The following is a 56,974-nucleotide window of genomic DNA, read 5'->3' on the forward strand; positions in this document are numbered from 1 at the left end:
AGCTGCAGAAGCGCGGGGTCGGCACCGACGCTACGCTGGACACGGCGCAGGCGGCAGCATCGGTCTCCTCCGCGCAGGTAAACAAGCTGCAAGCGGTGCTCGACCAAAAGCAGTTGACGGCCCCTTTCAAGGGCACCGTCGGTATTCCGAAAATCGACATTGGCCAGTATCTCACACCCGGCACCGCCGTGGTGACCTTGCAGGACATGGACACGATGCGTGTCGATTTCACCGTGCCGGAGCAGCAGCTTCCGCTGCTGAAGATCGGACAGACGGTGCGGCTGGGCATTGGCGGCGGCGACATGCCGTTCGCCGGCATCATCCGCGGTATCGATCCGAAGATCGACCCGACGAGCCGGCTGGTGACGGTGAGGGCGGAGGTCGCCAATCCTGAAGGCAAGCTGACGCCCGGCCAGTTCGTCCAGGTGCGTGTCGAACTGCCGGAGGAGAACAACGTGCTGGCGCTGCCGCAGACTGCGCTGACCTCCAGCCTGTACGGTGACTTCGTCTTCGTGGTGCGCCCGGCCAAATCCGCAGAAGTCAACGGCGCGGCTCCCGAGGCAAAGCCGGAAGAAAAACCAGCCGCGGATGCTGCCAAGCCCGCTGCCGAAGCACCCGCGGCAAAACCCGAAGAAAAGCCGGGCGCTACCCCAGCCAAACCGGCAGCGGAAGCCAAACCGGCAGCGGAAGAACAGAAGCCGCAGCTCGTGCTCGCCCAGGTGTTCGTCAAGCCAGGCCGCCACAACGCCGGCCTGGTCGAGATCCTGGAAGGCATCCAGCCCGGCGACGAAGTCGTTACCGCCGGCCAGAACCGGCTCTCCAACGGCATGTCCGTTGCCGTCGACAACACAATCGATCCGAGCAAGCCGGGGAACCAGCAGGCAGCCCAGCAATGAGCTTTTCCGACCTCTTCATCCGCCGCCCGGTCCTTTCGACCGTGCTTGCCTGCATGATCCTGCTTCTGGGTTTTCAGGGCATCTTCAACCTTTCGATCCGGCAGTATCCAGAGGTTGAAGAAACGGCCATCACGATCACCACGGCCTATCCCGGCGCCAGCGCCGACCTGATCCAGGGGTTCATTTCCGCGCCGATCGCGCGTGCTGTCGCTTCGACCGAAAACATCGATTATGTCACGTCGGCGAGCCGGCCGTCATCCAGCACCGTGACAGTGCAGATGAAACTCGGCTCCGACCCCGACGTTGCGCTGAACGAAGTCCTGTCGAAGGTTCAGAGCGTTCGCGGCGATCTGCCGGACGAAACCAAAGACCCGGTGATCGTCAAGGGCACCGGCCAGCAGTTCGCGATGATGTACATCTCGATGCAGAACCCGAACATGACGCCGGAACAGCTCACCGAATATATCGAGCGCGTCGTGCGGCCGCGTATGTCGACGGTCGAAGGTGTTGCCGACGTGCAGATTTTCGGCGCCGCCGAATATTCGATGCGCGTCTGGATCGACCCGATCAAACTGGCGGCGCGCGGTGTGACGGCGGCGGAAGTGCTGACCGCCATTAACGAATCGAATTTCCTCTCCGCGCCCGGCGATACCGAAAACGAATATGTGGCTTCCTCGATCACGGTTCGCTCGACCCTGCAGACGCCGGAGGCTTTCGCTGCCCTTCCGCTCCGCTCGAAAGACGGCAATGTGGTGAGACTGCGCGACGTGGCCCGCGTCGAACTCGCCGCGGTGAACACCGACACCAGGGTCACCTTCAACGGCAAGCCCGGCATCTTTCTCGCCATCTTTCCGACGCCGGCCGCCAATCCACTGACCACCGCGGCGGCGATCCACAAGATTGTGCCGACGATCCAGGAGACGCTGCCGCTCGGCATGACGATCGAGATCGTCTATGACTCGACCGAGCAGATCAGCGCGTCGATCGAGGAGGTGTTCAAGACCATCGGCGAGGCGGTCGCCATCGTCATCGTCGTCATCCTGCTCTTCCTCGGCTCGTTCCGCTCGGTGCTGATGCCGATCGTGACCATTCCGCTGTCGCTGATCGGCGTCTGTTTCCTGCTGTTTTCTTTGGGTTATTCGATCAACCTTTTGTCGTTGCTGGCCATGGTGCTGGCGATCGGACTGGTTGTTGACGATGCCATCGTGGTGGTGGAAAACATCCACCGCCACATGGAGGAAGACGGCTTGTCGCCGATGCAGGCGGCTTTCAACGGCATGCGGGAGATCTCCTCCGCCGTCGTCGCCATGACGATAACGTTGGCCGCCGTGTTCGCGCCGCTGGCCTTCACCGGCGGCCTGACAGGCGCACTGTTTCGCGAATTCGCAGTGACGCTTGCCGGCTCGGTGGTCCTTTCGGGTGTCGTTGCCCTAACCGTCACGCCGATGATGTCGGCACGCATCCTGAGGGCCGGCTCGCACAGCCGCTTCCAGCGCATTGTCGACAACACGTTCGGGCGCGTCGAAAACGTCTATGAGCGGCTGGTCAGCGGCTCGCTGAAATATCGCCCGGTGACGCTGATGATCGTCATCGCACTGGTCGCCACGACCGGCTTCATGTTCACCAAGACCGCGAGCGAACTGGCGCCGGAAGAAGACCAGGGCTTCTTGCTGTCTATTGTGAACGCACCGCGCTATGCGACGTCGGACTACACCGAGACCTATGTGAACCAGATTCTCGGGCTAGTGAATGATATCCCCGAAACCAGGGCGCGGTTCTCCGCCGTCGCGTTCCAAGGCCCGACGAACAGCGCTTTCGTCGGCTTTGCGTTCAAGGACTGGGCCGAGCGCGCGCGCAGCTCGAAGGAACTTCAGGAAGACATCACTGCCCGCCTTGCCAAGGTGGCGGGCGTCGAGGCTTTCGTCTTCGCACCGCCGACACTGCCCGGCTCCGGCGGCGGCCTGCCAATCACGATGGTGGTGCGCTCGACCGGCGAGGCCTCCCAAGTGTACGAGGCGGCCGAGAACATCAAGAACAAGGCGCAGGCCTCCGGTCGCTTCCTCGCGGTGCAGAATTCGATGTCCTACGATGCGCCGCAAGTGACGGTGACGATCGACCGCGACCGCGCCGCGGCACTCAACCTGCCGATCGCCGATATCGGCCGGACGCTGACCCTCTTGGTCGGTGGCGCCGAGGTGGCGCAATTCGACCGCGAATCCAACAGCTACGACATCATCCCGCAGGTGCCGCAGAGCTTTCGCGACAATCCCGAAAAACTGGGGGAGTATTTCGTGCGCAGCGTCTCGGGTGAGATGGTGCCGCTCTCTGCGGTGGTGAAGATCTCGACCAACGCGTCGCCGGCGGCGATCGAGCAGTTCAACCAGTTGAATTCCGCAACGATTTCCGCCCTGCCGCTGCCTGGCGTCACCACCGGCGACGGTTTGAAAGCGATCGAGGATATCGCCAAGGAGAGCCTGCCCGACACTTTCTTCATCGACTATACCGGCCAGTCGCGGCAGGAGAAGCAACAGGGCTACACGATCATCATCGCCTTCGCGGCAGCCGTTCTCGTCATCTATCTGGTGCTGGCGGCGCAGTTCGAAAGTTTCCGCGATCCGTTGATCATCATGATGGCGGTGCCACTCTCGATCTTCGGCGCGATCGTGCCGCTTAATGTCGGGCTCGGCACCCTCAACATCTACACCCAGGTCGGCTTGATTACGCTGATCGGCCTGATCACCAAGCACGGCATCCTTCTGGTCGAGTTCGCCAACCAGCAGCGTGAAATGCACGGCATGCGGCGGCGCGATGCGATCATCGCGTCGGCCAAGGTGCGGCTGCGGCCGATCCTGATGACGACGGCGGCGATGGCGCTCGGAGTGGTGCCGCTGATCATCTCCAGCGGCGCTGGTGCCGCGGCACGCTATTCGATGGGCCTGGTGATCTTCACCGGCATCCTGGTCGGAACGATGTTCACGCTCTTCGTGGTGCCGATGTTCTACACGTTTATCGCCAGCAAGGACCTGCCGCATCACGCCGAAAAGCCGGACCCCAAGCTGATGCCGGTGATGCCGGATTAGATTGTACTAACATTGCACAATAAAGAAGGCCGGATTTCCGGCCTTTCTTGGGAGCTACGAAAAGCATCGCTCATTTGACGATGACGATGCTGGTGTTGGCCGGGCCGAAGACCTCGACGAGCTGATAGAAATCGGCGGCGTTGTCCGGATGCAGACGCACGCAGCCATGCGAGGCCGGCTGGCCGAGGCGCTTGATGGCGCTTGTCGCATGTACGGCGTAGCCGCCGCTGAAGAACACCGAATGCGGCATCGGGGCGTTGTCGTATTTCTTCGAATACCACATTTCATGCATGCGGGTCGGCTTGAACGAACCGGTCGGCGTGACGTGCGTCCTGTCGCCGGTCGAGACTTTCCAGGCGAATGTCGGCCGGCCGTCGACCAGGATTTCCATGGTCTGCTGCGATAGCGACACACGCGCGACGATCTTGTTGGCGGCGGCGTGGGCTGCGCTGTTGCCGGCACTGACAAGCAAGGCAGCACCGGTGATGACGGCGGCGGCGATGTTGATGAGCTTGGCGGAAATGGCGGTGTACATGATGTCTCCCCTATTCTGCCGGTCGGGGCCGGCTCAATTCGATGACCGGCTTATCGGGGCGTCATGTTTCGAGCCGATTTCGCTAGATGCTCGTTTGTGTTTCGATTCTGTTTCCCCTGGTTAACAGAAAACGCCGTGCAAAGCGGCTTATAGCTGTTGGACGTCGTCATGACAGCGGCGGCGTGTTTGCCTAAGCGGATCAGCCAAACCGCGGCACGAATACGCGATTGTTTTCGTTTGAGAGGAATTCCACCTGACTCCGAAACCGAGCTGCAACAAAGCGCGGCCTCGGCGGCATGATCCGGATACAGCGAACGGGCAAAGTTGACGTAACGAAAACAGCGGGCAACGAACGATCGGAAGCCAACACTGTTTTCGCTACGGTCTGGATTGTCTGGACAGTTTCCAGCCTGCGCGTCGACCGGCTCAAGCCCCTCTGGCGGGGGCGGCTTAGAGCCGTTGAGGATGCGCGGCGCCTCCGGCAACTTGCAGCCGAGAGGACCGAAGGCCCGCGCCGCAACGGGGGGCTCCGCTGGCGGCGCGGGCGCTTCGGGGGGTCCCCTGAAGCGCCCGTAAATCCCAATTTTGAGGAAAGAACAGGATGAAAACGAAATTCGCCGCTTCCGTGCTGTCTGCCCTGCTCTACGTGCAGGGCCTGCTCGGCATTGCCGGCCTCGCAACCGTGCTGCTGAAGGAACGTGCGCATGCCGGCGAGGTCAGCACGAACAGTGACATGCCGTCAGGCCCGTCGCTTCTCGTGGTGCGCTGAGGAAAGAGCATCGGACCCAAAAGCGGGAACCGGTTTTAGGAAAATCCGATACTCAAAAAAGGGGTGGCTGTCCTGCATTCAATCGGCGAATTGCGTTGGCGGATCGAACCGGTAACCCGCACCCCGTATGGTGGTGATGGTTTCGGTGTCGAGCTTGCGGCGCAGCCGCACGATGCGCGAATCGATCGACCGGTCGAAGGCTTCGGCATTTTCGGCGGGCGCGGCGGCGATGATGTCGTCACGCGTCAGCACCTTGCGCGGGCTGGCCAGGAACAGCCTGAGCAGCGCCACCTGCCCGGCGGACAGCCGTTCTTCCGTGCCCGAGCGGTGCATGACGATGGCCGACCGGAGATCGACGGTCGCGTTCTCCAGCACGATCAATTCCCCGGCGCTCCTGCCGCGCCGAGCCAGCAGGCCGCCAACGCGGGCGGCAAGCTCCCTGACATTGAGCGGGCTTTCGACGACGTCGGCGGCGCCGAGCTCGAGCGCCAGCACCTTGTCGACCAGATCGGCCGGGCGGCAGATCAGGATGAAATCCGGTCCACCTTCGCCGCCATGTCGCCTGAGCAGGTCGCGCCCCTCCGCCTGGCTGACGCTGTCGCCGACAACCACGACATCGATACCTTTTTCAGAAAGCAGCGATTCGGCTTCCCACGGCTGTCGCGCGGCGCGGACGTCATGACCGCGTCGCTTGAGATGATCGGCGAGATCGGTCGCAATTACTTCAGCGACGGAAACAAGCGCGATGACGGATCGTGCAGCCATGTTTTTCTACCCCGCATACGGCAACCCAAGAAGAGTGCTGGACATCATGTTTATACCCAATCTACTTTGCGCTGAAAGCGGGAGCGAACGCATCGTGCGGGCACGAATTGTCATTGTCGAGGACGAGCCCGACCTGAGGGACGCGGTCGCCGAGTATCTCGGCGCCAGCGGCTATGATGTGGCCACGGCCGAAAGTGCGGCGGCGGCGCGCGACCTGTTGGAAGCCCAGTCCTTCCATCTGGCCATTCTCGACATCGCCATGCCGGGCGAGGACGGCCTGTCGCTCGGCCGCTGGATGCGGTCGAAAATGCCGATCGGCATCATCTATGCGACGGCCGCCGGTACCGCGCTCGACCGCATCGTCGGACTGGAGCTCGGCGCTGACGACTACATCGTCAAGCCTTACGAGTTGCGCGAAGTGCTGGCCAGGGTGCGCAGCGTGCTGCGCCGCGTTCCGGAGCCGACCGAACCGCAAAAAGCCAAGGCTGAAACATCCGGTGGCCGCCGGTCCGTGAGCTTCGGCGCCTTTCACGCCGACCTCGACGGCAGGCTCGTCACCGGCGCCAACGGTGCGGTCATCGACATGGCCAAGAGCGAGTTCGACGTGCTGGAGGTGTTCCTTACCCGCGCCAACCGGCTGTTGACGCGGGCGGCGATCTCCGAGGCGATCGGTTTCGTCGAGGACGCGGAATCGTCCCGCGCCGTCGACATCCGCATCATGCGGCTGAGAAAGAAGATCGAGGCGGATCCGGCCAATCCGAAATTCCTGCGCACGGTGCGCGGCGAAGGCTATATCTTCTCGCTGCCAGCCGGCGAAAATAACTGAGGCCTGGCGGCTTGAGCAAGCCACGGCCAGGAAATGACCATGACGGCTGAAACAGCACGCGCGGACTCGCAGGGCGCCAGGCAGGGCGCGGCGATGGCGGCCGTGCATGTGGTTCGCCGGCTGCGCGAAGCCGGCGACTGGCAGCGCGAGATGGAGGGTATCCTCCAAACGCTTTGCGAAGCCATGGATTGTCACCGCGGCATCCTGTTTCGCCTGCGCGAACTGCCCGGCCAGGGCTTCGCCCAGTCGGTCGCCGCTTATTGGATCGCCCCCCGGTTTGGCGGCGAGCTGGCGTCACCGACCGTCATCATGCAGTCGGTCGTCGATTCGGACCCATTGCTGGAACAGCTGGCGGAGGACGAGCGCCAAGGCAAGATATTCGCCGGGCACACACGCGATCTCGAAGGCTTTCTGCGGACCGATTTCGAAAAGCAGAACATCAAGTCGTTCCTGTCGGTGTCGGTCTTTTCGCACGGCAATTTGTGGGGCACGCTGGCGGTCAACGACTGCGTCAACGAACGCGAATGGACCGACCAGGAAGAGGCGGCGCTGCACATGGTGGCACTCGCCATTGGCGACGCCATCGAACGGTCGCCCTCCGACGCGCATGCCAGTGACGTCATTCGCCGCACCATGCTGCAGGCCTCGCTCGACGCCATCATCGTCATCGACGAGACCGGCTCGATCATCGAATTCAATCCGGCCGCCGAGAAGATGTTCGGCTATCGACGCAGCGATATCCTCGGCAAGGACCTGCTCGACACGGTCGTGCCGGAATATTACCGCAAAGGCTATGCGTCGGGCGCCGAATACATGTCGGGCCGCGGCGCGCCGATGGTCGGCCAGCGGCTCGAAACGGTCACCCAGAATGCCGCCGGCGAGGTTTTTCCGATCGAGCTGACGGCGACCGAGATGCGGGTCGCCGATCGCCATCTGATCTTCGGCTCCATCCGCGACCTGCGCGACAGATTGCGCGCTGAGGAGGAAATCAACCGTCAGCGCGAAAAACTGCACCAGAACGAGAAGATGGCGGCGATGGGCTCGCTGCTTGCGGGCGTTTCGCACGAGCTCAACAACCCGCTGGCCGTGGTCGTCGCCCAGTCGACGCTGCTGCATGAATTCGCCGCCGATCCGCAGACCAAAGTACGCGCCGAAAAGGTGCGCGCCGCTGCCGAGCGCTGCGGCCGTATCGTCAAAAGCTTCCTGTCGATGGTCCGCCTGCACCCGACGGCGCAGGCCGAGACCGACCTCAACCAGGTGATCCGCGCGGCACTCGAAGTGACCGCCTATGGCGCGCGATCAAGCGGCATCATCATCGACACCGATTTCGCCGGCGGCCCGCTGCTGGCCATGGCCGATGCCGACCACGTGACGCAGGTAGCCGCCAACTTCCTCATCAACAGCCAGCATGCCTTGGCCGGCATTGCCGGCGACCGGCGGATCAAGGTCCGGACGTTTCGCAGCGACCGCGGCAATCCCGGGTTCTCGGTCGAGGACAACGGGCCAGGCGTGCCGGAAGCGATACGCTCACGCATATTCGAATCCTATTTCACCACCAAGCCAGTCGGCGTCGGTACCGGTATCGGCCTGTCGATTTCCAAATCGATCATCGAGCGGCACAATGGCAATATCTGGTTCGAGGAGGTTTCGCCGAGAGGCGTGCGTTTTGTCGTGCAGTTGCCGGCGATCGCTGCCGGCGCGGTCGCCGCCGGCGACAGTCCGTCGCGGTCGAGCGGCTTGCGTCACGCGCTGATCATAGACGATGAGCCGGATGTCGCGGCGTCGCTGTCCGACATTCTGGAGTTGATGGGCATCAAGTCGCGGATCGTGCCGGCCTGGGTCTCGGCCGCCGCGACCCTGAGCGGCCACATGCCGCCGGACATCGTGTTTTCCGATTTGCGCATGCCCGGCACCAGCGGCATAGCCGCCTATCGCGAGCTGCTTGCCGAAATGCCGGATCTGGCGCGGCGTTTCGTGCTTGTCACCGGCGATCTGATCGGCGCAAAAGGCGAAATCGAGGCGCTGCCGGCGCCGCAGCGGCCGCCAATCCTCGAAAAGCCGTTCAGCACGCTGGATGTGCGCGGCGTGCTCTCGGCCATTGCCGAGCAGGTCGCTTTGGGCGGCTAGACTCCCAGAGAGACAAAAAGGAAAGAAAAAAGGCTCCCAGCCGACATTGCGGCGGGAGCCTGACTGGAGTGCTGGAGGGCGCTCGCGAAAAGATCAAAAAACGTTCGGCGTATCGGCCAGCGGGGCGGCGTTGGCGATCATGCGGACGGGCCGTGCCTTGCCCGACTGGGCAGCGATGGCGCGCAGGCAGTCCAGGCTCTCGGCGCCCCAGGCCTGACCCTTGCAGGCAAAATCGATGTCCGGGATCGGCAGGCGCGCCGTCTTGGTCGTGGTCGTCGCGCCGTCGATGAGGTTGACCGGCGGGTTCAGCGAGGCGAAGGCCGGACCGACGGTCGGCGTGAACGCCATGCCGGCAAACGCGGCAGCGGCAAGCAGCAGGAACATCGCCATCGGGTGATCGCTGGCGCGCTGGCGCAGCGCCAGCTTCGGGCGCCGGTCGTTGCGCTGCGGACCCTGCAGGCGATGGTCGTTGTCGGTGATCTGGGTTTTCGTAGGCATCGTCGTTTCCTTCGGTGTTCTTCTTTTCCCTGTTGAAACGAACTTAACCGCACCTTGTAACGGGCCAACGATGATGGATTAACGATTGTGTAACCGGCATGAAACCAGGCCCGCGGCCATTCCGGGGGCAAACCGACGATGCGTAGCTGGCCGCACCGGTGACATTCAGCGCTCGTTTTCCGCTATCCACGGCACCGGATCCACGTCGACTTTTCCGGTCCACGGAGGGCTGGGCGCTCAACAAGCGTAAGGGGATTAACGCCCGGAATTCCCGGGATTTTCCCGGCTTCGATCGTTCGAGCTCGGCTCTCAATTACCGATCGATTTCGCGTCGGGAATTCGCCCTATTCTCGCAAGCTATTGCATTTCAACAGAAAATATGCTTGTATTGAACGGCCATTCAATAAATAAGAGCCTTTTATGAACCCGCATTTGCGTGACGTGGCAATCCCCAACGATTGGGATCGGCGGGGCCTGCCGGGCTGGAGCTATCATTCCGACGCCTTGCTCGAACTCGAGAAAGAGCACGTCTTCCGCAATCACTGGCAGATCGCCGGCCATGTCTGCGACCTGCCGAACGCCGGCGACTATCTGACGATGGATGTGGTCGGCGAGCGGGCGCTGATCGTGCGCGGCAAGGATGGCGTGGTGCGCGCCTTCAACAATATGTGCCGCCACCGCGGCAGTCGCGTCGTTGCCGATAGCCAAGGCACTTGCAAGAATGCGCTGGTCTGCCCCTTTCATGGCTGGGTCTACAATCTCGACGGCACGTTGCGCGGCGCTGCCCGCCCGCGGTCCTTCCCCGACCTCGACAAGACCGAATTCGGCCTGATGCCGCTCGAGCTCGAAATCTGGATGGGCTTCATCTTCATCCGCTTCCGCAAGGGTGGCCCGCAGCCATCCGTGGCCGAGCTGTTGAAGCCGATCGAAGCCGAGATTGCCCATTACGGCGTCGCCGAGATGGTGCCGTCCTGGGGCATCTGGACCCAAAAGACGCCGGTCAACTGGAAGTCGGTGCGCGACGTCGACAATGAAGGCTACCACGTCGCCATGGCGCATCCGGCGCTGCAGGATCTTTATGGCGCGACCTACTTCGACGAGCCGTTCGTCAACGGCGTGTCGCGCTCGTTCGCCACTTACAACCCGCATGCCGGACGGCGCTGGAGCGTCGCGCAATACATCAAGCTCGCACCCGAGGCGAAGCAACTGCCGGAGCACCTGCGCAAGGCCTGGATCTATTACGGCATCTTCCCGAACAACGCGCTGTCGATCATGCCGGAGTCGGTGCAGTTCTATCAGGAGTTCCCGCTGTCGACGGGTGAGACGCTGCTGCGCGGCGCCATCTACCGCTATCGCGACGAGAGCAGGGAGCAGGCGGCTGCCCGCTACCTATCCTACCGCATCGACCGCGACACGCTGGCCGAAGATGTACAGCTTTCGATATGGTCCAACGAATCCATGCTGTCAGAAGCCTTCGGAGGTTTTTACCTCTCCGATCTCGAATATGGCGTGCGCACCCACCACGACCATTTGCGCAAGCAAATTCCCGTGCTCGGATTGGAGACCGCGCCCGAGGAGAAGGATATGTGGGCGCTCAACGAGGCGCTCAGATCACGCTCCTGACGCATGCCACCTAAAACGTTAGCCCTGGTCCTCAAGACCAGATGGCGACGGGAATGCCGAAACGATCGGCGAGCGGCGGATCCGGAAACGGCATTGCCTCGCCTCTGGCGATGCGGCCGGCAATCAGCATCATCGCCGCGGCATCGAGGAAATCGTCGGTGGCCGCGCCGCGCGGCGGCCTCTGGTCGAGAAAATGCTGGCCATAACCATGCCGGGCAAGCAGCGCCTTGCGTTCGGCCATGCCGGCCGGATTGATGTTGCCCTTGATCTTCTTCGGCAGACGCATCGCCCGGTCGCCGTTCAGTCTGCAGAAGGCAACTTCCGGATGCGATTCGAAGACGCGGCTGCGCAGTTCGGGCCGCGCGATCAGCAGCGAATCGATCTCACGGATCTTGGCAAAGATGCCGAAGGCCTGGATCGAGACACCGCGCGGCGGATCTGAGGTCGTCTTGGCCACGTCACTTGCCCTGCGATGTGCCGCGTACCAGGCTTCGACCGTGGTGAAGGCTTCGATCTCCGCATAGAGCGCGGCGCGGGAGGGGATGGCAAAGACACTGGATTGCCGGGCGCCAAGAAATGGCCGCACCAGCGCCTCCGGACCGCGACCGCCTCTTTGCGAGAAATCGGGCAGGCCGATCGGCATATCGACCGCTACGATTGCATTGACGGGTAGCTGGTCGAGCAACGCCGCGAAGCTTGGGAAAACGGCTGTCGACGGTGCGGCACCGGAATCGCGGCGGACGGCTATCCAGCCGGTCTTGCAACCGTCGACGCCGACAAGCACAACATCCCTAGGCGCAACATCCTCGGGCACAACATCCCCAGGCACAACATGGTCGGGCGCAGCACCCTTGGGCGCATCATCCTGGGGCACGGCGTCTTCGGCCTGCGTCACGCCCGGCGATCCCGTCCCGGATGCAGGAGATGGCGAAGCTGCACCATCGCCATCGGGTGCGACAGGCTCTGGGCATCGGTCTCGAGCTGCAATTCGTCGCCGCCGCGCTTGGCGGTGCGCGCCAGGATCTCGTAGACCGCTGCCGTGGTCGATTGCAGCGCCTTGGCGGCCGTTTGGCCGGACAGGATGCGCGCCAGGTAGACGGCCGCCGTCAGGTCGCCGAGCCCATTCGGAGGCTTGTCGATTAGCCGGTGTTCGGCAAGCAGCGCCTCTCTGCCGTTGAGCAGCAAATTGCCGATGCCGCCGGCCATCATCGCCGGTGCCGAAGTGACCAGCATGGCCGGTGGGCCGGCTTGCAGGGCAGCAGCCATTGCCGATTTCAGGTCGGGCAGCGGCGCTCCGGCCATCCATTCCAGCTCGTAGCGGTTGGGCGTGGCGATATCGGCGATCGGCATCAGCCGGTCGCGCATGGCGATTGCGGTCGGCTCAGGTACGTAGAGGCCGCCCGAATCGCCCATCACCGGGTCGCAGATATAGAGGGCGTCCGGCGTCTTCGCCTTGACGGCGCCGACCAGCGAAGCGACGGCTTCGGCCTGGCCAGCCTCGCCGAGATAGCCGGACAGCACGGCGCCGACCTCGCCCAGCCACGGCGCGCGCTCGAGGTCGGTCATCAGCGCCTTGAACTGGTCCAGCGGCGGCACGATGCGGGTGGCCCGGCCGTGCCCCGGATGCCAGGGCAGAATGACGGTCGGCACCGCCCAAACCGGAAACCCCAGCGTCTCCAGCGCAAACACGGCGGCACGGTTGCCGACCGAGCCACGTGCGACATGGCTGGAGACGACGATGACCGCGCGCGGCGCGTCGGCTTTTTCGGCGCTCATTGATCTTTGTCCTAACCGCCCCTGGTGATGAAAAGCACGAGCCAGATCAACAGGCCGATGGCAATAAGCAAGCCTGCCGCCCGACCAATACGGGTGCCCCAATATTCGATCGGGTCCGATCGGTCGGCATCGGCCGCTGTGACGTGGTCGCGCGCGCCTCTGGCGGTTCGTGCGAGGAACGAGGTGCCGCCCGGGTCGGTCTCGCGCGCCACCCGTTCGATGATGCGGCGCGATTCCGCGTCGCTGTCGTGGCGTTTCGCCATGGTGATATCCCGTTTCATCCCGAGCTTAACCCGTTCGCCTCGTCTGTCACAGGGCCTGACGGCGAATGGTAGAAACCAGTAACGCTTCTCGGCCGAAGTCATTTTCTTGCGCAAGGATTGTGCTAATGCTTCGCGTGCCAATGCTATCGAGGGGACCTTATCATGCTTGTCCAGCGCCTTGCTTTACCGCCAATCTTCCGTAATTTAGCTGCGTTCCTGGTGATGGCCGTCATGCTGCCGCTGCTTGCCGGCTGCGGCTACAACACCATCCCGACGGCTGAGGAAAACGCCAAGGCCGCATGGAGCGAGGTGTTGAATCAATACCAGCGCCGCACCGATCTCATCCCCAATCTGGTCAACACGGTCAAGGGCTATGCCGCGCACGAGAAGGACACGCTCGATGCCGTGGTCGAAGCGCGCGCCAAGGCGACGCAGGTGACCGTGACGCCGGAAACGCTGAACAATCCGGAAGCCTTCAAGAAATTCCAGGACAGCCAGGCCGGCCTGACCAGCGCGCTGTCGCGCCTGCTGGCGGTGGTGGAGAACTATCCCGATCTCAAGGCCAACCAGAACTTTCTGGCGCTGCAAGCACAACTCGAAGGCACCGAGAACCGCATCACGGTCGCCCGCCGCGACTATATCCAGGCGGTGAGAGAGTACAATCTGACGCTGAGGACCTTCCCGTCGGTGATCTGGGCGACCTTGTGGTTCCGCGGCAACCAGCCGTTTGCGAATTTCACCATCGAGGAGGACAAGATGCAGCCGCCGAAGGTCGATTTCGGCACGCAGCAGGGCGGGTGAACGGCGCTTAGCGGGTCTGTTCCCGTTGGCCTTGTACTCCGTCCCACCCCCCTCTGTCCTGCCGGCCATCTCCCCACAGAGGGGGGTGGGAAGAAATGCCGGCCGGATTTTTTTTGGCTTCGTTCTAAGCTTTCTCCTCCTCCCTCTCACCGTTCTCGCGGCCGAATTGCCGGCGCTGACCGGACGGGTCGTCGACAATGCCGGCATCATCGATGCCGCGACCAAGGCGGCGCTGACGCAGAAGCTTGCCGATTTCGAGACCAAGGGTTCGGACCAGATCGTCGTTGCGACCATTCCCAGCCTCGACGGCGAGGAGATCGAGCCTTACGCCAACCGGTTGTTTCGCGCCTGGAAACTCGGCCAGGCGAAGGAGAACAACGGCGTGCTTTTGCTGGTGGCGCCGAACGACCGCAAGATGCGCATCGAGGTCGGCTATGGGCTTGAAGGCACGCTGACTGACCTGCACACCAAGTTGATCATCGAAAATGACATGGTGCCGGCCTTCCGTGCCGGCGATTTCTCCGGCGGCATCAGCAAGGCCCTCGACGACATGATCATGGTGCTGGAAGGCAATCCCGAAGAGCTGGAAGCGCGCGGCGAACGCAACCAGCAGCCGCCGTTCAACAGCGACGATCTGTTCTTCACCATCTTCATAGCCATCTGGGCAATCATCTTTTTCGGCGGCCTCGCAGCCTCCATCCTGCCGCCGATCTTCGGCCAGAAGATCGGTCCCGGCCGCTATCGCTGGCTGGGCATGACCTTCGAGCCGAGCCGGCGGTCGTCCGGCGGCTGGTCGGGAGGTTCCGGCGGGGGATGGTCGTCGGGTTCAAGCGGTGGCGGGTTTTCCGGCGGCGGCGGTTCGTCCGGCGGCGGCGGCTCCTCGGGAAGCTGGTGACGAGATGACAAGACACGCCGTCAGCCCGGTGGAATCCGGCCGTTTCATCAAAATGACCGGCACCGCGCTGTTGGCCATAGCGGTGCTGCTGTTCGGCTTCGCGGCCTTCGCCGCCGAATTGCCGGCGCTGACCGGACGGGTCGTCGACAATGCCGGCATCATCGATGCCGCGACCGAGGTGGCGCTGACGCAGAAGCTTGCCGATTTCGAGACCAAGGGGTCCGACCAGATCGTCGTCGCGACCATTCCCAGCCTCGACGGCGAGGAGATCGAGCCTTACGCCAACCGGTTGTTTCGCGCCTGGAAACTCGGCCAGGCGAAGGAGAACAACGGCGTCCTGCTTCTGGTGGCGCCGAACGACCGCAAGATGCGCATCGAGGTCGGCTATGGGCTTGAAGGCACGCTGACCGACCTGCACACCAAGTTGATTATCGAAAACGACATGGTGCCGGCCTTCCGTGCCGGCGATTTCTCAGGCGGCATCAGCAAGGCCGTCGACGACATGATCATGGTGCTGGAAGGCAATCCCGAAGAGCTGGAGGCGCGCGGCAAGCGCAATCCGGCGAATGACAATCCTGTCGATCCCATCTTCATGCTGTTCATCATCCTGTGGGCGACGATGTTCTTCGGCGGCTTGGCAATGGCGTTCCTGCCGCCGATCTTCGGCACGAAACTGTCGCCGGGCGTGTACAAGTGGCTGGGCATGACGTTCCGCTACGGCCGCGGGCCAGGTTCGTCACCCTCCGGTGGCGGTGCCTGGACGTCGGGGACCTCGTCCGGCAGTGGCTGGTCGTCGGGAAGTTCAGGCAGTGGTTGGTCGTCAGGAAGTTCCGGCGGCGGGTTTTCCGGCGGCGGCGGTTCGTCCGGCGGCGGCGGTTCTTCAGGAAGCTGGTGAGACATCAATCATGGCAACACGACCGATCAGCCCCGAGGATCATGAGCGCATCGCCGATGCGATTCGCGCTGCCGAATCAAAGACCGACGGCGAGATCTACTGCGTCGTGGCGCATGCAAGCGACGGCTATTTCTTCCCGGCCGCCTTCATGGCGATGCTCGGCATGCTCGTCGTCAGCCTCGCCGTCGGTTACGGGCTGGAAGCCTGGTGGCTGTCGATCCGCTTGCCGCATTTCGTCATAGCCGAGCTTCTGGCGCTTGCCAGTGTGCTCATCCTGTTGTGGGCATTGCCCGCATTGCGCATCCATTTGGTGCCGAGGCGGCTGCGCTACCAGGCCGCCCACGCCAATGCGATGAAGCAGTTCCTCGCCCGCAACGTCCACCGCACCGCGGCGCGCACCGGCGTGCTGGTGTTCGTCTCGATCGCCGAGCGCTATGCTGAAGCGGTCGCCGACAGCGGCATCGATTCTCGTGTCGGCCAGCATGTCTGGGACGGTGTCGTCCGCGACCTTACGGCGCATGCCGGCGACGATCGGCTTGCCGACGGCTTCGTCAGGGCGGTCGAAGCGGTCGGTGCGGTACTGGCCGAGCATTTTCCGGTGTCGACCGGCGACAGCAACGAACTGGACGACCATCTGGTCGAGATTTGATCTCGCTAAAGGCGGTTTTGCAGCGTCTCAAGGACGCACCGTTCGGCTGTGCGAAAGCATCGCAGTGGCTGACCGGACTCTTGCAATCGGGCGCCGCGGGTTTATGGTTAACCAATCATGAATACGCTGAGCATCGACATCAGGAAAGCCGAGCCGCGCGATGCAGCCGCCATTGCCGACGTGCATCTCGAGGCCTGGCGCGGCGCCTATTCGGGCATCATCCCACACCGCACTCTGACATCGATGATCAACCGCCGCGGTGCCGACTGGTGGGCGAATGCCATTCGCCGCGCCGCCACCGTCCTGGTCGTCGAAATCGGCGGCGAAATTGCCGGCTACGCGACGATCGGCAAGAACCGTGCCCGCGAACTCAGGCAGCAGGGCGAGATCTACGAGCTTTACCTGCGGCCGGAATATCAAGGCATCGGGCTCGGCAGCCGGCTGTTCTCGGCGGCACGGGCACGGCTGGCCGACCATGGCTTGAAGGGCATGGTGGTGTGGGCGCTGGAAGACAATCAGAACGCACTTGCCTTCTATGCCGGCGCCGGCGGTCGCGATGTGGCCGAGGGCGTCGAGATATTCGAGCAGAAGGCGCTGAAGAAGGTCGCTTTCGTCTGGGAATGACGGCCAGCGCATGATCCGACCGGTTTCGGTTCGGACGATCCCCCAGTACCATTCGCCGCATTGCACCATTCGCCGTCGCCCGCTATCGATCTTCAATCGAGAGAGGGATAAAGCGATGCGTATCGAAGCGATTGCCAGCGGAAAGAACCCGCCCGAGGACGTCAACGTCATTATCGAGGTGCCGATCGGCGGTGAGCCGATCAAGTACGAGATGGACAAGGAGGCCGGCACGCTGTTCGTCGACCGCTTCCTGCACACGTCGATGCGCTATCCCGGCAATTACGGTTTCGTACCGCACACGCTGTCGGGCGACGGCGACCCGATCGACGTGCTGGTCTGCAACACACGCGCGCTGGTGCCGGGCTGCGTCATCAATGTGCGGCCGATCGGCGTGCTGGTGATGGAGGACAATGCCGGCCAAGACGAGAAGGTCATCGCGGTTCCTTCGCCCAAGCTGACCTTGCGCTATGAGGACGTTCACGAATACACGCAGCTGCCTGATATCACCCGCCAGCAGGTGCAGCATTTTTTCGAGCACTACAAGGATCTCGAACCCGGCAAATGGGTCAAGATCGAGGGCTGGTACGATGCCGCCTATGCCAAGAAGATGATCGTCGAGGCAATCGAGCGGGCCAAGCGCAAGTAATTGACGGGCGCAAATAGTCAGTTATCGACGCGGCCGAAATCGGGCGTGTTGCCCAGCATCACACGCTTGTCCTTGCCGCAGGCGAAGGTGCGTGCCTTCTCGTCGGCAAGCTTACGCGCCTGATCGTTGGCGGCGGGATTGCCGGTGGCGAGCACAAGAGCGATCGTGCAGCCTTCGTGGGCGCCAGGCTGGGCAACCTTGGCGACGATCAGCACTTCCGTCGACTTGTTCTCGCCCTCGCTATCGCTGATCGAGCGACGATGGATGACTGCAAAAGGAACGGCCATATCGCCCTTGGTTTCGATACGCCACTCGACTTTGGGTCCAGCCGAGTTGAGGCCGGAAAAGCTTTCCCAGACCGTGGTCATGTCGCCAGGTGGAAACCCGTAGAACAGAGATTCCCGCGCGTCGTCGTAGGAAACCATCACCGGGTAGCCGCCATAGCCCGAACAGGCGAGGTCGGCCCAGTCGCCGTCGCCTTCCTCCGCCTGGGCATAAGTCACGCAGTCCTTCTCCCAGACGAGATCGGTATAGACGCTGGATATGTCGCCAGCCCGGGCCGCCTGGCAGAAACCGGCGAGGACAAGCAGGATCAAAAGAGCGCGCATGGCGGACAACTCCGTTCGGGCTGCCGCAGCGTACCGTCAAATTCAGCAGCAGCCTAGACGAAGTCAGGCTGCTCACAGTGACCTGGTAAACGGAACGCTATTTCCTCAAGCTTGCCTCGATCAGAAGATCGGCGTTGCGGGCCACCGACTGCGCCGGTCCGCCGGCACCGAACAACTGGCCGCTGATATAGGCTCCCTCGATCAGGAGCAGCAGCCCGTCACCCAGCGTGTCGGCGTCGCCGGCGCCCATCGCCGCCGCCATAGCACGCAGGCGCCGGCGCAATTCCTGCTTGTTGGCCTCGCTCACGACGCGGGCCGGATGGCCGTGTTCGGGATATTCGACCGCGGCATTGGTCATGCCGCAGCCGCGATAGTCGGGCCTTTGCGTGCGCTTGCCGACACGCGTCAGGAAGGCGACGATCTGCGCGCGCGGATCGCCGGGATGGGCATTCACCGCCTCGTCGAAGCGCTCCCAGAATTCGAGGTCATAGTGCCGAAGATAGGATGCGGCCAACTCATCCTTGGACGGAAAGCTGCGGTAGAGGCTTGGCTTGGTGACGCCGGCACGCCGTACGATCTCGTCGACGCCGATCGCCCTAATGCCTTGCCGGTAGAACAGGTCGCGCGCCACCTGGAGAATCCGTTCGGCGGCGCGAGGCAGCGGTGCGCCATTCTCCTTGATCGTTGGTTCAATGCTTTTCATGTCTGGTTTGCCGATTGCCTGGTTGACAATGTTACCGGTCGGTACGTATGTTCCGCACATCTGAAACGTACCGGTCAGTAACATGATAGCTCAATCCCGCCCGTTTGGCCAGCGCTACGCTTTCGTCGTGGTCGCCGTCATCTTCCTCTGCCTGCTGATCGCCGCGGGCCTGCGTTCGGCGCCGGCAGTCATGATGCTGCCGCTGGAGAATAGTTTCGGCTGGCGGCGCGACGTCGTCTCGCTGGCCGCGGCCACCGGCATCTTCCTCTATGGCCTGACTGGGCCGTTTGCCGCGGCGCTGATGGAGCGGATCGGGCTGCGCCGCACCTTGCTTGCCGCGCTGCTTTTGATGTCGGGATCGACCGCGCTCAGCCTGCTAATGACCAAGCCGTGGCATCTGCTCCTCACCTGGGGCGTGTTTTCCGGCATCAGTTCGGGCGCTGTCGCCACCGTGCTCGGCGCGACCATCGTCAACCGCTGGTTCAAGACCAATCGCGGCCTTGTGATGGGACTGATGTCGGCGTCCAGCGCCACCGGGCTGCTGGTCTTCCTGCCGCTGCTCGCCTCGCTCGCCCAGTCCGGCGGCTGGAAGCCGGTCGCCATTGCCATTGCCGTGGCCACCGCCGCCTTGGTGCCGCTGGTTTATATGCTGGTACCGGAGCGTCCGGCCGCGATCGGCATGGTCCGCTATGGCGCCGAGCTCGACGATGTGCCGCCCGCGCCGCCGGCCGCGCAAGGCAATTTCCTCGCGCATACGCTGAGCACGTTGCGCCGCGCCGCCGGTACGCGTGTGTTCTGGTACCTGTTCGCCACCTTCTTCGTTTGCGGCTTCACCACCAACGGGTTGGTCGGCACGCACCTGATCGCCTTTTGCGGCGATATGGGCATCGGCGAAGTGCAGGCCGCGGGCCTGCTCTCGATGATGGGTATCTTCGATCTTATTGGCACGACGCTGTCGGGCTGGCTCACCGACCGTTTCGACCCGCGCAAGCTGCTCGGCATCTATTACGGCATTCGCGGCCTGTCGCTGATCTATCTGCCCTATTCCGGCTTCTCGGCGACCAGCCTGATCATCTTCGCCGTATTTTACGGACTGGACTGGATCGCCACGGTGCCGCCGACGCTGCGGCTTTCCAACGAGGCGTTCGGCGACCGCAGCGGGCCGATCGTCTTCGGCTGGATCGTCGCCGGCCATCAAGTCGGCGCAGCGACAGCGGCCTTTTTCGGCGGCACCATGCGCGAGCTGCAGGGCAATTACGAGCTTGCCTTCCTGATTGCCGGCATGACGGCAATAGCCGCCGCCTGCATCTCGCTGCTGATCAACACCAGCCGCCCGGCGTTCGATCCTGAACCGCAGGCGGCATAGCTTCTCGTTGCAGGAGAGATGCCGTCGGCCAAATTGCCGATCTCCCCCCTCGTGGGGGAGATGCCCGGCAGGGCAGAGGGGGCGCGAAGGTTCGCCAGCCTCCGACTTTACGCAATGTTCTGCCCAAACTCCGCTGCTCCGTCTGATTTCTTTCTGATTTGTACGTCGGCGGGACAGCGCCCCCCTCTGGCCTGCCGGCCATCTCCCCGCAAGGGACCCGCAAGGGGGGAGATCAGCAGCTTCGCCGCCGAGCGGTCCAGCCTTCCCGCTTGTTGATGTCAGAAAACCTTCATCGTTTCGAAATGTGCCTGAAACATTGAAGCTGGAGCTTGGCGGCGACGTTCAACGCCATCCAGGAGACAGCCATGGACAAGATTTCAATGACGCGGCGCGCTTTCGTCACGTCGGCCAGCGCCGTTGGCCTGGTCGGCGCCTCGGGTCTCGCCCTTCCCTATTACTCGCGCGCCAATCAGCGCCCGGCCTTCACCCATGGCATTCAGTCCGGCGATGTCGACGCGACCAGCGGCATGGTCTGGACGCGCACGGACCGGCCGTCGCGCGTCATGTTCGAAGTGTCGTCGACGGAAAATTTCGCCAATGCCGTCCGCCTGGCGCCGCTCGATACGTCGCCGGCCAGCGACTATACGGTGAAGCGGCTGCTTACCGATCTCGCCTCCGACCAGGACATTTTCTACCGCATGGTCGCGGCCGATCTTGCCGACATCAACGCCGTTTCGGAGCCGATCGTCGGCCGCTTCCGCACGGCACCTGCCTCGAAGCGCGACATTCGTTTCGCCTGGTCGGGCGACACCGCCGGCCAAGGCTGGGGCATCGACGAGACCGGCATGAAGACCTACGCCACGATCGCCAAGCACACGCCCGACTTCTTCCTGCATTCGGGCGATACGGTCTATGCCGATGGTGCGATGAAGGACGAGGTCGACCTGCCCAATGGCGACAAGTGGAAAAACACAGTGCTGATCGACGAAAAGCGCAAGGTTGCCGAGACGCTGGACGAATACCGGGCGCAGTGGAAATACAACATGATGGACAAGAACGTTCTTGCGCTCAGTGCCATCTGCCCGACTTTCTATCAGTGGGACGACCATGAGGTGCTTAACAACTGGTCGGACTCGAAGGACCTGACCGCCGACGACCGCTACACCGAAAAATCGATCCATGTGCTGGCGGCACGTGCTGCGCGCGCCTTCCACGAGATGACGACGATCCGCTACGAACTGTCGGAGCCGGGCCGCGTCTACCGCAAGATCGCTTATGGGCCGCTGCTCGATGTGTTCTTCCTCGACATGCGTTCCTACCGCGGCCCCAACGGCCCGGATATGCAGGAGACGATGACGCCGCAATCGCGCATCCTCGGCGAACAGCAGATTAAGTGGTTGAAGCGTGAGCTGGCAAATTCCAACGCGACGTGGAAAATCATCGCCGCCGACATGCCGCTCGGCCTCGTGGTCTGGAATGACGGTACCAAGAAGGTCGGGGCCGAGGCAGTCAGCAATGGCGACAATGGCCCGGCCAAGGGGCGCGAGCTGGAAATTGCCGACCTTCTTCGCTATATAAAGAACGCGGGCATCAGCAATACCGTTTGGCTCACCGCAGACGTGCATTACACGGCCGCGCATTACTACAATCCGGACAAGGCGCAGTTCGAGGACTTCAATGCGTTCTGGGAATTCGTTTCGGGTCCGATCCATTCAGGCACGTTCGGACCGAATGGTTTCGACATGACGTTCGGCCCGGAGCTGAAGTTCATCAAGGCACCGACTGCCGAGCAGGGTCAGAACCTGCCGCCGTTGGCCGGCCTGCAGTTCTTCGGACTTGTCGATATCGATGGCGCTACAGAGCAGCTGACGGTGCGGCTGATGGATCGCGACGACAGCGAACTCTACAAGGTCACGCTCGATCCGGTGCGGTCGGCGTGAGCGACTGCACCATTATCCTCGGGCCAGCCCGAGGGTAGGACGTGTATCAATCGGGATAGCAGACGACGGGAATGTTGGGCCAGACGGCGCCGTCGCATCCGGCATTTTGCTGCCTTTGCTTGAAGGCGGCGCTGACTGGCCCGGTCACCACCGGGTCGACGCCATCGGGAGCATCGGCAAAAAGCTGCTCCGCCGACCGCTTGTCGGACGGCAGCGCAGTCCGCGTCTCCTTGAACGACGCGGCCGACTGCGCCGCGCCTGCCGCGAGGAGGACGGCGAGTGCGCTACATGCCAAAATCGGCCGGAGTCTGCTGCCTGCGTCGATCATGAAATTCGAACTGCCCGGACCATGAAAGGTTCCGCCTTGGTTAATAATTCCACTTCACACCAAGACATTTAAGATTTGGTGACTTTATTTGGTGACTCGCCTCCTCTTTCGCAATTGCGAAAAACCCTGTATGAGCCGCCCAACCGAATGAGGCAGCGCCTTTTGGCCTGCTGCCTGCAACGCTCCCGAGACCAAAACATGAAAATCCGCAATATCGCGATCATCGCGCACGTCGACCATGGAAAAACCACCCTCGTCGATCAGCTCCTGAAACAGTCCGGCTCGTTCCGCGACAACCAGCGCGTCGCCGAGCGCGCCATGGATTCGAACGATCTCGAAAAGGAACGCGGCATCACCATCCTGGCCAAGGCGACCTCGGTCGACTGGAAGGGCACCCGCATCAACATCGTCGACACGCCCGGCCACGCCGACTTCGGCGGTGAGGTCGAGCGCATCCTGTCGATGGTGGATTCGGCCATCGTGCTGGTCGACGCCGCCGAGGGGCCGATGCCGCAGACCAAATTCGTCGTCGGCAAGGCGCTCAAGGTCGGACTGAAGCCGATCGTCGTCATCAACAAGATCGACCGGCCGGATGCTCGCCACGTCGAGGTGGTCAACGAGGTGTTCGACCTGTTTGCCGCGCTTGACGCGACCGACGAGCAGCTCGACTTCCCGATCCTTTACGGTTCGGGCCGTGACGGCTGGGTCTCCGAAAACCCCGAAGGTCCGAAGGACCAGGCTCTGGCGCCGCTGTTCGACCTCGTCATCAAGCACGTGCCGGCGCCGACCGTTCATCCTGGCCCGTTCCGCATGATCGGCACCATTCTGGAAGCCAATCCGTTCCTCGGCCGCATCATCACCGGCCGTATCGAATCCGGCACGCTGAAATCCAACCAGGCGGTCAAGGTGCTGCACCATGATGGCACCCAGGTCGAAACCGGCCGCATCTCGAAGATCCTTGCTTTTCGCGGGCTCGAGCGCCAGCCCATCGACGAAGCGCAGGCAGGCGACATCGTCGCCATCGCCGGCTTGTCGAAAGGCACCGTCGCCGACACGTTCTGCGACCTGTCGGTGACCGAGCCGCTGCACGCGCAGCCTATCGATCCGCCGACGGTGACGATGTCGTTCCTGGTCAACGATTCACCGCTGGCGGGCACCGAAGGCGACAAGGTGACCAGCCGCGTCATCCGGGACCGCCTGCTGCGCGAGGCCGAAGGCAATGTCGCGCTGAAGATCGAGGAATCGCCGGACAAGGATTCGTTCTTCGTCTCCGGACGCGGCGAATTGCAGCTGGCCGTGCTGATCGAGACGATGCGCCGCGAAGGTTTTGAGATCGCCGTGTCGCGGCCGCGCGTCGTCATGCAGAAGGGCGAGAACGGCGAATTGCTGGAGCCGGTCGAGGAAGTCGTCATCGACGTTGACGAGGAGCATGCCGGCGTCGTCGTGCAAAAAATGTCGGAGCGCAAGGCCGAGATGGTCGAGCTGCGCCCTTCGGGCGGCAATCGCCAGCGCATCGTCTTCCACGCGCCGACGCGCGGCCTGATCGGCTACCAGTCGGAACTGCTGACCGACACGCGCGGCACCGCCGTGATGAACCGGCTGTTCCATGCCTATGAGCCTTACAAGGGTGAGCTGCCGGGCCGCACCAACGGCGTGCTGATCTCCAACGAACAGGGGGAATCGGTGGCCTATGCCATGTGGAACCTGGAAGACCGCGGCCCGATGGTCATCGACCCAGGCGTCAAGGTCTATCAGGGCATGATCATCGGTATCCATTCCAGGGACAACGACCTCGAAGTCAATGTGCTCAAGGGCAAGAAGCTGACCAATATCCGCGCCGCCGGCAAGGACGAGGCGGTAAAACTGACGCCGCCGATCCGCATGACGCTGGAACGCGCGCTGGCCTGGATCCAGGACGACGAGCTGGTCGAGGTGACGCCGAAGACCATCCGCCTGCGCAAGCTCTATCTCGACCCGAACGAGCGCAAGCGTTTCGAGAAGTCGGCGAAAGTGGTCGGCGCGGCGTAAGCCACTTTTCTCAGCCACTATGAGGGAGGGAGCACGTGCGTGCTTCCTCCCTTTATCCTACCCGCCGGCCGCCGCGATAATGCCGTCCCGGTCTGGATCGCTAGACAGGTCGACGCGGATCGCCGTTCCCGCCCGGGCCGGCCTGCGCAAGGCTTTGGCCCCATCCGGACCAACCACCAGCAATCGCTTCTCTTCCCAAACCTGAAGCCGCGATCGCGAGACACCGAGTTCGTTGGCGAGCAACCGGTCGAGCCGCAGCGCTGTCGGCATTTCGAGCTCGAGCTGGAGTTCGAGGGCGGCGGTGTTTTCCGGCCTGTCCCCGAGCACCTGCTTATGAACGGCGGCTTCAGGAAACTCCTCGACGCGCCCGATCCTGCTTCGCAGTGCGGCAATATCGAAAGCATGGCGCCGCGCCAGGACCGGGTCGTTGCGTTCGAGCGCCTGCAATATTGCCGGTTCGATATCGCGGCGACTGCATCGCTCCAGAATGCCGAAATTCCAGGAATTGTCGCAATCGATGCAGCGGTAGATCAACCAGGCATCAATGCGTTTGCCATTGGCATTGACCCGGAATTTGCCGCTGCAGCGATAGGCTTTCAGACCGCCGCAGCGATTGCAGTTGAGGTGAGGTCGCGGTGCGGTCTTGGGCGCGATCGTCCAGCGGATACGCAGTATCGAAGGCATGCCGAAAAGCCCTTCCCGTCGGGAAGTTCGTCAGATCGGCGATGTCGAGATGCCCCTGCGGGCACGGCGTGGCGAGAGACTGCGGCAGTTGGAAATCAGGTGTCGCGGGTTATGCGCGACAGCGGTTCAGCAGTGCCAAACCGGTCTCGAACCGCCACCCTGAAGAACAGATGATGTGAAAACAGGCACCGCGACTGCGACGCCCTGCTCTGTGTCGGGGAGTTGGCGAGACCGGCGGTTACGCAGGCAAAGTGAAGCTCGGAAAGGATTTCGAGACGACACTTCTAGCCGCGAGGTGCCTGGCCGACAAGCCTTCTTTCGGTGGACGCTACCGTCGCCGGAACAGTTGGGTTATGTTGAAGCGTCCAAAAATTTCTAACGAGATCCGCGTCATGCATTTCACGTCGCTTCTGATTTTTGCCGGCGCCCTGCTTGTTGCCGCCGGCTCGCCGGGCCCGTCGATTGCCGCACTTGTGGCGCGGGTCATCGCAAAAGGGTTTCGCGACGTGTTTCCGTTCCTGCTTGCCATGTGGATCGGCGAAGCGATCTGGCTATCACTGGCGGTGTTTGGCCTCGCCGTGGTGGCGCAGACGTTCCACTTCGCCTTTGTCGTCGTGAAATGGGTTGGCGTCGTCTATCTCGCCTGGCTTGCCTGGAAGATGTGGACCGCACCGGTCGAGGCAAAAGAAGGTTCGCTGCCGCGCGAAGATTCGCCCGTCAGACTGTTCTTTGCCGGCATGGCGGTAACGCTCGGCAACCCCAAGATCATGATGTTCTATCTGGCGCTGCTGCCGACCATCATCGATCTCGGTTCAGTCAGCGTGATCGGCTGGGTCGAGCTGACGGCGACCATGGCCGTGGTGCTGGTCGCCATCGATTTGACCTGGGTGCTCGCCGCATCGCAGGCGCGCAAGCTCTTGAGGAGCAAACGGGCGATGAAGATCGCCAACCGCGTCAGCGCCGGCACCATGGCCGGCGCTGCGGCGGCGATCGCGGCGCGGTCTTGAGCCGCCGCGTCAACCCATTTCGATTATCGGTGCGATCTCGACGCTGAAACCCGGGTCCGTCAGGATAGGACAATCCTTGGCTTTGCGGACGGCATCGTCGATGTCTTTCGCTTCGATGATGGTGTAACCGGCGGTCGGATTGCTGCCGCCATTGTTCTCGACCTTGCCGCCGGGCAGCAGGGTCTTCGACATGCCGACTGGATTGCCACCGTCGACCACGGCTGAGCCAAGCTTGCCGTACCAGCCGTTCCAGGCATCCATCGCTGCCTTCCGTTCGGCCTCCTCGGTCGGCATCTTGCCCGAGCCGTGATAGACGTAGAGAAATTTCGCCATGTTCTCCTCCTTTGATCGGCGGCATCGAACCGGCATGCGGTCATGCCGCATGCCGATCATCGGACCAAACCGGCAAACAAGCAACGAGAATGCGATGCAGCTAATATATACGACCGCGGTGCCCTATCGCGCCATCGCGTGATATTCATCGTTCGGCCGCATATCGATCGCCGATGCCAGCCGGTTCGACATGTTGAAGAACGCGGCAGTCGAGGCGATATCCCAGATGTCGCGGTCGGAAAAGCCCACTTGCCGCAGCGCCGCCCGGTCGGCTGCGACGATCTTTGCCGGCTGCTCGGTCAGCTTCACCGCGAATTCGAGCATGGCGCGCTGCCTGTCTGACAGCTCGGCGGCGCGAAAATTCATCACCATCATCTCGCCGAAGGCCGGGTCGCCGGAAAGCTGGCGCACGGCCGCGCCATGTGCAACCAGGCAATAATAGCAATGGTTGACCGATGAGACGACCACCGCGATCATCTCTCGCTCCAGCTTCGACAGGCCGGATTCACCCAGCATCAAATCATTGTACATGTCGGTGAAAGCGCGCAGCTTCTTCTCGTCGAAGGCGTAGGCGAGCAGCACATTGGGAACGAGGCCGAGCTTCTCCCGGCATTTGGCGAAATAGGCGTTGGTCGCTTCGCTCAGCTCCGCCGGTGCGAGGTCAAGCGCGGTGATTTTGTCTGTCATAGGGGATTTCTCCTCGTTTTCCGCCAGGCTGCCGGTGAATTCCGACATTTCGTCGCAAGCCGTCAAACCTTTGTCGCCAAATACCCGTCATCTGCTACGATAGTTGTAAAAACATGACGGGAGGGAATTAGCTCATGGCCGGCCTGAAATCCGCAAGCCAGTTGAAAAAGATGAGTCCGGCCAAGGGCAGCGAAAAGCCCGGCAGGCTTGCCGACTACTTGCTGGCCCGAGCTCCGGCCGAAGATGTCGCCGCCTACGACGTCATCGATCTCGAACGCGCTGCCGAACTCGCCGGCCGCGCTGTCGCCCGGCACAAGAAGGACGACTGCGTCGTTGCCATAGACGTCGATTCCGGTGTCGTCCGCCAAGGCCGGCCGATGACGGTGATCACCGTCGTCAACGACAACATGCCGTTCCTGTTCGATTCCGTCCTCGGTGAGATTACAGAGAGCGCCGGCGAGCCGCTGCTGGTTACCCACCCGGTCATCGTGGTCAGGCACGGCAAGAACGGCGTCGAGGAAATCCTCGGCGATGGCGGTTATGCCAAGGGCGAGCACAGCCATGACCGGCTGAGCGTCATCCATGTCCATATCGGCCGCCTTTCGGCCGAGCAGGCCGAAGGCCTTTCCGCACGCCTGACGAAGCTGCTCGGTCAGGTGCGCGCCGCCGTCATCGACTGGAAGCCGATGCTTGCCCGCCTCGACCAGGCGATCTCGGAATTCCGCTACTCGCCGGTGCCGCTCGACAAGGCCCATGTCACCGAGGCGATCGCCTTCCTCGAATGGCTGCGCGACGACAATTTCACCTTTCTAGGCATGCGTGAATTCAAATACACCGGCGGCGAGAAGAGCGGCATGCTCGAGCGTGCCGAAAAGCCCGGCCTCGGCATCCTTTCCGATCCCGACGTGCTGGTGCTCAGGCGTGGCACCGAAGCGGTGAGCACGACGCCGGAAATCCGCGCCTTCCTGCATGGGCCGGAACCGCTGATCGTCACCAAGGCCAACGCCAAGTCATCGGTGCACCGCCGCATCTACCTCGACTACATCGGCGTCAAGACCTACACCGGCAAAGGCGTGCTTTCGGGCGAGCTGCGCATCGTCGGACTGTTCACCTCGACTGCTTATACGCGCTCGGTGATGAAAATCCCCTATCTGCGCTCGAAGGCCGAAACCGTCATTGCCAAATCCGGCTTCAATCCCGGCGACCACTCCGGCAAGGCATTGATCAACGTGCTGGAGAGCTATCCGCGCGACGAGTTGTTCCAGGTTCCGGTGCCGATCCTGCGCAAGCATGCCGAAGCCATACTGGGATTGATCGAGCGGCCGCGCGTCAGGGCATTGGTGCGTGTCGACCAGTTCGACCGCTTCGTCTCCGTGCTCGTCTTCGTGCCGCGCGACCGCTACGACAGCGTCGTGCGCGAGAAGATCGGCACCTATCTGAAGACCGTCTTCGAAGGCCGGCTGTCGGCCTATTATCCGGCCTTCCCGGAAGGCGGGCTGGCGCGCGTCCACTTCATCATCGGCCGCTCCGGCGGCAAGACGCCGAAGGTCGAGCAGGCGACGATCGAGGCGGCGATTCGCGACATCGTACGGACCTGGGACGATGCACTGCGCGAGACCGCGACCGAGACCGGGGCCGACGCGAAGCTAACGGCCATCGCCTCGCGCTTTTCGGAAAGTTATCGCGACAGTTTCCCGCCGGCCGTGGCGCTGGCCGATGCCGGGCGCATCGCCAGGCTCGATGCGTCAAATCCGATCGCCATCGACTATTACCGTCACGCCGACCAGAAGCCGCATCAGGCGGCGCTGAAAATCTATCACCATGGCAGCCCGGTGGCGCTGTCGCGGCGCGTGCCCGTGCTGGAAAACATCGGTTTCCGCGTCATCAGCGAGCGTACTTTCGAGGTCGGCGACAATCAATCCGGCATGGTCTTCATCCACGACATGGAACTTGAGAACAGCTACGGCAGGCCGATCGACCTCGGCAATGGCGGCGCGCTGTTCGAGGACGCGTTCCTTTCCGTCTGGCGCGGCAATGTCGACAATGACGGCTATAACGGCCTCGCCCAGACCGCAGGCCTGTGGTCGGGCGAGATCACCGTCCTGCGCGCCTATGGCCGCTATCTGCAGCAGGCCGGTATCCCGCAGAGCCAGGATTTCATCGCCGCCGCACTCAACCGCTATCCCGAGATCGCCCGCGGACTGCATGCGCTGTTCGTCGCCCGCCTCGGCCCGACGGATGAGACGGAAGGCGTCGTTCAGGCCAAACATCTGAAGGCCAAGATCACGGATGCGCTGGAAGACGTTCCCAACATCGACGACGACACCATCATCCGACGTTATCTGAACCTGATCGAAGCCTCGCTGCGCACCAATCATTTCGTTGCCGATACGAAAGAGAAGGGCCAATCACTGGCGATCAAGCTCGATTCGCAATCGGTCGACGGGCTGCCGGCGCCGCGGCCATGGCGCGAGATCTTCGTCTATGGCTCCGAGGTCGAGGGCGTGCATCTGCGCTTCGGCCCGGTCGCGCGCGGCGGCCTGCGCTGGTCGGACCGTGCGCAGGACTATCGCACCGAGGTGCTTGGCCTGGTCAAGGCACAGCAGGTCAAGAATGCGGTGATCGTGCCGGTTGGCGCCAAGGGCGGCTTCTACCCGAAAAAGCTGCCGATGAGCGCCGGGCGCGACGCCATTTTCGAGGCCGGCACGGCCGCCTACAAGAATTACGTTTCCAGCCTGTTGTCGATCACCGACAATATCGGCCTGGACGGCGTCATCCCGCCAGCCGGCGTGGTGCGGCGCGATCAGGATGATCCGTATTTCGTCGTCGCCGCGGACAAGGGAACGGCGACCTTCTCGGACACCGCCAACGCCATAAGCGAAAGGCACGGCTTCTGGCTCGACGACGCTTTCGCCAGCGGCGGTTCGGCCGGATACGACCACAAGAAGATGGGCATCACCGCGAAGGGCGCCTGGGAAGCAGTCAAGCGGCATTTCCGCGAGATGAACCGCGACATCCAAACCACGCCGTTCACTGTCGTCGGCGTCGGCGACATGTCGGGCGACGTGTTCGGCAACGGCATGCTGCTGTCGGAGCAGACCCGGCTGATAGCCGCCTTTGATCATCGCGACATCTTCATCGATCCCGATCCCGACATGGCGGCTTCGATGGCCGAGCGCCGGCGTATGTTCGCTCTCGCCCGTTCAAGCTGGCAGGATTACGACAAGACGAAGCTGTCGGAGGGCGGCATCATCGTCTCGCGCAGCCAGAAGTCGATCACCTTGCCGGCGCCCGCGGCTGCGGCGATCGGCCTCGGCAAGACAACGGCCACGCCAGTCGAGATCATGAGTGCCATTCTCAAGGCGCCGGCAGACCTTTTGTGGTTTGGCGGCATCGGCACCTATGTCAGGGCATCGGGCGAGACCAACCAGGACGTCGGCGACCGTGCCAATGACGCGATCCGCATCACCGCGCTCGACCTGCGTGCCAAGGTCATCGGTGAGGGGGCCAATCTCGGCGTCACGCAGCGGGCGCGCATCGAATTCGGATTGAATGGCGGCCGCTGCAACTCAGATGCGATCGACAATTCGGGCGGCGTGAATTGCTCCGACGTCGAGGTCAACATCAAGATCGCGCTGGCTTCCGCCATGCGCAAGGGATCGCTGACCCGGCCGGCGCGCAACAAATTGCTGGCCGAGATGACCGATGAGGTCAGCGCCCTGGTGCTGTCCAACAATTACCAGCAGACGCTGGCGCTGTCCCTTGCCCGTAAGCGCGGGCTCGCCGACATCGCCCATCAGAGCCGCTTCATGGCGGCGCTGGAGGCGCGCGGACTGCTCGACCGTGCCGTCGAGGCGCTGCCGTCGCCGGCGGCCTTTGCCGAGCGCGAGACGCGCGGTGAGCCGCTGACCCGGGCCGAGCTCGGCGTGCTGCTCGCCTATGCCAAGATCGTGCTGTTTTCCGATATCGTCGCCAGCGACGTGCCGGACGATCCGCATTTCGACCGTGATCTGATGGGCTATTTCCCCGATCGCATGGCGAAGAAATATGCGGGAGAAATCCACGGCCATCGGCTGCGCCGCGAGATCATCGCCCGTGTCGTCGCCAATGATCTGGTCAATCGCGGCGGCCCGTCCTTCGTCAACAGGCTGCAGGAAGCGACTGGCCGCAGTGCCGCCGATGTCGTGCGCACCTTCGCCGTGGTGCGGGATGGCTTTGCGCTGCCGGCGCTCTACCGGCAGATCGACGCGCTCGACAACCAGATCGACGGACAGATCCAGCTCGACCTCTATCAGGCGGTCAGCCGGCTGATCTATGTGACCAGCGGCTGGTACCTGAAGAACGATGCCGGCACCGCGCCGCTCGGGCAGCGGATCACCGAATTGCAGGATGCGCGCAAGGCGTTGGAGCCGAAGCTCGTGTCGCTGCTGCCGGCCTTCTCTCGCGAGCGGATCGAGGAGCGGCGGCACGGCCTGTCGAAGGGCGGCGCGCCGGAGAGTCTTGCCGAACAGCTGGCGCTGACCGACGTGGCGGAACTCATCCCCGACATCGCGCTGACGGCGCGGACGGCGAGTGCCGGCATCGTCGCTGCCGCCAAGGCGTTCTTTGCAGTCAGCGATGTCTTCCGCATCCCGCGCGTCGAGGACGCGGCGCGCTCGATCACGCCCTCGGATTATTACGATCAGCTGGCCCTTTCCCGCGCCACCGACACGATTGGGGCGGCCAGGCGCGGCATCGCCGTGGCGGCACTCACCGGCCATGCCGAGGCGGCGGATCCGGTGACTGGATGGTTGGAGTCCGGCGGCGAACGGGTCGGACGCATCCGCGAGCGGCTGCAGGCGCTGACCGAGGGCGGCGACATCACCGTGTCCCGGCTGTCGGTGGCGTCCGGCCTGATGAGTGATCTGACGGCGCTGTGAGAAGTCTTCCACATCGCGCGGGATTGCCGGGAAGAACTGCGCTATAGAGCGAACGGCGCGCGGCGTTGGGGCGCCCGGAGCATGATCGCGAACGTAACGATCGGCTTTTGGACAAGATCGTGCTCAACAAGAAGACGGAGCATCATGCCGATTCGATCGGCATGGAGAGCTCCAGCGGAGGGGACATGGCTGAGGTGGCAGTGCAGCGTGCGTCGGGACGCGGCATCTGGGGATGGATGCTGTTCGACTGGGCGGCCCAGCCGTTCTTCACGGTCGTCACCACCTTCATCTTCGGTCCTTATTTCGTCTCGCGAATGGCCAGCAATCCCGAGACGGGGCAAGCGGCCTGGGGCTACGGCATCGCCGCCGCCGGCCTCGTCATCGCCGTTTTGTCGCCGATCCTCGGCTCGATCGCCGATCAGACCGGACCACGCAAACCGTGGATAGCCTTCTTCGCCGCGGTCAAGATCACCAGCCTCACCTTGCTGTGGTTCGCCGCGCCCGGCTCCAACCTTTTTCTGGTCGTGGCGTTGTTCTCGCTGGCATCGGTCGCGGCTGAATTCTCGACCGTGTTCAATGACTCGATGATGCCGCGCCTGGTGCCGAAGAGCGACATCGGCAGGATCTCGAACATGGCTTGGGGGCTCGGCTATCTCGGTGGCATGATCGCGCTAATCTTCGTCGTTACCGTCATGGCCGGCTCGCCTGAAACCGGCAAGACCGTCGTCGGGCTCGACCCGATCTTCGGCCTTGACCCCAGGCTCGGCGAGGACGCGCGCGCCACCGGACCGTTGTCGGCGGCCTGGTATTTCCTGTTCATCCTGCCGATGTTCTTTTTCACGCCTGATGCGATCAAAGGCATTCCAATCGGGCCGGCGGTGCGCGAGGGCCTGTCGGAACTGAAGTCGACGCTAGCCGAAGTAAGCAAGCGCAGCGGTATTTTTCGCTTTCTCGTCGCCCGCATGATCTATCAGGACGGCGTCAACGCGCTGCTGGCGCTGGGCGGAACGTTTGCGGCGGCGATGTTCCATTGGTCGATCACCGAGATCGGCCTGTTCGGCATCATCCTCAACGTCGTTGCCATCGTCGGCTGCCTGGTTGCCGCACGCCTCGACACTGCACTGGGTTCCAAGACCATCGTGATGATTTCGCTGGTCATGCTGAGCATTGCCACGATCGGCATCGTCTCGACCGGCCCGGGCTATACGCTGTTCGGCGCCTGGGTGATGCCCGGACTGGACGGTGGCGGATTGTTCGGCACGGCGGCGGAAAAAGCCTACATTTTCTACGGCCTGCTGATCGGGCTTGCCTTCGGGCCGGTGCAGGCATCGTCGCGCTCCTACATGGCGCGCAGCGTCTCCGCAGCCGAATCCGGCCGCTATTTCGGCATCTATGCGCTGGCCGGTCGGGCAACAAGTTTTGCAGCGCCCTTCATGGTGGCCACGATCACCCTGGCCAGCGGCTCGGCGCGGTTCGGAATGGCGGCGATCGTGCTGTTCCTCGGCGCAGGCATGGCGATCCTGATCGGCACGCCCTATCCGGCGGATCGGCCGGCGGAGTGAGCTGCTCTTCCCTTCTCCCACAGGGGGGAGGGAGTTCAATGCCGGAAGTGCCTCACTCCGGTGAAGACCATGGCAATGCCGTGAGCGTCGGCGGCGGCGATGACGTCGTCGTCGCGCATCGAGCCGCCGGGCTGGATGACGGCGGTGGCGCCGGCTTCGATTGCCGACAAAAGCCCATCCGCGAACGGGAAAAAGGCATCCGAGGCGACGACCGAGCCCTTGGTCAAAGGCTCCGTCAGACCGGCAGCGTCGGCCGCGTCGAGCGCCTTGCGCGCGGCGATGCGCGAGGAATCGACACGGCTCATCTGGCCGGCGCCGATGCCGACGGTGGCGCCGTCCCTGGCATAGACGATCGCGTTCGACTTGACGTGCTTTGCCACGCGAAAGGCGAATTTCAGATTGGCCATTTCGGCCGGCGTCGGAGCGCGCCGGGTCACCACCTTCAGCTCGAGGTCATCCACCACCGCATTGTCGCGGCCCTGGACGAGCAAGCCGCCAGCAACCGATTTCAAGCCAAGGCCCGCCGCGCGCGGGTCGGGCAGGCCGCCGGTGACCAGCAGGCGTAGATTCTTCTTGACGCCAATGATGCGGATTGCATCATCGGACGCCTCCGGTGCGATGATCACTTCGGTAAAGGTCTTGACGATCTCTTCGGCGGCTGCGGCATCGAGGATACGGTTCATGGCGACGATGCCGCCGTAGGCCGAGACAGGGTCGCAGGCCAGCGCCTTGGCATAGGCCGCTTGCAGCGAAGCGCCTTCGGCGACGCCGCACGGGTTGGCGTGCTTGATGATGGCTACCGCTGCGGAGCGGGTCGGATCGAACTCGCCGACCAGCTCGAAGGCGGCGTCGGTATCGTTGATGTTGTTGTAGGAAAGCTGCTTGCCCTGAAGCTGGCGTGCCGTGGCGACGCCCGGCCGCCTGTCGCCGTTGACATAGAAGCCGGCGCCCTGATGCGGGTTTTCGCCGTAGCGCATCACCGACTGCAGCCTGCCGCCGAAGGCGCGCCATGTCGGATGCTCGATCTCCAGCGCCTCGGCGAACCATCCCGAGATCGCCGCATCGTAGCTGGCGGTGCGGGCAAAGGCCTTGGCTGCCAACTTCTTGCGGAAATCCAGCGACAACGAGCCGAAATTCATCTCCAGCGCGTTGAGCACCGAGGCATAGTCGTCAGGGTCGGTGACGATGCCGACATAAGCGTGGTTCTTGGCAGAGGCACGGATCATCGCCGGGCCGCCGATGTCGATGTTCTCGACGATCGCCGCGTAGTCGGCGCCGGAGCGGCGCACCTCTTCGAACGGATAAAGATTGGAGACGACGAGATCGATCGGCTCGATGCCGTGGTCGCGCATCGCCGCGGCGTGCTCTGGATCGTCGCGCACGCCAAGCAGTGCACCATGCACCGACGGGTGCAGCGTCTTGACGCGCCCGTCCATGATCTCGGGAAAGCCGGTGAGCTCGGATACGTCGCGCACCGCCATGCCCGCATCGGCGAGGGCCTTTGCCGTGCCGCCGGTCGAGACCAGCTCGACGCCGGCCGAAGCCAGCGCCCTGGCGAAATCGATCAGGCCGGTCTTGTCGAAGACGGAGAGCAGCGCGCGACGGATGGGTACAAGGTCGGGCGCGGGAATATTCTTGGCGGCGACGGCCATGGGCTGGCGGCCTTTCCACGTGTGGTTGGAGAGCGTCCGCGGGCCGTAGCATATGAGGCCCGGAAATCAAGCCGCAAGGCTTGATCAGTGTCTGCCGTTGCCACCAGCTTCAGCTTTTTCCTGACGGCCGGCGATAATTGTCCGCGTCAGTTGCCAATGGACCTCGGGAATCTCCGAGGCCTTGAAGGCAAGCACGATCTGGCGGCTGCGGCGTGGGCCGCCAAGCCCGGCGAAATAGATCGATTCCTCGACCTCGGGTGCCACTTCGGTGGAGGTAAACACCCAGGTGTCGGCGTGGTCGGCGGTCAGCACCAGACGGTCATGCTCATCCTGGAGCACGTTTATGTCGGGATGGACATGGAAACGCACTGTAACGAAATCACGGCCATTGTTGCGGATAGAAGCGCCGCCCGGCCGCAGGAAGCGGTCCCTGCCGGCAAGCACATTGGCCTCGGTCGACAATTTCAGCTCGCGCTCATGCAGGAAGCCGAAGCGCGCCACATAGCCGTCATGGCGGGCGATGAAGCCCTGGCTGCCCTTCTGGTCGGTGCGCTTGCAAGGCACATGCTGCGGCCCGCCTATCAAAGGCGTGCCGAGCAGGTCGTTGACGCGCAAGGAGTGGTTGAAGCGCGCCGACGACGTGTCGTTGATGGTAGCGGTGGAGTGGGCGGCGGTGGCGCGGGCAAGCGGCCGGAACTCGGCGGCACCATAGGTGTCTATGCCGGCATTGACGATATAATGCTGGCGGCCCGACGACAATTCGAAGGCGAGGCATCCGGCGTGAGCAGCATTGGACACGTCGACGGGCGGCGGCGGGCCGGTATCGGCGATCACCGTGACACCACCCATCGACAGGCGCTCATAACCCGAATGCGGCGCGTGCAGCAGTGGTGCGCCGGCGGTGTCGTCGTGATGCAGGATGCTGGCGATGCGGTCGTGGATGGTGGCGCCCATGCCGTTGAAGCGGGCAAGGCTGCCATCCTGATGGCGAAAGAAGCGCAGTGCCGGCAGCATCCGGTCGATGGCGCCGATCAGGGCGGCCGGCGGTGTCTCGGCCTGATTGGCGTATGTCTGGCGCAACGGCAGAAGGTCGGCGAGGATTTCAAGCACGGTCATCGGATTACGCGAGATATGGCCGCCGTCAGGCAGGATCTGGCGGTCGAGCTCCTCGGCGAGATTGCGGGTGGCACCGCGCAGCGCCGAGGCCGGCGCCGGCAGCGACAAAGCGGCAAAGGCCAGCGCAATGCGGGCGCGCAGCCTGTCCTTGCCGTCCGGCATCTCGCGCACCATGGCGCGCAGATAGCGGATCTGGACGGCAAGCGATTTCAGGAACGCACGGTAGAACGGAAACTCGGCGCCCTGCAACACGATCGAGGAATGCTGCAGCCAGGCAATGACACGCTTGGCCGTCGTGCCGGGCTCCCAGGCGACGCCGGAAATATGGCTGCCATGGATTGCAATCCAGTCGGAAACCAACGCCCGCGCGTTGGCGGCGGCGAGTTCCGTACCCGCGGCACGCATATGGCGCAGCCAGCGAAAGCCGTGCAGCGTCTTTTGCCAGCCGGGATTGGGCACGTCGATCTGGAAGGGCGATTTGCCGCCGGTCTCGACCAGATGCCCCGAAAGCGGATAGCGGCCGTAATAGATCTCGAGTGCGATCTGAGGATCGGCGAGTCGCAGGTCCGGCGGGGCAATCAGGACGCGCTCCGGCGTGCGGCCGGAGTAACGCCAGCGATAGAGTGGCCCGGCACGCAAGCGTCGGCGCGTCTTGCGCCAGAACTCCCTCGCGACAAGCGTCCACAGACGCGTCGTGTTACCGGCAGCGATTGCCAAAACCCCTCCTGATCGTCCTCACCCAAGCACAAGTTTATATGATTCAAGAACTTGTGCGAAGGCGAATTCCGCGGCAGTGGGGCCGTTCAGCCTGTTTTCCATGCCTCCTCGCCCCAAGAAGTCGGATGGCGCTTCAAGATCGGCCCTTAGCCGGCTCTGCGCATGCGGGCGGCAAAGAAACCGTCCAGCCCGGAACGCGCCGGTGAGCCAAGCTCCAGATCGGCAGGCGTGGTGCGCAACGTGCCTTGCGGCGTCAGGAATGGGTCGATGCCGGCAATCTCGCCCGGCCGAAGCGGGTCGTCGATGATCTCCGCATTGCCGGCGAGAAAGTCGCGATAGAGCTCTTCGCCTTCCAGCGGATCGAGCGAACAGTTGGAAAAGACGATGCGACCGCCAGGCTTGACCAAGGTGATGGCGCGGGCAAGCAGCCGGCGTTGCAGGTCGGCCAATTTTTCGACGTCGACCGCCGTCTTCGTCCAGGGAACGTCGGGATGCCGCCGCACCGTGCCGGTCGAAGAGCAAGGTGCGTCGAGGAGGACGGCGTCGAAGCGGTTCTTCGGCTCGTATTTGAGCAGATCGGCCTCGACGATCTCCGCGGCCAAGCCGAGCCTTTCGAGGTTCTGCGTCAGCCGTGCCAGCCGCGTTCTGGACATGTCGAGCGCAGTGACATGGGCGCCGGCGAGGATCAGCTGGGCGGTCTTGCCGCCCGGCGCGGCGCAGAGGTCGGCGATTCGCAAACAATTGATGTCGCCGAACAGCCGGGCCGGCAGGCTGGCCGCTGCATCCTGAACCCACCAGGCGCCTTCCCCAAAGCCGGGCAGTTCGGTCACGGAAGCGCTGAGCTTCTCGACCCGCACCGTGCCGGTCGGTAAGACGAAGCCGCCGAGCCGTTCGGCCCACAGCGCCGGGTCCGACTTGACCGAGAAGTCGACCGGCGCCTCATGGCGGTGGGCGAGCAGTATCTGCCTGGCCTTGTCGAGGCCGTAGACCGTTTTCAAACGGTCGGAAAACCATTTTGGTGCCTCGTCGGTTGCGGCAATTGCGGTCGCGAGCTCGTCCTGCTTGGCCCGCGCCAGCGTACGCAGCACGCCGTTGACGAGGCCGGAAAAGCGCGCCGTGCGCGGATCGGACTTGGCGTGCGTCACGGCGAGGTCGACGGCGGCGCTGTCGGGAACATCGAGGAACAGGATCTGTGCCGCCGCCACGTGCAGGATGTGCGAAAGCGCCGTAGCGTTGGGCGGCAGCGGCTTTTCCAGGCGGCGGGCCAAAAGGCCTGATATGGTCATGCGGTGGCGCAGGGCGGTGACCAGAATGGCGCGCACCAGGGCGCGGTCGCGCAAGTCGAGCGCCTTGTATTGCGGATGGCCGTTCTCATGGTCGGTCAGCCCGTCGAGTGGCGTTCTCGCGTCGATGACTGCGGCAAGCAGGCGCGCGGCTGCCTTGCGCGCGGCGAGACCGGCTACGGCCTCGCTGCCCGAATTGTGCTCGCGATCACCTGGAATTGCGTGCCGGCGTTGTGCTGCGCTCACGACCACGGACCTTTGGGTCCGGTCGGATTGCGTCCCCAGGGATTGGGTCTCGGCTTGGCCGGCTCAACCGGCCCCTCGGGCCGGGCGGCCCTGTCCCACGGACCTGACGGCTGCTGCCCGGTCTCTTTCGGCGCCGGCTTTGGCGTCGCGGCCGCTTCGGGTGCGCCGGCCATCTCGCTCGCGATCCTCTGCAATGCGGCGATGCGGTTTTCTGTGCTCGGGTGAGTGGAAAACAAACTGTCCATGCGCTCGCCGGAAAGAGGATTGATGATGAAGAGATGGGCGGTTGCCGGATTGCGCTCGGCATCCGGGTTGCGGATGCGTTCGGCGCCCCGCGCGATCTTGTCAAGTGCCGAGGCCAGCCACAGCGGGTGTCCACAGATTTCGGCCCCGCGCCGGTCGGCCTCGTATTCGCGGGTGCGGCTCACCGCCATCTGCACGATCATGGCGGCCAGGGGCGCGACGATCATCGCCACCAGCACGCCGACGATGCCGAAGGAATTGTTGTTGTCGCGGTTGCCGCCGAAGAAGAAAGCGAAATTGCCGAGCATCGAAATTGCGCCGGCAAAGGTCGCGACGATCGTCATGGTCAGCGTGTCGCGGTGCTGCACATGGGCAAGCTCATGCGCCATCACCGCCGCGACTTCTTCATGTGAGAGCTGCTCGAGCAGGCCGGTGCTGGCGGCGACAGCGGCATTTTGCGGATTGCGGCCGGTGGCGAAGGCATTGGGCTGAGGATTGTCGATGAGATAGGTTCTCGGCATCGGCAGGCCGGCGCGTTGCGCGAGACCCTTCACGATGGCGTAATATTCGGGCGCGTTGCTTTCGTTGACCTCGATCGCACGGTGCATCGACAGCACCATCTTGTCGGCGTTCCAATAGCTGAACAAATTGGTGCCGGCGGCGATCAGCAAGGCGATCATCATGCCGCCGGATCCGCCGACCAGATAGCCGACACCCATGAACAGGGCCGTCATTGCGGCCAAAAGCATGGCGGTGCGAAGGGTGTTCATCGTCTGCTCCGTTCTGGCCCAACAAAGGGGTCGATCCTTGTGGGCCCATCGCTATATGATGGGAAACAGCGGTTCCCGTTTCAATCGGGGCCTGTTTCAATCTAGCGGAAGATCGCATGATCGACAAAACCAGCCAAACGCATGCTAACGGCTCGCCGCACAAGCCACTGACGCCGGCAGCCCGGCGCGCCTTGGCCGAGGCCGAGGCCCGGCGGGAGCAATATCGCGAGAAGGAAGCCACGCTGCCGAGGGAGATCGGTGGGCGCGGCGGCAAGGAACCCGGCCGCTACGGCGACTGGGAGGTCAAGGGCCTGACCAGCGACTTTTAGCCCAGGCAGGGTGCTGGCTAAGCAGGGTACCAGCTAAGCAGGCTGGGCGGCCCGCTCCGCTTCGATGGCAATCCAGCCGCTGGCATCGACGGCGACGCCGATCGCGTCATAGCCGGCGATGGCGGCATGCGGCGTCTCCAACGGATGCCGGTGCGTGGCGCTGATCACGACGACCGCGGCGCCCCCGGCCTCGGCTGCTGCTATGCCTGCCGGTGCGTCTTCGAAGACGAGGCAATCGCGCACGTCGACGCCGAGCCGTTCGGCCGCCAGCCGGAAGCAGTCGGGCGCCGGCTTGCCGCGGGAGACATCCTCTGCCGCAACGATCACGGCGGGAGCCGGAATGCCGGCGGCCTGCAGGCGCAGCAGAGCGAGTTCACGGGGCGCCGAAGTGGCGATCGCCCAGCTCCCGGGCGGCAGCGACGCCAGGAATGCCGCGGCGCCGGTAATCGGGTGGATGCCTTCGACGTCGGCTGCTTCGGCCTGCAAAAGCGCATCGGCTTCGCGGGCAGGATCGATCCCTGGGAGCGCCAGCCGGCCGATGGTCTCGATCGCCCGCACGCCGTGGATGGTCGGCAGGAATGCAGCGACGTCAAGACCTTGCCGGTGCGCCCAGGCTGCCCAGACCCTTTCCGCCGCGGCAATCGAATTGAGAATCGTGCCGTCCATATCGAACAGGAAGGCCGCGAATTTTCTGCCTGCAAACATCGGTTTTCCCGGGGTCATCTTGGAAGGATTATTTCGAAGGGAGCATATCGATCAACCGTAACGTTGCCGCGTCCGTATGGGAAGCCGCGAGACCTCGTTTTCGACGTTCGCAAGGAACCGCGCGCACTCTCCTGCGTTGACCAGCACTATCTTCCATGACGATCGCAGGGGAGGGCGATGCTGATTCGGCTCGGCTATGAAATTGGCATTGAATGCGTTGCACCAACGCCGGTCGTTTCATTGCTCGACATCCACGGGGATCGTCAGGCCGACATCAAGCGGCAGACGCGCGTACTGACGTCGCCATCCGTGCCGACCAGGGTCTACCACGATCTTTTCGGCAATAGCTGCCGCCGCTTCACGGCGCCGGCAGGAAGCTTTCGCATCCTCTATGACGCGGTGATCGAGGACGGTGGCGAGACGGATGAGGTCAACACGCTGGCCGGGGAAGTCCCGGTCGCGGAATTGCCGGACGAGGTGCTCGGCTATCTGCTTGGCAGCCGTTACTGCGAGACCGATCATCTCAGCGATCTCGCCTGGCAACTTTTCGGCCAGCTTCCGCCGGGTTGGGCGCGGGTGCAGGCGATCGTCGACTATGTCTACAACCGCCTGTCCTTTGGCTACGGCTATGCGCGCCCGACCCGCACGGCGGCGCAGGCGCATGAGGAGCGCGTCGGCGTCTGCCGCGACTTTGCCCATCTGGCGATCACGCTCTGCCGCTGCATGAATATCCCGGCCCGTTACGTGAACGGCTATCTTGGCGATATCGGCGTACCCGCCGATCCGGCGCCGATGGATTTCTCGGCGTGGGTGGAAGTGTTCCTCGACGGCAGATGGTACACGTTCGATCCTCGCCACAATGTGCCGAGGATCGGCCGCGTCGTCATAGCGCGCGGCCGTGACGCCACCGACGTGCCGCTGCTGCATAGTTTCGGCCCGCATCGACTCAGCCGGTTCAAGGTCTGGACGCACGAGCAGGAAGGCAATCTCTTCAAGCCGCCCTATCGCGGCGTCGACAAGACCGTCAGCGCACGGATGCTGGCATAGTCCTTTCACAGTCCAGATTTCCATCTCCCGCTACCGCGGTCGTGCTGAACCGGTTCGATACATCTCGTCTGTACCGGATTGGGACGCAGTCCAGTCGTCCCGAATTGCGAGCCTGATCATGGTAAGCGCTTTGTCAACAAAGCCGCGCTGACGCGACTTTCATTTACCGGCTGTTTACCTTGCCGTCGCTTGAAACCGTTTGGAAACAATGGCCTGAGCGAGAGCCGCTCGCTTTCTCGCGCCTGGCGGCGCGATCCGGCCGGATTCCTGCAATGCGCCTTCGGACAGCTGCAGGCTGTGGCGATGGAGGCGGAAGGAATGCAGCGTTTCGGGGGTCTTGTTCAGGCGATCGGCGGCTTTGCCGGGGATCGCAGCGGAAATTTCGCGGTGCTGTTTGGTATAATCAGCTCGGTGCTGGCGCTGAGTGTCGGCTTTGCCGTCAACGTGTCCCAACTCTACAATGTGAAATCGAGCCTGCAAGGCGTCGTCGACGCTGCGGTCACCTCGACGGCGCGCGACCTGACAACCGGCGTCATCAGCGAGGCCGACGCCAGCAAATCGGTGCAGGCCTTTCTCGATGCCAACAGCACGGCGGGTATCCTGCAGGACAACCAGATCGTTCTCGACAAGCTGACCGTCGACCGGACTGCAAACACGGTTCAGGCGGATGTCCATGTCAATGTCAGCTACTATTTCCCGCTTTTCGGCACGAGTGGCATGCAAAGCGTTCCCGCATCGACGATGGCGCTCTATTCGGACAAGCAGATCGAAGTCGCAATGATGCTCGATGTGACCGGGTCGATGGCCGGCCAGAAAATCATCGATCTGCGGACGGCTGCGGCGAATGCCGTCGACAGTTTCCTGGGCGGTCAGGACCCCTCCAAGCCACGAGTGCGGGTTGCCATCGTGCCTTACGCAAATTCGGTGAATGCGGGTACACTTGCGCCCAGCAGCGTCTATGTGGAAACCAGCACCAGCCAACGCAAACAGGCGCCGGCCAATGACGCCGTGCAATATATCTCGGGCTTCATCCGTCCGGACAATTGCGCCACCGAACGCAAGGGGATCTATCAATATTCGGACGCGGGCCCCGACGCCAGCATGGTCAACCGCGACTACCTGCTGTCGTCCTTCGCTTGGCAAACCGGCACCGCCGCCTGCCCGGCCGCCACGCTGATGCCGCTGACGGCGGATGCGACGGCGCTCAAGACGGTCATCAAGAATTTCGTCGCATCCGGCGGCACCGCCGGCCATATCGGCGTGCAGTGGACCTGGTACATGCTGTCGGAGAACTGGGGTAGCATCATGAGGACTTCGCAACGGCCGGCCAAGATGGATCCAAAAAAGGTCGCCAAAATCGCGATCCTGATGACCGACGGCGAATTCAACCTATCCTACTTCGATGCGAGCACGGTGAGCGACGTTTACAATGACGCCGGCAAGGAGCCGACCCGCACGGCCGCCAAGACACTCTGCGCTGCCATGCGCAACAAGGGCATTGAGATATTCACCATTGGGTTTGACCTAAACGAAACGAATGCCAAGGCGACGCTCCAGGATTGCGCCAGCCCGGACACCGCCAAGATCAAGCACTTTTATCAGGCGGCCAATGGAACCGAACTCAACCAGGCTTTCCAGGATATAGCGCGCAACGTCGAGATGTTGACCGTAACCAGATAGGGGACAACAGCCCAAAGGAAAAGGCCGCCGCTTCTTGCGAAGTCGGCGGCCTTCCGTGTTTCCGTCCATGGCGCGGCTCCTGGCGGCGACACTGGTCGCCAGCCGCGCATCTCGCGCCTTAACGGGAAGACTGCTTCCCGAAAGTGCAATCCGCTGAGGCCACGTTCTGGAAAACGAAATCACTCGACATCGGATCACCTCCTTTCGATTTGTTGAACACTCCCCCATGATGGGGTGTCACCCGGGAAATGGCAAGGCGCGGCATCCAAAAATCCTGAACAAGCGTGCTTGCGCACCCAGGCGGCTTGCGGCCGGCCGATCTGGCAGGCAAGATCGGGCCGCTATTGTTCCGGGCCACTATTTTGCCGGGTAAGGGAGGACGGGGATGGAGGCAGCCGAGAGAGCGGCCCGGATTGTTCGGACGGTCATCGAAACGATGAAGCCGGGTTTTGCGGTGAGGCTGTGGACGGGCGAGCGGATCGGCCCGGCTGCCGGCCCGGTGCTCACCATCAACGACCAGGACATCGTCTGGCAGATCGTACGTCGGCCCTCTTTATCGACGCTGATCGAGATGTGGATTGCCAAGGCGGTCGACGTCGAAGACGGATCGCTGTTCGATTTCTATGCCTTGCCCACGCACGGCAAGCTCAGGACGAAGCTCAAGACACTGCCGAAGCTGGCGATCCTGCGCGACCTGCCGGCGGTGCTGTTTTCGCGAAAACAGATGACGGCGCGAACCGATCTTTCCGGCCGCAATCCTTACGTCAGCGGTTCGAGCAAGGAGGCGATCCAGCATCACTACGACATTTCCAACGCATTCTACCGGCTCTTCCTCGACGAGCGCATGGTCTATAGCTGCGGCTACTTCAAGGACTTCGCCAACGATATCGATCAGGCGCAGAGAGACAAGCTCGACCATATCTGCCGCAAGCTTCGGCTGAAGCCCGGCGACAGATTGCTCGACATCGGCTGCGGCTGGGGAGCGATGCTCATCCATGCCGTGAAGAATTATGGCGTCGTCGGCCACGGCGTTTCGCTATCGGAGGCACAGACCGAGTTCGCCCGCGAACGCATCCGCGCTGAGGGGCTGGAGGATCGCATCACCATCGAGATAAAGTCCTATGCCGAGCTGTCCGGTTCCTTCGACAAGATCTCGTCGATCGGCATGTTCGAACATCTGGGGCTTGCCAACCATGCCGCCTATTTTTCGACCATCCATCGCCTGCTCAAACCCGGCGGCATCTATCTGCACCATGCCATCACCCGCCGCGACAAGGGCAGCATGAAGAAGACGCTGCGCAAGGGGCCGGAATTCAAAGCGCTGATCAAATACATTTTTCCGGGCGGCGAACTCGATACGATCGGCATGACGCTCGGCAATCTCGAGGCGCACGGCTTCCTCATCTATGACGTCGAAAACTTGCGCGAGCACTATGCGCGCACCTGCCGGCTATGGGCCGAGCGCCTCCACGCACGCTTTGACGAGGCCATCGCCGAGGTCGGCGAATCCAAGGCGCGGCTCTGGCTGCTTTATCTCACCGGCTGCTCGATTACCTTCGAACGCGCCTCGGCGCAGATTTTCCAGACCGTCGCCACCAGGCGCGCGCGCGGCCCAAGCGGCCTGCCGCCGACGCGGGCGGATTTATACCAATAGCTACAGGAGACGCATCGTGGCGCCGATCTCGACGCGGGCCGGTCGATCGACAGTGCAGTAGACGCCGAAATTATGGGCGTTGTGGCGGACCAGGCTGCGCAGGATTGCCGGGTCGTGGTCGAACCCGTGCTGGCCAATGATGGTGAAGCCGCAGCGGCGACACGGCTCGGAGATGGTCAGGAGCAGGTCGCCGATCGCCAGCTTGCGCCCGATCCATTCGGTTTCGGGGAATGACCCCTCGATCTTCGGCATGTGGACGACGATGTTGGGGCGGAAGCGGCGCGGGTCGGCGGTGCCGTCTGGATGCAGCAACTTCAACTGCGCCAGCGAAGCGGTGGTCAGCAGATGAATGGGGGCTTTGACATAGCGTTCCGCCAGCAGGGGACCGGCGTATCCCGGTGTAGTATTCTCGCGGCGGAACGGCCGGATGGAGGCCGCAAAGCCGAGATAGGCGGAAATGGCGCGGTCGCTATCAGCGCCCGGTGCGGCTAGCCAGTCGCCATCCGGGACCGCAACCTCCAGTGCGCCGGCCGGCGACAGCCGGGTTCGGATGCGGGGCACCTTGTGCCATTTCACTTCGCGGTCCGGCCGTGCGATTTCATTGTTCGACGTGTCGATAAGACCAAACAGGCGGTCGCCTTCAACGGTATGCCGGGCGACCGAGATCGCCTGCTGGCGCTCGCCGGCGAGCGAGCTCGCGGGATAGCGCCAAAGCTCGGTGACGGCACCCAATATGGCTTGCATCAGCTCTTCTTGTTCTGCCGATTGGCGATCAGGTCGTCGACGACCGCCGGATCGGCCAGCGTCGAGGTGTCGCCGAGCGCGGCAAAATCGTCCTCGGCGATCTTGCGCAGAATGCGCCGCATGATCTTGCCGGAACGGGTCTTCGGCAGGCCGGGCGCGAACTGGATCTTGTCGGGCGAAGCGATGGCGCCGATCTCCTTGCGGACATGGGCGACGAGCTCCTGGCGCAATTCCTCGCTTGGCGTCTCGCCGGCCATTAGCGTGACATAGCAGTAGATGCCCTGGCCCTTGATATCGTGCGGGTAGCCGACGACGGCCGCTTCCGAGACCTTCTCATGCGAAACCAGCGCCGATTCGACCTCGGCGGTGCCCATGCGGTGGCCGGAGACGTTGATGACGTCGTCGACGCGGCCGGTGATCCAGTAGTAGCCGTCAGCATCGCGGCGGCAGCCGTCGCCGGTGAAGTACCTGCCCTTGTAGGTCGAGAAATAGGTCTGCACGAAGCGGTCGTGATCGCCATAGACGGTGCGCATCTGGCCCGGCCATGAGTCGGCAATACAAAGATTGCCGCTGGCTTCACCCTCCAGCACCTTGCCGTCACCATCAACCAGCTGCGGGTTGACGCCAAAGAAGGGCCGCGTCGCCGAGCCCGCCTTGAGGTGGGTGGCGCCCGGAACCGGCGTGATCATGATGCCGCCGGTCTCGGTCTGCCACCAGGTATCGACGATCGGCACCTTGCCGTTGCCGACAACGTTGAAATACCATTCCCAGGCTTCTGGATTGATTGGCTCGCCGACGGTGCCGAGCACGCGCAGCGACTTGCGCGACGTCTTGGTGACATGGGCGTCGCCGGCGCCCATCAGCGCGCGCAGCGCCGTCGGCGCGGTGTAAAAGATGTTGACCTTGTGCTTGTCGATCACGTCCCAGAAACGCGACTGCGACGGGTAATTCGGCACGCCTTCGAACATCAGCGTGGTGGCGCCGTTGGCGAGCGGCCCGTAGACGATGTAGCTGTGGCCGGTGACCCAGCCGACATCGGCGGTGCACCAGTAGACGTCCCCGTCGTGATAGTCGAAGACATATTGGTGGGTCATCGAGACATAGACGAGATAGCCGGCGGTGGTGTGCAGCACGCCTTTCGGCTTGCCGGTCGACCCCGACGTGTAGAGGATGAACAGCGGATCCTCGGCGTTCATCTTCTCGGGCTTGCATTCGGCCTTAACCGTCGCGACCTCGTCATGGTACCAGACGTCGCGCCCGGCGGCCCAGCCGGTCTTGCCGCCGGTGCGGCGTACTACCAAGACCTTTTCGACTTTCGTTCCGGCCTTGGCGGCGATCTCGATCGCCTTGTCGGTGTTCTCCTTCAGCGGGATCGGCTTGCCGCCGCGCAGGCCTTCGTCGGCGGTGATGAGGAAGGTCGAGTTGCAGTCGTCGATGCGTCCGGCCAGCGCGTCCGGCGAAAAGCCGCCGAAGACCACCGAATGAATGGCGCCGATGCGCGTGCAGGCGAGCATCGCATAGGCGGCCTCCGGGATCATCGGCATGTAGATGGTGACGCGGTCGCCCTTCTTGACGCCGTGCTTCTTCATCACATTGGCGAGGCGGCAGACATGTCCGTAAAGCTCGTTATAGGTGATCTTCCTGTCGTCGTAGGGATTGTCGCCTTCCCAGATGATGGCGGTCTGTTCGCCGCGCTTCTTCAGATGCCGGTCGATGCAGTTCCAGGAAACGTTGGTCTGGCCATCCTCGAACCATTTGATTGAGACCTTGCCGTCGAAGGACGTGTTCTTGACCTTGCTGTACGGCTTGAACCAGTCGATGCGCCTGCCGTGCTTGCCCCAGAACTTGTCCGGGCTCTTGACGCTGTCGGCGTACCATTTCAGGTAGGTGTCATTGTCGATCAGCGCGTTCTTCTTCCACGCCGGCTGGACGCGATGGACATGAACATCGGACATTTCTTCGCCTTCCTCCCGAAACCAAACCGCCGGCTTGACTGCCGGCAGGATCGCAGCGTTGCGGCCGCGAATTCGCGCGCATTATTAACAGTTCGGCGATGACGGCAACATTAGACGTTGGATTTGCGCGGCGGGATGCCGCAGGTCCCTTCCCGGGTGGTGTCAGCACTCTAGCGAGACGGCTGCTAACCGCATGTTTTTGCGGCAGAAATCTGGCTCGACCGCAGAAATATCAATAGACGATTAAGCAAATGGGGTGCACAATTTCAGGCTGGGAGGAAAGAGAATCAACCAGGGGACCGCAATGCGCGACCATTCCGAAATGGACCTGATGCTCAAGGGCTATGGCTTGACCACGGCCAAGATTCTTTATCACTTTCCCGATCATCCGCATCTGCTGCAGAGCTTCATCTGGCAGGATTACGACATCGCCCCGAAATTTCCGGTGCTTATCCGCTTCATCGAGTTCTGGCAGGCCAAGCTCGAAGGCCCGCTGCATTCAGTCAGCTACACGCACCAGAAGCTGATCGCGCCGAACGAATGGCGCAAGGTCGACGGCGAGTTCGTGCTGCATTAAAGCACGCGGGCGGCAGCCTGGGAGCCGCCGCCCAGCTTTTGGAGCGTCAGACGGCGGGCGGGTTCAGCCGGGCAAAACCCTCCTGCCGGCGATAGGGAAAATACGGGTAGGGTGCGGTGACCTCGCTTGCCGTGTCCAAGATTTTCATCTGATCCGGGGTCAACGACCATCCGACGGCGCCGAGATTCTGGCGCAACTGCTCCTCGTTGCGCGCGCCGATGATGACGGAGGCGACGGTCGGCCGCTGCAGCAGCCAATTGATGGCGATCTGCGGTATGGTCTTGCCGGTTTCCTCGGCGACAACATCAAGCGCGTCGACGACCCGATAGAGATGCTCGTCGTCGACGGGCGGTCCGAAGCTTGCCGTGTCGTGCAGCCGGCTTTTCTCGGGCAGCTTCTGGCCACGGCGGATCTTGCCGGTCAGGCGGCCCCAGCCGAGCGGGCTCCACACCAGCGCACCGACGCCCTGGTCGAGGCCGAGCGGCATCAACTCCCATTCATAATCGCGCCCGACCAGCGAATAATAGACCTGGTGGGCGACGTATCGGGGATAGCCGTATCTGTCCGCCAGGCCGAGCGACTTCATCACTTGCCAGCCGGAAAAATTGGAAACGCCGACATAACGCAGCTTTCCGGCGCGCACGAGCCTATCCAGCGTCGATAGCACCTCCTCGATCGGTGTTGCGGCGTCGAACGCGTGCAGCTGCAGCAGGTCGATGTAGTCGGTGCCAAGACGCCTCAGTGCGTCCTCGACGGCCTTGATGAGGCGCGAGCGGGACGAGCCGGCGTCGTTGGGACCGTCGCCCATCGGCAGCGAGGTCTTTGTCGAGATCAGCACGGCATCGCGGCGGCCCTTCATCGCTTCGCCGAGCACCTGTTCGGAAGCGCCATTCGAATAGACGTCGGCGGTGTCGAACAGGTTGACGCCCGCCTCCAGGCAGATGTCGACCAGCCGCCGGGCTTCCGTCGCATCGCTGTTGCCCCAGGCGCCGAACAGCGGCCCTGACCCGCCGAAGGTTCCAGCGCCGAACGAGAGCGCCGGGACTTTCAGGCCCGATGCGCCAAGATTTCGATAATCCATCTGTTTCTCCTATGGTGTACAAGGGTTCTTCGAGTTGCTACGAGCGGGCGGGTGCCGGTTCACCGAGCGTTGGGCGATCGAGGCGTAGCGCCAGCGCTGCCACGGAAAGCGCCGAGAGCGGCAGCAGGGCCGCGACCCAGGTGACGGCGCCGAGGCCGGGGCCATGGGCGATGACCACGCCGCCGAGCCAGGCGCCGGCCGCATTGCCGAGATTGAAGGCGGCGATGTTGAAGGACGAGGCGAGGCTCTGGCCGGCGCCTTGTGCCTTTTCCAGTACCCACATCTGCAGCGGCGCCACGGTGGCGAAGGCGGCGGCGCCGAGCAGGCCGACATAGATGACGGCCATAACCTGGCTGTGCAGGGCGAAGGTCATGGTGCCGAGCACCAGCGCCAGCACGACGAGACTGCCGAGAACGGAAGGCACCAGCCAGCGGTCGGCGAACTTGCCGCCAGCGAGGTTGCCGGCGATGAGGCCGCCGCCGAAGACCAGCAGGATCGGCGACACCGCTGCTTCCTCAAAACCGGTGATCTCGGTCAGCAACGGGGCGATGTAGGTGAAGACGGCGAAGACGCCGGCATAGCCGAGCACGGTGGTGGCAAAGCCAAGCAGGACGGGCGTGCGGCCGAGCACGGCGAGATCGGCGCGCAAATTGCTTTGCTCAGGCGCTGTCTGGCTGCGCGGCACCAGCAGCAGGATGATGGCGAAAGCGACCATGCCGACCAGGGTCACCGCCCAGAAGGTCGCGCGCCAGCCGAAGGCCTGGCCGAGCCATGTTCCGAAGGGGACGCCGAGGATGTTGGCGATGGTCAGGCCGGTGAACATCAGGGCGATCGCCGATGCCTTCTTGTTGGGCGCCACCAGCCCGGTCGCCACGACCGAGCCGACGCCGAAGAAGGTGCCGTGGGCGAAGGCGGTGAGCACGCGCGCACCCATCAGCGTCCAGTAGTCTGGGGCCAGCGCGCACGCGAGGTTGCCTAGCGTGAAGATTGCCATCAGCGCCAGAAGCACGGTCTTGCGCGGCCACCGGCCGGTGGCGATCGTCAGCAGCGGCGCGCCGATGACGACGCCCAGCGCATAGCCGGAAATCAGTTGACCGGCAGCTGAGATCGAGACGCCGAGATCGGTGCTGACGTCGAGCAGCAGGCCCATGATGACGAATTCGGTGACGCCAATACCGAAGGCGCCGGCGGCAAGAGCGTAGAGAGCAAGAGGCATGGCGGTTCCCACTTCGATGACGGCCAGTTTCGACGACGGGCGCCGTGTCCTCTCACGCCCGGCCCGAAAGATCGTGATGCACCGAACTGTGAACCAGCCTTGCCTAGGGCACATTGCCTGTGAAATAGATTCACCAATGGCCAGGCCCGACATCAACCGCTCCGGCGAGATCGAAGTGTTCGTCCGCGTCGTCGAGGCCGGCAGCTTTTCGGCCGCTGCACGTGCGCTGCGCATGAGCCCGTCGGCGGTTAGCAAGCTGATCGCGCGGCTGGAGGGGCGTCTTGGCGCCCGGCTGGTCATCCGCTCGACGCGCAAGCTGCGACTGACACCGGAAGGGGCGGCCTTCTTCGACAGCGGCGTGCGCATCCTGGCCGACATGGCGGTAGCCGAGCGCGAGGCAGCGGCGGGTGCCGCGCCGCGTGGCCGGCTGCGGATCAATAGCTACGTGCCTTTCGGGCAGCACCGGCTGATCCCGCTTTTGCGGCGTTTTCTAGAACGATACCCCGAAATCTCGGTCGATCTGGTGTTGACCGACAGTGTTATCGACCTGATGGAGGAGCGCGCCGACGTCGCCATACGTGCCGGCCCGCTCGGCGAATCACGGCTAGTGGCGCGCAAGCTCGGGCAGAGCCGGGTGGTCGTCGTTGCCGCGCCATCGTATCTCGAAGCGCGTGGCACACCCAAGACGCCCGCCGATCTCGATCGTCACAACCGGATGGGCTTCTGTTTCGTGCGCCACGTCGAGGGCTGGCCTTTTGTCGACGCGGCCGGCAAGCCGATCACCATATCGATCGTTGGAAACACGCTGGTCAGCGACGGCGAGGCGATGCGGTTGATGGCGCTCTCAGGGGCGGGCATCGCCCGGCTGGCACGCTGGCACGTGGAGGCCGACATTGCCGCCGGCCGGCTGCTACCGCTGCTGGAAGAGTTCAACCCCGGCGACGAGGAACTGACCCATGCGGTTTATGTCGGCCAAGGCAAGCATTTGCCGGCGCGGGTACGGGCCATTTTAGATTTCCTGGCCGAAACCGCGCGGCTGGGCTGAAGCGGAAGGCATTCGGGAGCCACTTGGCTCCCGAATTTGGCTGCCGAAATGTCACGTCGACAAGGAACTACTTCTTTGGCGTGAACGGCGCCGGCCTGCGGCCCGCCGCCTGGCGTTCGAGCATCCAGCCCGGATATTCGGGCGGGAGCGCGCTGACTTCGTCGAGACGAGCAAGATCGTCGGCATCGAGCTTCAACTCGGTCGCCGCAAGGTTCTGTTCCAACTGGTCCATGCGGCTGGCGCCGATGATGACGCTCATCACGAACGGTTTGGCCAGGACAAAGCCGAGCGCCACCGTGGCGACGCTGACGCCGTGCTGGGCGGCGATCTCGCGCATGACGGCGACCGCTGCCCAGGCACGGTCCTCATTGACCGGCGGGAAATTGAAGCTGGCGCGGCGACCTTCGCCATTGCCGGGGGCACCGGGTCCGTACTTGCCCGAGAGCAGGCCGCCCGCCATCGGTGACCAGACCATCAGCCCGAGCTTCTCCTCGTTGAGCCGCGGCACGATCTCGCGCTCGAGATCGCGGCCAGCGATCGAGTAATACGATTGGACGGTTTCGAAACGGGCAAAGCCCTTGCGCTCGGCAATACCCAACGCCTTGGCGATGCGCCAGGCCTGCCAGTTCGAGACGCCGACATAGCGGACCTTGCCAGCGGCAACCAGGTCGTCGAGCGCCCGCAGCGTTTCGTCTATCGGCGTGACCGTGTCGGTGCCGTGCAGCTGATAGAGATCGATATGGTCCAGCTGCAGCCGTTCGAGGCTACCTTCGACCGAATCCATGATATGGCCGCGCGAAGAACCGCGCTGGTTCGGGCCGCCGCCCATGGCGCCGTGAACCTTGGTGGCGATGATCACGTCCTGCCGATTGACGCCGAGATTTCTCAGCGACTGGCCGAGAAGCCGTTCCGAGGCGCCGAAGGAATAGACATCCGCCGTGTCGAAGAAATTGACGCCGGCGGCGAGCGAGCGGGCGACGATCTCGTCGACGCCATCCTGGTCGAGGCTGGCGATCAGGCCCCATTGGGCATTCTCGCCGGCGGCGCCGAATGTCATCGTACCGAGGCAAAGTTCGGAGACGAACATCCCCGTATTTCCAAGTTGATTGTAACGCATGGTGGCTCCAGAGGCTTTGGGATAACTCGAACCATATAGGAACGAAACGTTCCGTTTCTATTGCTGGCATAGTCAGCGTCAGCCTGTGGCCTAAGGCCGGCTGCGCCTCATCTGGCGCCGAAAATCGCCGATCCAACCCTGACACTTGTCGCGCCGAAGGCGATCGCCGTTTCGTAGTCGCCGGACATGCCCATAGAGAGCTTGTCAACGCCGGCCTCAAGCCCAAGCTTTTCTAGCAGCGCGAAATGCGGACCGGGGTTCTCGTCCGCCGGCGGAATGCACATCAGCCCTTCGATGGCGAGGGCGTGAACCGAGCGGCAGCGGGCCACGAAGGCGACGGCCTCGCGCGGCTCGATGCCGGCCTTTTGCGGCTCCGAGCCGGTGTTGACCTGGACGTAGAGCCTTGGCGTCCTGCCCTGCCTGGCGATTTCCTTGCCGAGTTCGGCGGCGATCTTTTCACGGTCGACGGTTTCGATGACGTCGAACAGCGCCACCGCTTCCTTTGCCTTGTTCGATTGCAACGGCCCGATCAGGTGCAGCTCGATGTCGGGGAAAGCTTCCTTCAGCGCCGGCCACTTGGCTTGCGCCTCCTGAACGCGGTTCTCGCCGAAGACGCGCTGGCCGGCCTCGATAACCGGACGGATATCGGTGGCATCGAAGGTTTTCGAGACCGCAACCAGCGTCACCGCCCCGGCCTCGCGTCCGGCCTCGCGCTCGGCAGTGGCGATCCTTGCCTTGACGGTGAAAAGCTGTTCGACGGCGCTCGCCATGCCTATATCCTGCCTGTGTTTGGCTTTTCGCCGGATCGCCGCAGTTGACGGGTCCGGTAATCCATGGTGAACACCGCGACGACATTTCCTGAGCCGCCCGGGCATTGTCCGGCGGCTCGCGCATGCTTTTAAGTGAAAAACACCCGATGGCAACCGAACGATACAATCCGCGCGCGTCAGAGCTCAAATGGCAGAAGGCCTGGGACGCCAAGAAGCTGTTCGAAGCCGACAACGATGACCCGCGCCCGAAATACTACGTGCTGGAGATGTTCCCCTATCCATCGGGGCGCATCCATATCGGCCATACCCGCAACTATACGATGGGCGACGTGGTGGCGCGCTACAAGCGGGCCAAGGGTTTCAACGTGCTGCACCCGATGGGCTGGGACGCCTTTGGCATGCCAGCCGAAAACGCAGCAATGCAGAACAAGGTCCATCCCAAGGACTGGACCTATCAGAACATCGCTGCCATGCGCGAGCAACTCAAGGTCATGGGCCTGTCGCTCGATTGGGCACGCGAGTTCGCTACCTGCGATGTCGATTATTACCACCGCCAGCAGATGCTGTTCCTCGATTTCGTCGAGAAGGGCCTGGTGACGCGCAAATCCTCCAAGGTCAACTGGGATCCGGAGGACATGACGGTGCTTGCCAACGAGCAGGTCATCGACGGGCGCGGCTGGCGCTCGGGCGCGCTGGTGGAACAGCGCGAGCTGACGCAATGGTTCTTCAAGATCACCGACTATGCGCAGGATCTGCTGGATTCGCTCGACCAGCTCGACGACTGGCCGGAAAAAGTGAAGCTGATGCAGGCGAACTGGATCGGCCGTTCTGAAGGCCTGCTGATCCGCTGGCCGCTGGCCAAGCCAGTCGCCGGCGAGCATGAGCTCGAAGTCTATACGACAAGGCCCGACACCATCTTCGGCGCCTCCTTCATGGCGATTGCGGCCGACCATCCGCTGGCCAAAAAGGCGGCCGAAGACAATCCGGCGCTGGCAAAGTTCATCGACGAGGTCCGCCACATGGGCACGTCGGTGGCGGCCCTGGAGACGGCCGAGAAGAAGGGCTTCGATACCGGCATCCGCGTCGTCCATCCGTTCGACGAGAAGTGGACGCTGCCCGTCTATGTCGCCAATTTCGTGCTGATGGACTACGGCACCGGCGCCGTTTTCGGCTGCCCGTCCGGTGACCAGCGCGACCTCGACTTCGCCAACAAATACGGCCTGCCGGTCATTCCAGTGGTGATGCCGGAAGGCGAGAATCAAGGAAGCTTCCAGATCATCGACGAGGCCTATGTCGGCGACGGCGTGATGATCAATTCGCGCTTCCTCGACGGCATGAAGCCGGATCAGGCATTCGACGAGGTGGCGAAGCTGCTCGAACAGAAGACCATCGGCAACCGGCCGATGGCCGAGCGCAAGGTGAATTTCCGCCTGCGCGACTGGGGCATTTCGCGCCAGCGCTATTGGGGCTGCCCGATCCCGATGATCCATTGCGAGGATTGCGGCGTTGTGCCGGTGCCGAAAGCCGACCTGCCGGTCAGGCTGCCTGACGATATCGAGTTCGACCGGCCGGGCAATCCGCTCGACCGTCATTCGACATGGCGGCACGTCAAATGCCCGCGTTGCGGCAAGGATGCGCGGCGCGAAACCGACACGATGGACACGTTCGTCGATTCGTCGTGGTATTTCGCGCGCTTCACCGCGCCCTGGGCCAACGATCCGACCGATCCCAAGGCCGCGACTGAATGGCTGCCGGTCGACCAGTATATTGGCGGCATCGAGCACGCCATTTTGCACCTGCTCTATTCGCGCTTCTTCACCCGCGCCATGCGCGAGACCGGCCATGTCGATCTCGCCGAGCCGTTCAGGGGCCTGTTCACGCAAGGCATGGTGGTGCACGAGACCTATTGGGTTGGCGGCGCCTCGAACGGCCGCTGGCTTGCGCCGAGCGAGGTCAGGCTGGAGGACGCCGACGGCAAGCGCCGCGCCTTCGAAATCGCCACTGGCGAAGAGGCGGTGATCGGTCCGCTCGAAAAAATGTCGAAGTCGAAGAAGAATACCGTTAGCCCCGAAGAGATCACCGACGGCTACGGCGCCGATACGGCGCGCTGGTTCATGCTGTCGGACTCGCCGCCCGAACGCGATGTCGAATGGACCGACGAGGGTGCGGCCGGCGCGCATCGCTTCATCCAGCGCATCTGGCGGCTGGTGTTGACGGCTGCCGATTCGCTCGCCGGAGTTCGGCCAGAGGCGGCGAAGGACGGCGAGGCCGGAACAGTGTCCAAGGCCGCGCACAAGATCCTCAAGTCTGTCGGCGAGGATATTGAAAAGCTCGCCTTCAACCGTGCCATCGCCCGTATCTATGAGCTCGCCAATGCCTTGACCGTACCGCTCAACGAGGCAGCCGAAGGCAAAGCCGGTCCGGCGCTCCAAGCGGCCTGCCGTGAAGCCGTCGAGATCCTGGTGCACCTGATCGCGCCGGTCATGCCGCATCTGGCCGAGGAGTGCTGGCAGACGCTCGGCGGCACCGACCTTGTCGCCGAACGGCCCTGGCCGGACTACGATCCCTCGCTTGTCGTCGACGCCGAGATCGTGCTGCCGGTCCAGGTCAACGGCAAGAAGCGCGGCGATTTGACAATTGCCCGCGACGCGGACCAAGGTGCGGTCGAAAAAGCGGTTCTGGCTCTCGACTTCGTGCAGAAAGCGCTCGAAGGTAAGGCGCCGCGCAAGGTGATAGTCGTGCCGCAGAGGATCGTCAATGTTGTTGCCTGATCCGAAAAAAGCGGAGCTGACGCCGCGCCGTATCATGCTCTACGGGCTGCTCGCTTCGGTGGCGCTGGTTTCCGCCTGCACGGTGCGGCCGCTCTATTCAAGCGCGCCGCTGATCGCCGGCTCTCAGGTCGGCGCTGCTGCCGAACTGGCATCGATCTCGGTCAAGCCGGTCAAGACCCGCTACGCCCAGCAGGTCCGCAACAATCTGATCTTCGCGCTCGGCCAGGGCGCCGGCGAGCCTGCTTCGCCGGTCTATTCGCTTGATCTCGGCGTCTCCGAACTCGTCGAATCGGCGGCAATCGAGCAGGTCACGACCGACGAGGACGAGCCGACCGCCGGCACAGTGACGCTGACCGCCAACTATGTGCTGAGCGATGCCAAGACCGGCACGGTCATAGCGAGGGGCAAGCGCTCTATCCCGTC

49 protein-coding genes (2 of these 49 cut by a window edge) are annotated in these 56,974 nt (G+C 63.2%); 26 read left to right on the forward strand and 23 right to left on the reverse strand.

From position 1 onward, the window contains the following. Both NKH29_RS03585 and NKH29_RS03590 read left to right on the forward strand, forming a co-directional pair. Positions 1–896 carry the 3' portion of an efflux RND transporter periplasmic adaptor subunit gene (locus NKH29_RS03585; RefSeq protein ID WP_502905034.1) on the forward strand. 382 nt of this gene lie to the left of the window's left edge, so only the last 896 of its 1,278 coding nucleotides appear in the window; its start codon lies beyond the left edge, outside the window; the stop codon is at positions 894–896. Then, the gene (locus NKH29_RS03590) at positions 893–3,976 is read left to right on the forward strand and encodes an efflux RND transporter permease subunit (RefSeq protein WP_352480983.1); all 3,084 of its coding nucleotides are present in this window, start codon (positions 893–895) and stop codon (positions 3,974–3,976) included. The genes NKH29_RS03585 and NKH29_RS03590 overlap by 4 nt, the downstream gene beginning before the upstream one ends. A gap of 70 nt (positions 3,977–4,046) precedes the next feature. Here the strand turns inward: NKH29_RS03590 and NKH29_RS03595 are convergent, their stop codons facing one another. Then, positions 4,047–4,511: a L,D-transpeptidase gene (locus tag NKH29_RS03595; protein ID WP_023721319.1), complete on the reverse strand. Its 465-nt coding sequence runs from the start codon at positions 4,509–4,511 to the stop codon at positions 4,047–4,049. 601 nt (positions 4,512–5,112) lie between these two features. Between NKH29_RS03595 and NKH29_RS03600 the strand changes: the two genes are divergently transcribed. After that, positions 5,113–5,280: a hypothetical protein gene (locus NKH29_RS03600; protein ID WP_023721318.1), complete on the forward strand. Its 168-nt coding sequence runs from the start codon at positions 5,113–5,115 to the stop codon at positions 5,278–5,280. A gap of 78 nt (positions 5,281–5,358) precedes the next feature. Here NKH29_RS03600 and NKH29_RS03605 read toward each other — a convergent pair whose 3' ends face one another. After that, on the reverse strand, positions 5,359–6,045 hold the full coding sequence (locus NKH29_RS03605) for a winged helix-turn-helix domain-containing protein (protein WP_352999044.1): 687 nt from the start codon (positions 6,043–6,045) through the stop codon (positions 5,359–5,361). Positions 6,046–6,091: 46 nt separating this feature from the next. Here NKH29_RS03605 and NKH29_RS03610 point away from each other — a divergent pair, with 46 nt between their 5' ends. Both NKH29_RS03610 and NKH29_RS03615 read left to right on the forward strand, forming a co-directional pair. Next, the gene (locus NKH29_RS03610; protein WP_502911209.1) at positions 6,092–6,871 is read left to right on the forward strand and encodes a response regulator; all 780 of its coding nucleotides are present in this window, start codon (positions 6,092–6,094) and stop codon (positions 6,869–6,871) included. A gap of 39 nt (positions 6,872–6,910) precedes the next feature. Beyond that, on the forward strand, positions 6,911–8,998 hold the full coding sequence (locus NKH29_RS03615) for a PAS domain S-box protein (RefSeq protein WP_031194628.1): 2,088 nt from the start codon (positions 6,911–6,913) through the stop codon (positions 8,996–8,998). A 93-nt stretch (positions 8,999–9,091) separates the two neighbouring features. Here the strand turns inward: NKH29_RS03615 and NKH29_RS03620 are convergent, their stop codons facing one another. Continuing rightward, positions 9,092–9,496 (reverse strand): hypothetical protein, encoded by a 405-nt coding sequence (locus NKH29_RS03620; RefSeq protein WP_352480982.1) that lies wholly within the window; start codon positions 9,494–9,496, stop codon positions 9,092–9,094. A gap of 420 nt (positions 9,497–9,916) precedes the next feature. Between NKH29_RS03620 and NKH29_RS03625 the strand changes: the two genes are divergently transcribed. Then, entirely contained in the window at positions 9,917–11,119 is a 1,203-nt protein-coding gene (locus tag NKH29_RS03625) for an aromatic ring-hydroxylating oxygenase subunit alpha (protein WP_352480981.1), read from the forward strand. A 31-nt stretch (positions 11,120–11,150) separates the two neighbouring features. Here the strand turns inward: NKH29_RS03625 and NKH29_RS03630 are convergent, their stop codons facing one another. The 3 genes from NKH29_RS03630 to NKH29_RS03640 form a co-directional block, all read right to left on the reverse strand. After that, on the reverse strand, positions 11,151–11,903 hold the full coding sequence (locus NKH29_RS03630; RefSeq protein ID WP_502896312.1) for a DUF429 domain-containing protein: 753 nt from the start codon (positions 11,901–11,903) through the stop codon (positions 11,151–11,153). 107 nt (positions 11,904–12,010) lie between these two features. Further along, on the reverse strand, positions 12,011–12,895 hold the full coding sequence (pdxY, locus tag NKH29_RS03635; protein WP_023721311.1) for a pyridoxal kinase PdxY: 885 nt from the start codon (positions 12,893–12,895) through the stop codon (positions 12,011–12,013). 11 nt (positions 12,896–12,906) lie between these two features. Beyond that, the gene (locus tag NKH29_RS03640) at positions 12,907–13,158 is read right to left on the reverse strand and encodes a hypothetical protein (RefSeq protein ID WP_023721310.1); all 252 of its coding nucleotides are present in this window, start codon (positions 13,156–13,158) and stop codon (positions 12,907–12,909) included. Between the two features lie 162 nt (positions 13,159–13,320). Between NKH29_RS03640 and NKH29_RS03645 the strand changes: the two genes are divergently transcribed. The 6 genes from NKH29_RS03645 (at position 13,321) to ppa (ending at position 17,668) form a co-directional block, all read left to right on the forward strand. After that, the gene (locus NKH29_RS03645; RefSeq protein WP_352999046.1) at positions 13,321–13,959 is read left to right on the forward strand and encodes a LemA family protein; all 639 of its coding nucleotides are present in this window, start codon (positions 13,321–13,323) and stop codon (positions 13,957–13,959) included. Positions 13,960–14,044: 85 nt separating this feature from the next. Next, positions 14,045–14,854, forward strand: a complete 810-nt coding sequence (locus NKH29_RS03650) for a TPM domain-containing protein (RefSeq protein WP_502895830.1) — start codon at positions 14,045–14,047, stop codon at positions 14,852–14,854. Between the two features lie 52 nt (positions 14,855–14,906). Further along, positions 14,907–15,749 (forward strand): TPM domain-containing protein, encoded by an 843-nt coding sequence (locus tag NKH29_RS03655; RefSeq protein WP_352481111.1) that lies wholly within the window; start codon positions 14,907–14,909, stop codon positions 15,747–15,749. A 10-nt stretch (positions 15,750–15,759) separates the two neighbouring features. Next, complete coding sequence (locus NKH29_RS03660) at positions 15,760–16,398, forward strand: TPM domain-containing protein (RefSeq protein ID WP_352999047.1); 639 nt, start codon at positions 15,760–15,762, stop codon at positions 16,396–16,398. A gap of 117 nt (positions 16,399–16,515) precedes the next feature. Continuing rightward, a complete protein-coding gene (locus NKH29_RS03665; protein WP_352999048.1) occupies positions 16,516–17,022 on the forward strand; it encodes a GNAT family N-acetyltransferase in 507 nt (168 codons plus the stop codon). A 115-nt stretch (positions 17,023–17,137) separates the two neighbouring features. Next, positions 17,138–17,668, forward strand: coding sequence for an inorganic diphosphatase (ppa, locus tag NKH29_RS03670; RefSeq protein ID WP_023721304.1), 531 nt, complete (start codon positions 17,138–17,140; stop codon positions 17,666–17,668). A 17-nt stretch (positions 17,669–17,685) separates the two neighbouring features. Here ppa and NKH29_RS03675 read toward each other — a convergent pair whose 3' ends face one another. Together NKH29_RS03675 and NKH29_RS03680 are read right to left on the reverse strand one after the other, a co-directional pair. Continuing rightward, positions 17,686–18,276, reverse strand: coding sequence for a hypothetical protein (locus NKH29_RS03675; protein WP_352814974.1), 591 nt, complete (start codon positions 18,274–18,276; stop codon positions 17,686–17,688). Positions 18,277–18,373: 97 nt separating this feature from the next. Then, positions 18,374–18,979 (reverse strand): TetR/AcrR family transcriptional regulator, encoded by a 606-nt coding sequence (locus tag NKH29_RS03680; protein ID WP_352480978.1) that lies wholly within the window; start codon positions 18,977–18,979, stop codon positions 18,374–18,376. 82 nt (positions 18,980–19,061) lie between these two features. Here NKH29_RS03680 and NKH29_RS03685 point away from each other — a divergent pair, with 82 nt between their 5' ends. Next, entirely contained in the window at positions 19,062–20,345 is a 1,284-nt protein-coding gene (locus tag NKH29_RS03685; RefSeq protein WP_031194621.1) for an MFS transporter, read from the forward strand. Positions 20,346–20,710: 365 nt separating this feature from the next. Then, complete coding sequence (locus tag NKH29_RS03690) at positions 20,711–22,285, forward strand: alkaline phosphatase D family protein (protein WP_352999049.1); 1,575 nt, start codon at positions 20,711–20,713, stop codon at positions 22,283–22,285. A 46-nt stretch (positions 22,286–22,331) separates the two neighbouring features. On the opposite strand, the gene NKH29_RS03695 is transcribed toward NKH29_RS03690, so the two are convergent. Further along, positions 22,332–22,613: a hypothetical protein gene (locus tag NKH29_RS03695; RefSeq protein ID WP_352480975.1), complete on the reverse strand. Its 282-nt coding sequence runs from the start codon at positions 22,611–22,613 to the stop codon at positions 22,332–22,334. Between the two features lie 198 nt (positions 22,614–22,811). Here NKH29_RS03695 and typA point away from each other — a divergent pair, with 198 nt between their 5' ends. Then, complete coding sequence (gene typA, locus NKH29_RS03700) at positions 22,812–24,641, forward strand: translational GTPase TypA (protein ID WP_023719738.1); 1,830 nt, start codon at positions 22,812–22,814, stop codon at positions 24,639–24,641. A gap of 57 nt (positions 24,642–24,698) precedes the next feature. Here the strand turns inward: typA and NKH29_RS03705 are convergent, their stop codons facing one another. Further along, complete coding sequence (locus NKH29_RS03705) at positions 24,699–25,325, reverse strand: DUF1062 domain-containing protein (protein ID WP_352814977.1); 627 nt, start codon at positions 25,323–25,325, stop codon at positions 24,699–24,701. A 392-nt stretch (positions 25,326–25,717) separates the two neighbouring features. Here NKH29_RS03705 and NKH29_RS03710 point away from each other — a divergent pair, with 392 nt between their 5' ends. Further along, positions 25,718–26,332: a LysE family translocator gene (locus NKH29_RS03710; protein WP_352480973.1), complete on the forward strand. Its 615-nt coding sequence runs from the start codon at positions 25,718–25,720 to the stop codon at positions 26,330–26,332. Positions 26,333–26,341: 9 nt separating this feature from the next. On the opposite strand, the gene NKH29_RS03715 is transcribed toward NKH29_RS03710, so the two are convergent. Both NKH29_RS03715 and NKH29_RS03720 read right to left on the reverse strand, forming a co-directional pair. Next, positions 26,342–26,665, reverse strand: a complete 324-nt coding sequence (locus tag NKH29_RS03715) for a YciI family protein (RefSeq protein ID WP_352494112.1) — start codon at positions 26,663–26,665, stop codon at positions 26,342–26,344. A 123-nt stretch (positions 26,666–26,788) separates the two neighbouring features. Next, a complete protein-coding gene (locus NKH29_RS03720; protein ID WP_023719735.1) occupies positions 26,789–27,352 on the reverse strand; it encodes a peroxidase-related enzyme in 564 nt (187 codons plus the stop codon). Positions 27,353–27,486: 134 nt separating this feature from the next. On the opposite strand from NKH29_RS03720, the gene NKH29_RS03725 reads away from it, so the two are divergent. Together NKH29_RS03725 and NKH29_RS03730 are read left to right on the forward strand one after the other, a co-directional pair. Further along, entirely contained in the window at positions 27,487–32,271 is a 4,785-nt protein-coding gene (locus NKH29_RS03725; RefSeq protein WP_352814979.1) for an NAD-glutamate dehydrogenase, read from the forward strand. Between the two features lie 185 nt (positions 32,272–32,456). Then, the gene (locus NKH29_RS03730; RefSeq protein ID WP_352999160.1) at positions 32,457–33,833 is read left to right on the forward strand and encodes an MFS transporter; all 1,377 of its coding nucleotides are present in this window, start codon (positions 32,457–32,459) and stop codon (positions 33,831–33,833) included. Between the two features lie 35 nt (positions 33,834–33,868). Here NKH29_RS03730 and purH read toward each other — a convergent pair whose 3' ends face one another. The 4 genes from purH to htpX form a co-directional block, all read right to left on the reverse strand. Beyond that, entirely contained in the window at positions 33,869–35,485 is a 1,617-nt protein-coding gene (gene purH / locus NKH29_RS03735; RefSeq protein ID WP_352480970.1) for a bifunctional phosphoribosylaminoimidazolecarboxamide formyltransferase/IMP cyclohydrolase, read from the reverse strand. An 84-nt stretch (positions 35,486–35,569) separates the two neighbouring features. Further along, entirely contained in the window at positions 35,570–37,318 is a 1,749-nt protein-coding gene (locus NKH29_RS03740) for a heparinase II/III family protein (RefSeq protein ID WP_352999051.1), read from the reverse strand. Between the two features lie 146 nt (positions 37,319–37,464). Beyond that, entirely contained in the window at positions 37,465–38,853 is a 1,389-nt protein-coding gene (locus tag NKH29_RS03745; RefSeq protein WP_352999052.1) for an RsmB/NOP family class I SAM-dependent RNA methyltransferase, read from the reverse strand. Beyond that, on the reverse strand, positions 38,844–39,860 hold the full coding sequence (gene htpX, locus NKH29_RS03750) for a zinc metalloprotease HtpX (protein ID WP_023719728.1): 1,017 nt from the start codon (positions 39,858–39,860) through the stop codon (positions 38,844–38,846). Before htpX ends, NKH29_RS03745 begins: the two co-directional genes overlap by 10 nt. Before the next feature lie 116 nt (positions 39,861–39,976). Here htpX and NKH29_RS03755 point away from each other — a divergent pair, with 116 nt between their 5' ends. Further along, positions 39,977–40,189 (forward strand): DUF1674 domain-containing protein, encoded by a 213-nt coding sequence (locus NKH29_RS03755; protein WP_023719727.1) that lies wholly within the window; start codon positions 39,977–39,979, stop codon positions 40,187–40,189. Between the two features lie 33 nt (positions 40,190–40,222). Here NKH29_RS03755 and NKH29_RS03760 read toward each other — a convergent pair whose 3' ends face one another. Continuing rightward, positions 40,223–40,894, reverse strand: coding sequence for an HAD-IA family hydrolase (locus tag NKH29_RS03760; protein ID WP_352999054.1), 672 nt, complete (start codon positions 40,892–40,894; stop codon positions 40,223–40,225). A 177-nt stretch (positions 40,895–41,071) separates the two neighbouring features. On the opposite strand from NKH29_RS03760, the gene NKH29_RS03765 reads away from it, so the two are divergent. The 3 genes from NKH29_RS03765 to NKH29_RS03775 all read left to right on the forward strand — a co-directional run bounded on the left by NKH29_RS03765 (position 41,072) and on the right by NKH29_RS03775 (position 45,275). Then, positions 41,072–41,941 carry a transglutaminase-like domain-containing protein gene (locus tag NKH29_RS03765; RefSeq protein WP_023719725.1) on the forward strand — a complete coding sequence of 290 codons (870 nt, stop codon included), beginning with the start codon at positions 41,072–41,074 and terminating at the stop codon, positions 41,939–41,941. Positions 41,942–42,259: 318 nt separating this feature from the next. Beyond that, positions 42,260–43,621, forward strand: a complete 1,362-nt coding sequence (locus tag NKH29_RS03770; protein WP_023719724.1) for a pilus assembly protein — start codon at positions 42,260–42,262, stop codon at positions 43,619–43,621. Between the two features lie 385 nt (positions 43,622–44,006). Continuing rightward, a complete protein-coding gene (locus tag NKH29_RS03775; RefSeq protein WP_352999056.1) occupies positions 44,007–45,275 on the forward strand; it encodes a class I SAM-dependent methyltransferase in 1,269 nt (422 codons plus the stop codon). Here the strand turns inward: NKH29_RS03775 and NKH29_RS03780 are convergent, their stop codons facing one another. Together NKH29_RS03780 and acs are read right to left on the reverse strand one after the other, a co-directional pair. Then, complete coding sequence (locus NKH29_RS03780) at positions 45,276–46,019, reverse strand: MOSC domain-containing protein (protein ID WP_352999058.1); 744 nt, start codon at positions 46,017–46,019, stop codon at positions 45,276–45,278. Further along, positions 46,019–47,974, reverse strand: a complete 1,956-nt coding sequence (gene acs, locus NKH29_RS03785; RefSeq protein WP_352999060.1) for an acetate--CoA ligase — start codon at positions 47,972–47,974, stop codon at positions 46,019–46,021. The genes NKH29_RS03780 and acs overlap by 1 nt, the downstream gene beginning before the upstream one ends. A gap of 304 nt (positions 47,975–48,278) precedes the next feature. Here acs and NKH29_RS03790 point away from each other — a divergent pair, with 304 nt between their 5' ends. Next, positions 48,279–48,551, forward strand: coding sequence for an usg protein (locus NKH29_RS03790; RefSeq protein WP_023719720.1), 273 nt, complete (start codon positions 48,279–48,281; stop codon positions 48,549–48,551). A 46-nt stretch (positions 48,552–48,597) separates the two neighbouring features. Here the strand turns inward: NKH29_RS03790 and NKH29_RS03795 are convergent, their stop codons facing one another. Next, positions 48,598–49,632, reverse strand: a complete 1,035-nt coding sequence (locus NKH29_RS03795) for an aldo/keto reductase (RefSeq protein WP_023719719.1) — start codon at positions 49,630–49,632, stop codon at positions 48,598–48,600. 37 nt (positions 49,633–49,669) lie between these two features. Beyond that, entirely contained in the window at positions 49,670–50,848 is a 1,179-nt protein-coding gene (locus NKH29_RS03800; protein WP_352480967.1) for an MFS transporter, read from the reverse strand. A gap of 136 nt (positions 50,849–50,984) precedes the next feature. On the opposite strand from NKH29_RS03800, the gene NKH29_RS03805 reads away from it, so the two are divergent. After that, on the forward strand, positions 50,985–51,893 hold the full coding sequence (locus tag NKH29_RS03805; RefSeq protein ID WP_352999062.1) for a LysR family transcriptional regulator: 909 nt from the start codon (positions 50,985–50,987) through the stop codon (positions 51,891–51,893). A gap of 67 nt (positions 51,894–51,960) precedes the next feature. On the opposite strand, the gene NKH29_RS03810 is transcribed toward NKH29_RS03805, so the two are convergent. Together NKH29_RS03810 and NKH29_RS03815 are read right to left on the reverse strand one after the other, a co-directional pair. Continuing rightward, complete coding sequence (locus tag NKH29_RS03810) at positions 51,961–53,010, reverse strand: aldo/keto reductase (RefSeq protein WP_352999063.1); 1,050 nt, start codon at positions 53,008–53,010, stop codon at positions 51,961–51,963. A 107-nt stretch (positions 53,011–53,117) separates the two neighbouring features. Beyond that, the gene (locus NKH29_RS03815; protein ID WP_023719715.1) at positions 53,118–53,780 is read right to left on the reverse strand and encodes a YggS family pyridoxal phosphate-dependent enzyme; all 663 of its coding nucleotides are present in this window, start codon (positions 53,778–53,780) and stop codon (positions 53,118–53,120) included. A gap of 146 nt (positions 53,781–53,926) precedes the next feature. Between NKH29_RS03815 and leuS the strand changes: the two genes are divergently transcribed. Further along, positions 53,927–56,551 (forward strand): leucine--tRNA ligase, encoded by a 2,625-nt coding sequence (leuS, locus tag NKH29_RS03820; RefSeq protein WP_352999064.1) that lies wholly within the window; start codon positions 53,927–53,929, stop codon positions 56,549–56,551. Beyond that, positions 56,538–56,974, forward strand: partial view of an LPS assembly lipoprotein LptE gene (locus tag NKH29_RS03825; RefSeq protein ID WP_023719713.1) — the 5' portion only. Its footprint extends 145 nt past the window's final position; only the first 437 of its 582 coding nucleotides appear in the window; it begins with the start codon at positions 56,538–56,540; its stop codon lies off the right edge, out of view. Before leuS ends, NKH29_RS03825 begins: the two co-directional genes overlap by 14 nt.

The sequence above is a fragment of the Mesorhizobium sp. M1295 genome, assembly GCF_040318135.1.
Lineage (GTDB): Bacteria > Pseudomonadota > Alphaproteobacteria > Rhizobiales > Rhizobiaceae > Mesorhizobium.

What these genes read in the sequence shown, in the direction of transcription:
- NKH29_RS03590 (WP_352480983.1), top strand. Translation starts at nt 893, where the DNA reads ATGAGCTTTTCCGACCTCTTCATCCGCCGCCCGGTCCTTTCGACCGTG.
- NKH29_RS03595 (WP_023721319.1), bottom strand. Translation starts at nt 4,511, where the DNA reads ATGTACACCGCCATTTCCGCCAAGCTCATCAACATCGCCGCCGCCGTC.
- NKH29_RS03600 (WP_023721318.1), top strand. Translation starts at nt 5,113, where the DNA reads ATGAAAACGAAATTCGCCGCTTCCGTGCTGTCTGCCCTGCTCTACGTG.
- NKH29_RS03605 (WP_352999044.1), bottom strand. Translation starts at nt 6,045, where the DNA reads ATGGCTGCACGATCCGTCATCGCGCTTGTTTCCGTCGCTGAAGTAATT.
- NKH29_RS03610 (WP_502911209.1), top strand. Translation starts at nt 6,092, where the DNA reads ATGTTTATACCCAATCTACTTTGCGCTGAAAGCGGGAGCGAACGCATC.
- NKH29_RS03615 (WP_031194628.1), top strand. Translation starts at nt 6,911, where the DNA reads ATGACGGCTGAAACAGCACGCGCGGACTCGCAGGGCGCCAGGCAGGGC.
- NKH29_RS03620 (WP_352480982.1), bottom strand. Translation starts at nt 9,496, where the DNA reads ATGCCTACGAAAACCCAGATCACCGACAACGACCATCGCCTGCAGGGT.
- NKH29_RS03625 (WP_352480981.1), top strand. Translation starts at nt 9,917, where the DNA reads ATGAACCCGCATTTGCGTGACGTGGCAATCCCCAACGATTGGGATCGG.
- pdxY (WP_023721311.1), bottom strand. Translation starts at nt 12,895, where the DNA reads ATGAGCGCCGAAAAAGCCGACGCGCCGCGCGCGGTCATCGTCGTCTCC.
- NKH29_RS03640 (WP_023721310.1), bottom strand. Translation starts at nt 13,158, where the DNA reads ATGGCGAAACGCCACGACAGCGACGCGGAATCGCGCCGCATCATCGAA.
- NKH29_RS03645 (WP_352999046.1), top strand. Translation starts at nt 13,321, where the DNA reads ATGCTTGTCCAGCGCCTTGCTTTACCGCCAATCTTCCGTAATTTAGCT.
- NKH29_RS03655 (WP_352481111.1), top strand. Translation starts at nt 14,907, where the DNA reads ATGACCGGCACCGCGCTGTTGGCCATAGCGGTGCTGCTGTTCGGCTTC.
- NKH29_RS03660 (WP_352999047.1), top strand. Translation starts at nt 15,760, where the DNA reads ATGGCAACACGACCGATCAGCCCCGAGGATCATGAGCGCATCGCCGAT.
- NKH29_RS03665 (WP_352999048.1), top strand. Translation starts at nt 16,516, where the DNA reads ATGAATACGCTGAGCATCGACATCAGGAAAGCCGAGCCGCGCGATGCA.
- ppa (WP_023721304.1), top strand. Translation starts at nt 17,138, where the DNA reads ATGCGTATCGAAGCGATTGCCAGCGGAAAGAACCCGCCCGAGGACGTC.
- NKH29_RS03675 (WP_352814974.1), bottom strand. Translation starts at nt 18,276, where the DNA reads ATGCGCGCTCTTTTGATCCTGCTTGTCCTCGCCGGTTTCTGCCAGGCG.
- NKH29_RS03680 (WP_352480978.1), bottom strand. Translation starts at nt 18,979, where the DNA reads ATGAAAAGCATTGAACCAACGATCAAGGAGAATGGCGCACCGCTGCCT.
- NKH29_RS03685 (WP_031194621.1), top strand. Translation starts at nt 19,062, where the DNA reads ATGATAGCTCAATCCCGCCCGTTTGGCCAGCGCTACGCTTTCGTCGTG.
- NKH29_RS03690 (WP_352999049.1), top strand. Translation starts at nt 20,711, where the DNA reads ATGGACAAGATTTCAATGACGCGGCGCGCTTTCGTCACGTCGGCCAGC.
- NKH29_RS03695 (WP_352480975.1), bottom strand. Translation starts at nt 22,613, where the DNA reads ATGATCGACGCAGGCAGCAGACTCCGGCCGATTTTGGCATGTAGCGCA.
- typA (WP_023719738.1), top strand. Translation starts at nt 22,812, where the DNA reads ATGAAAATCCGCAATATCGCGATCATCGCGCACGTCGACCATGGAAAA.
- NKH29_RS03705 (WP_352814977.1), bottom strand. Translation starts at nt 25,325, where the DNA reads ATGCCTTCGATACTGCGTATCCGCTGGACGATCGCGCCCAAGACCGCA.
- NKH29_RS03710 (WP_352480973.1), top strand. Translation starts at nt 25,718, where the DNA reads ATGCATTTCACGTCGCTTCTGATTTTTGCCGGCGCCCTGCTTGTTGCC.
- NKH29_RS03715 (WP_352494112.1), bottom strand. Translation starts at nt 26,665, where the DNA reads ATGGCGAAATTTCTCTACGTCTATCACGGCTCGGGCAAGATGCCGACC.
- NKH29_RS03720 (WP_023719735.1), bottom strand. Translation starts at nt 27,352, where the DNA reads ATGACAGACAAAATCACCGCGCTTGACCTCGCACCGGCGGAGCTGAGC.
- NKH29_RS03725 (WP_352814979.1), top strand. Translation starts at nt 27,487, where the DNA reads ATGGCCGGCCTGAAATCCGCAAGCCAGTTGAAAAAGATGAGTCCGGCC.
- NKH29_RS03730 (WP_352999160.1), top strand. Translation starts at nt 32,457, where the DNA reads ATGGCTGAGGTGGCAGTGCAGCGTGCGTCGGGACGCGGCATCTGGGGA.
- purH (WP_352480970.1), bottom strand. Translation starts at nt 35,485, where the DNA reads ATGGCCGTCGCCGCCAAGAATATTCCCGCGCCCGACCTTGTACCCATC.
- htpX (WP_023719728.1), bottom strand. Translation starts at nt 39,860, where the DNA reads ATGAACACCCTTCGCACCGCCATGCTTTTGGCCGCAATGACGGCCCTG.
- NKH29_RS03755 (WP_023719727.1), top strand. Translation starts at nt 39,977, where the DNA reads ATGATCGACAAAACCAGCCAAACGCATGCTAACGGCTCGCCGCACAAG.
- NKH29_RS03760 (WP_352999054.1), bottom strand. Translation starts at nt 40,894, where the DNA reads ATGTTTGCAGGCAGAAAATTCGCGGCCTTCCTGTTCGATATGGACGGC.
- NKH29_RS03765 (WP_023719725.1), top strand. Translation starts at nt 41,072, where the DNA reads ATGCTGATTCGGCTCGGCTATGAAATTGGCATTGAATGCGTTGCACCA.
- NKH29_RS03770 (WP_023719724.1), top strand. Translation starts at nt 42,260, where the DNA reads ATGCAGCGTTTCGGGGGTCTTGTTCAGGCGATCGGCGGCTTTGCCGGG.
- NKH29_RS03775 (WP_352999056.1), top strand. Translation starts at nt 44,007, where the DNA reads ATGGAGGCAGCCGAGAGAGCGGCCCGGATTGTTCGGACGGTCATCGAA.
- NKH29_RS03780 (WP_352999058.1), bottom strand. Translation starts at nt 46,019, where the DNA reads ATGCAAGCCATATTGGGTGCCGTCACCGAGCTTTGGCGCTATCCCGCG.
- acs (WP_352999060.1), bottom strand. Translation starts at nt 47,974, where the DNA reads ATGTCCGATGTTCATGTCCATCGCGTCCAGCCGGCGTGGAAGAAGAAC.
- NKH29_RS03790 (WP_023719720.1), top strand. Translation starts at nt 48,279, where the DNA reads ATGCGCGACCATTCCGAAATGGACCTGATGCTCAAGGGCTATGGCTTG.
- NKH29_RS03795 (WP_023719719.1), bottom strand. Translation starts at nt 49,632, where the DNA reads ATGGATTATCGAAATCTTGGCGCATCGGGCCTGAAAGTCCCGGCGCTC.
- NKH29_RS03800 (WP_352480967.1), bottom strand. Translation starts at nt 50,848, where the DNA reads ATGCCTCTTGCTCTCTACGCTCTTGCCGCCGGCGCCTTCGGTATTGGC.
- NKH29_RS03805 (WP_352999062.1), top strand. Translation starts at nt 50,985, where the DNA reads ATGGCCAGGCCCGACATCAACCGCTCCGGCGAGATCGAAGTGTTCGTC.
- NKH29_RS03810 (WP_352999063.1), bottom strand. Translation starts at nt 53,010, where the DNA reads ATGCGTTACAATCAACTTGGAAATACGGGGATGTTCGTCTCCGAACTT.
- NKH29_RS03815 (WP_023719715.1), bottom strand. Translation starts at nt 53,780, where the DNA reads ATGGCGAGCGCCGTCGAACAGCTTTTCACCGTCAAGGCAAGGATCGCC.
- leuS (WP_352999064.1), top strand. Translation starts at nt 53,927, where the DNA reads ATGGCAACCGAACGATACAATCCGCGCGCGTCAGAGCTCAAATGGCAG.